Below are 48,231 nucleotides of genomic sequence, written 5' to 3' on the forward strand. Positions count from 1 at the left end.
ATCCTAAGTCTCGTGGGCTCGGAGATGTGTATAAGAGACAGTCTTCGGACAGTGCGTCCGAGACATCGAAGCGCAAATCGAACGGCGCGGACGGATCGAGGAAGCGCGTCACCGCGGCGAACGGCACGGTCAGCCGCTCGGGAATCCCGCCGAACGACAGGCCGACCTCGAAGCGATCCTCGGTCACCACCAGATCCCAGAACTGGTGCTGCAGGATGATGGTCATCTCCTCGGGGTATTGCGCGAGCAGCCGGGGCGACAGCTTCACGCCGTCGCCGTGCGACAGGAAGGTGATGTAGAAATGATGCTCACCCGGCAGGCCATGTTCGGCGGCGTCGGACAACACCCGGCGCAGCACCCCGCGCAGCGCATCGCGCGCCAGCACGTCATATCGGATGTGATCGGTCGCCATGGTGATCCTGTCGCTTCGAAAATGCCCGCCGGGGCGACGCCGGACCGTCCGACTCGCCCTTTTGCCATGCTACCCCGCCGGGAGCCGGAAATCAGCAGGGCTGGCCGCTGAAATGCGCGCGGACGCCCGATTGGGAAACAAGGAATGAAGTGGAGGCTTCTGTTGCCAGGTGCCTCCGAACCCCGCCTAGCGGAGCTTAACCCGCTAGGACTTTAAGATGGTCTTTCAAACTGCGTTACGCAGCCTGAGCAACCGGAGCAAAGTTGTCGTTGGCAACTATTGCATTGGCCCGATGTCGGCGGAACCATACCGAGAAAAAACACGCCCTTTACGCCCTCGTCGATCCTATTTCGCCCCCGCCGAAAGCCACCGCGACGGATGGGTTTTGGTGGAGGCGCCGGGTACCGCCCCCGGGTCCGAATGGTTTATTGCGACGGTCATTTATTTCCATAGCCGGCGAACCGGCACTCCCAATATAGCGGCAAAGTCGTAGAAAAACAGAGCCGATTCAGGCCCTTTCAGCTGTGAAAACACACCAAATTGGGTTGGCCCGGCTCCCGGCACCGTTCTAGATTTTGTCCATGTCCCCGGAATCCCCGCCGGTTGCCGCCCCGGCGCCGGATGCCTCCACACCATCGCCGCCCCACCAGCCCGGCCTGCTCGAGCTGTTCCTGGCCTTTGCCAAGATGTCGCTGGCCGGCTTTGGCGGGGTTCTGGTCTGGGCCCGGCGCGCGATCGTCGAGCAACACCGCTGGATGACCGCGGAGGAGTTCAACGAGACCTTCGCGCTGTGCCATTTCCTGCCAGGTCCGAACATCGTCAACCTGTCGTTCGTGTTCGGCTCGCGCTTTCGCGGCATAGCCGGCGGGCTCGCGGCCTTCGCCGGGCTGGTCGGGCCGCCGATGGTGATCGCGACCATCCTTGCCGCGCTCTATGCCCGTTACGGCGACATCGATGTGCTGCGCCGGACGCTCGCCGGCGTCGCCTGCGCCGCGGTCGGGCTGCTGTTCGCCGTCGTCTTCAAGATGATGATGCCGCTCCTGAAGCGGCGCGATGTCACGGGCCTCGTCATTTTGGCTGCGGTTTTCGTCGCGATCGGACTGATCCGGTGGCCGCTCCAGATCGTGCTGCTGGTGGCGATCCCGCTCAGTATTGCGACGACGGTCCTGGCCCGCCGCATGGTGCGGGCATGAGCTCGGGGTCCAACCCGATCGCAGCGCTGGTCTGGACCTTCGGGCTGATGTCGCTGTTTGCGGTCGGCGGCGCCAATTCGGCGATTCCCGAAATGCACCGTGCCGCCGTCGACGTGCATCACTGGCTGACCGACAAGCAGTTCGCCGACGTATTCGCGATCTCGCAGCTCTCGCCGGGGCCGAATGTGCTGATCGTGACCTTGATAGGCTATTCTGTCGCAGGCGTCGCCGGGGCGTTGGCCGCGACGGTGGCGATGTGCGGACCGACCGCGCTGCTTGCCTATTATGTGAGCCGTTTCCTCGATCGCTCGCGCGACGCGCGCTGGCCGGCGATCATCCAGGCGGCACTGGTTCCGTTGTCGATCGGTCTGATGGCGGCGTCCGGCCTGATCGTGGCGCAGACCTCAGACCAAAGTTGGATCGCGGTCCTGATCACCATTGTCGCGGCCGCGCTTGCTTTTGCGACGCGGATCAACCCTTTGTGGATGTTGCTGGCCGGAGGCCTCTTGGGTTTCGCTGGCGTTATCTGACGAAAATCGCTAGCAAGGCTTTCGGTCAACGGACCGCAAGCCAGCCATTCAATCAAAACGGGCGGGACAGCCCTGACGGGGGAAGCGAAGTCATGAGCGATACGCCGAGCGAGGCGCCGGTCAAATCGATCTTGCCGAAATGGGTGCGCGGTCCGCAGGACTTTGTCGGCGGGCTCGCCATGGTGGCGGTTGCGCTGTTTGCTTTGTGGGCCTCGAGCGATTTGCAGGGCATGCACGGATTTTCGTTCGGCGCCGGAACCGCGCCGCGCATGTTCGCCGTGCTGCTGCTGTTGCTCGGCGGTGGTGTCGCGCTGATGGGAGTTCTGCAGGCCGGCCCGCATATCGCGGCCTATTCCTGGCGCGGCCCGTTGTTCGTATCCGCGGCGATCGTGTTCTTCGCATTGGCGATCCGGCCGCTCGGGCTTGTGGTCTCCGCCTTTGCCGCCTTCATGATCGCGGCAATGGGCTCGCAGGAGACGAAATTGGTCGAGGCCGTCATTGTCGGCGCCTGTCTGACCCTCGGCTGCGCGCTGCTGTTCCCCTATGTGCTGGGACTTCCGATGCCGATGTTCCCGCGTTTCCTGATCCAGTGAGGGCGTGATGGAACTGTTCGCCAATCTCGCCCACGGTTTCGCGGTCGCATTCTCGCCGATCAACCTTCTGATGTGCCTGATCGGCGCGCTGGTCGGCACGCTGGTCGGTGTGCTGCCGGGCATCGGCACCATCGCCACCGTGGCCATGCTGCTGCCGATCACCTTCGGCCTGCCGCCGGTCGGTGCGCTGATCATGCTCGCCGGCATCTATTACGGTGCGCAATATGGCGGCTCGACCACCTCGATCCTGGTCAATATTCCAGGCGAGGCGACCTCCGTGGTCACCGCGCTTGACGGCCACCAGATGGCCAAGCAGGGCCGCGCCGGTCCGGCTCTGGCGATCGCCGCGATCGGCTCGTTCTTCGCCGGCTGCGTCGCGACCGTGCTGATCGCCGTGCTCGGCGCGCCGCTGACCAAGCTCGCGCTGGCATTCGGCCCGGCTGAATATTTCTCGCTGATGGTGCTCGGCCTGATCTTCGCGGTGGTGCTCGCCAAGGGCTCGGTGCTGAAGGCAATCGCGATGATCGTGTTCGGCCTGTTGCTGTCGATGGTCGGCTCCGACATCGAGACCGGCGCCTCGCGCATGGCCTTCAACATCCCCGAGCTCGCCGACGGTCTCGGCTTTGCCACCGTGGCAATGGGCGTGTTCGGCTTCGCGGAGATCATTCGCAACCTCGACCACGGCGCCGAGATGAACCGCAACCTGGTCCAGCAGAAGATCACCGGCCTGATGCCGACCAGGAAGGACCTCGCGGATTCCACGCCGGCGATCCTGCGCGGCACGGTGCTCGGCTCGATCCTCGGCATCCTGCCGGGCGGCGGCGCCGTGATCGCCTCGTTCGCGGCTTATACGCTGGAGAAGAAGCTGGCGAAGGATCCGAAGCGGTTCGGCCGCGGCGCGATCGAGGGCGTGGCGGCGCCGGAAAGCGCCAACAACGCCGCGGCGCAGACCTCGTTCATCCCGCTGCTTACGCTCGGCATCCCGCCGAACGCGGTGATGGCGCTGATGGTCGGCGCGATGACCATTCACGGCATCGTGCCGGGTCCGCAGGTGATGCAGAAGCAGCCCGATCTGGTCTGGGGCATGATCGCCTCGATGTGGATCGGCAATCTGATGCTGATCATCATCAACCTGCCGCTGGTGGGCATCTGGGTCCGTCTGCTGCGCGTGCCGTACCGGCTGATGTTCCCCTCGATCGTGGTGTTCTGCGCGATCGGCATCTACTCGGTGAACAACGCGCCGGTCGACGTCGTGCTCGCAGGCGTGTTCGGCCTCGTCGGTTATTGGCTGATCAAGCATGATTTCGAGCCGGCACCGCTGCTGCTCGGCATGGTGCTGGGCCCGCTGATGGAGGAGAACCTGCGTCGCGCGCTGTTGATCTCGCGCGGCGACTGGAGCGTGTTCGTCTCGCGGCCGCTGTCGGCGGTGCTGCTGGCGATCGCGGCCGGTCTCCTGGTGCTGGCCGTGCTGCCGACCTTGCGTGCCAAGCGCGACGAAGTGTTCGTCGAATCCGAGGGCTGAGCATGATCCGGAAAAGTGTGAAGCGGTTTTCCGGATAGATCATGCTCAAACAGCGAGCCGCCGGCCCTGCGTCGGCGCGCCGCAGGCGGAAGTCGAATCGACACTCGATGTCGTCCCGTGAAATGAAAATGCCGGCCGATTTGGCCGGCATTTTTATTGGTCAAACGTTCCGGGAGGAATTGAGATGATGTCCATTCGCTCGCTTGCGGGCGCATGCCTTTCGGCATTTGTAGCGCTCGGCGCATTCGCCATGCCGGCGTCCGCGCAAAATTATCCGACCCGCACCATCACCATGATCGTGCCGTTCGCAGCCGGCGGCCCGACCGACGTTATCTCGCGCATCGTCACCGCGAACATGGCGCAGACGCTGGGACAGAGCATCGTGATCGAGAACGTGGTTGGCGCCGGCGGCACCACCGCCACGACGCGCGCCGCACGCGCCGCCAATGACGGCTATACGTTGATCACAGGGCATATGGGCACGCACGCCGCCTCCGTGCCGCTCTATCCGAAGCTTGCCTATCACCCGGAAAAGGATTTCGAGCCCGTCGCGCTGCTCGCCGGCACGCCGATCCTGATCCTTGCCCGCAAGGACTTTCCGCCGAAGGATCTCAAGGAATTCGTCACCTACGTGAAGGCCAATGCCGAGAAGGTCAACGCCGCGCATGCCGGCATCGGCTCGGTCTCGCACGCCTCCTGCGAACTCCTGAACTCGATCCTCGGCATCAAGCCGGTCGGCGTGCCCTTCAACGGCACCGGCCCGGCCATGAATGCGCTGGTCGCCGGCCAGGTCGACTACATGTGCGACCAGATCGTCAACGCGGTGCCGCAGATCAACGCCGGCACCATCAAGGCCTATGCGGTCGCCACCCCCGAGCGCAACCCGTCGCTGCCCAATGTGCCGACCACGACGGAAGCCGGTTTGCCGGCATTCCAGGCCCAGGCCTGGAATGCGATTTTCGCGCCGAAGGGAACTTCGCCCGCCATCATCGCCACATTGAATGCCGCGGCCATCAAGGCGCTCGACGATGAGAACGTCCGCAAGCGCCTGCTTGAGCTCGGCAGCGTGATCCCGGCGCCGGCCAACCGCACGCCGGAGGCGCTCGCGACCCTCGTCAAGAACGAGATCGCGAAGTGGACGCCGGTGCTCAAGCCGGCAACTTAATCCAGCACGATCAAGTGGATAGGACAGGGGCGGGACGCGAGCTCCGCCCCTTGTCGTTTGGCGCGGAGTGCTCATTTTTCAGGGTATAATCGGCGCGTTCAGCCGAATCAGCGTGCCGACCGGCGGCCTTGGCCGCTACATTGGCCGTTCTCTGGAAAGCCCGAAACAGACGCCATGAACCAGTATCACGACCTGCTCGAACGCATCCTCGCCGACGGTGCCGAGAAGCACGACCGCACCGGCACCGGGACGCTGTCGATCTTCGGTCATCAGATGCGTTTCAACCTCGCGGCCGGCTTCCCGATGCTGACCACCAAGCGGCTGCCGCTGAAGGCGATCGTGCACGAGCTGCTATGGTTCCTCGCCGGCGACACCAACATCAAATATCTCAACGACAACGGCGTCACGATCTGGGACGAATGGGCCGACGCCAACGGCGACCTCGGTCCGGTGTACGGCTCGCAATGGCGGTCGTGGCCCGCGCCGGATGGCCGCAGCATCGACCAGATCGCTGGCGTGGTCGAGATGATCAAGCGCAATCCGGACTCGCGGCGGCTGATCGTCAGCGCCTGGAATCCGGCCGAGGTCGACAAGATGGCGCTGCCGCCGTGCCATTGCCTGTTCCAGTTCTATGTCGCCAACGGCAAATTGTCCTGTCAGCTCTATCAGCGCTCGGGCGACGTCTTCCTCGGCGTGCCCTTCAACATCGCCTCCTATGCGCTGCTCACCATGATGGTCGCGCAGGTGACCGGGCTCAAGCCCGGCGATTTCGTGCACTCGCTCGGCGACGCGCACCTCTACTCGAACCATCTCGAGCAGGCGCGCCTGCAACTGACGCGGCCGACGCGGCCGTTGCCGACGATGGCGATCAATCCGGACGTGAAGGATATCTTCGCGTTCCGCTACGAGGACTTCAAACTCGAAGGTTACGACCCGCATCCGCACATCAAGGCCGAGGTGGCGGTATGAGTTGCGGTCCGAGGGATTGAATGTCGCTGACGATCCGCCGCGCGCGGCCCGATGAGGCCGGACTGGTGTTCTCGCTGGTCCGCGAACTTGCCGAATACGAAAAGCTTCTGCATGAGGTTCACGCCAGCGAGGCCGATATCGCCGACGCGCTGTTCGGCGCCAATCCGCGGCTTTATTGCGACATCGCGGAATGGAACGGCGAGCCTGCCGGCTTCGCGGTCTGGTTCGTCAACTTCTCGACCTTCGCCGGCCGTCACGGCATCTATCTCGAAGACCTCTTCGTGCGTCCGGCGCTGCGCGGCATGGGCATCGGCAAGGCGCTGCTCGTGCATCTGGCGAAGCAATGCCTCGCCAATGGCTGGTCGCGCCTGCAGTGGGCGGTGCTCGACTGGAACGCGCCGTCGATTGCATTCTACAAGTCGCTCGGCGCCGAGATGATGGACGAATGGACGATTTGCCGCGTCTCCGGCGAGGCGCTGTTGACGCTCGCGGAAGGGATGCGCTGATGGAGATCGTGCTCGTCGTAGCGGTCGCCGAGAACGGCGTGATCGGGAGCGACAACGCTATTCCGTGGCGGCTGAAATCCGACCAGCAGCGCTTCAAGGCGATCACGCTGAACAAGCCCGTCGTGATGGGGCGCAAGACCTTTGAGTCCCTGCGCAGGCCGCTGCCGGGCCGCACCAACATCGTGGTGACGCGCGATGCCAACTACCGCGCGGGCGGCGCCATCGTCACGACGTCGTTTGAAAACGCCCGCGCTATTGCGCTTGGTGACGCGCTGCGGCGTTTCGCCACTGAGATTGCAATCATCGGTGGCGCGGAAATCTACGCGCAGTGGATCGGCACCGCCGATCGCCTTGAGATCACCGAGGTCCACGCCCGGCCGGACGGCGACACGCGGTTCGACAAAATCGATGCGCAGCAATGGGACGAGGTGGCGCGCGTGCGAAATCCCGCAGGTCCGGACGACAGTGCCGACTTCTCCTATGTGACATATCGTCGGCGCGGCCGGGGTTAACCAATGTTTGCATTGACAATTATGCCCCGGCGCATAGCTCGTCCGGCCAGGAAGCTTGCGTTGTAAGGGCCCTAGCGGTCCCCTATAACCGGGCCGGACATTCGAGGCCGGGCGTCCCGTCCGGACTTGCCGAGGAGATGTTTGATGCCGTGGAAAAATCAAGGCGGGGGGCCCTGGGGCTCGGGCCCGAAAGGGCCATGGGGCACCGGTCCGCAGTCAGCCGGGCCAAGGCCGCCGGATCTTGAGGATCTGCTGCGGCGCGGCCAGGACCGCCTGCAGCAGTGGCTGCCCGGCGGGCATTTCAGCGGCATGGGCGTCGCGCTGGTGCTGGTCGCCGCGCTGGCGATCTGGTTCGCGACCGGCATCTTCCGCGTGCAGTCCGAAGAGCTCGGCGTCGTGCTGCGCTTCGGCAAATATGTCCGCGATGCGCAGCCGGGCCTGCGCTATCACCTGCCATATCCGATTGAGACAGTGCTGCTGCCGAAAGCGCTGCGCGTCAACACGATCTCGATCGGCATGACCCTGATCGACGATCCCGCTCGCCGCGGCCGCACCATGCGCGACGTGCCGGAAGAGAGCCTGATGCTGACCGGCGACGAGAACATCGTCGACGTCGACTTCACGGTGCTGTGGCGCATCAAGCCGGGTGGGGCCGGCGCCTATCTGTTCAACATCCAGAATCCCGAAGGCACCGTGAAGGCGGTTGCCGAAAGCGCGATGCGTGAGGTGATCGGCCGCTCGCAGATCCAGCCGATCCTGACCGGGGCGCGCAATGTCACCGAGCAGAGCGTCCAGGAGCTGATGCAGAGGACGCTCGATACCTACAACGCGGGCATCCAGATCACGCAGGTGCAGATGCAGAAGGTCGATCCGCCGGCGCAGGTGATCGACGCATTCCGCGACGTGCAGGCGGCGCGCGCCGACCTCGAGCGCAAGCAGAACGAGGCACAGACCTACGCCAACCGGATCGTGCCGGAAGCGCGCGGTCGTTCCGCGCAGATCCTGCAGGCCGCCGAAGGCTACAAGGAGCAGGCGGTCGCCGACGCCAAGGGCCAGAGCGCACGCTTCCTGAAAGTCTATGAAGAGTACAAGAAGGCACCCGACGTGACGCGCGAGCGCATCTATCTGGAGACCATGGAAAAAGTGCTCGGCGGCTCCGAGAAGCTGGTTTATGACGGCGGCCCGGGCCAGAACATCGTGCCCTACCTTCCGCTCGGCGAACTGACGCCGCGGCGTCCGGCGGCACCGGCCACGACCGGCCAGCAGCAGGGAGCCACCCGATGAGGTCCCCCGTCACCGGCATTGTGTCCCTGATCATCCTCTTCATTGTGCTCGCCGTCGGCTACAGCTCGGTGTTCACCGTGCAGCAGACCGAGCAGACCATTGTCTTGCGGTTCGGCGAGCCGGTCGACATCGTCACCGAGCCCGGTCTGCACTTCAAGGCGCCATGGAATTCGGTGATCAACGTCGACAAGCGCATCCTCGATCTGGAAAACCCGTCGCAGGAGGTGATCGCCTCCGACCAGAAGCGGCTCGTGGTCGATGCCTTCGCGCGCTATCGCATCAAGAATGCGTTGCGCTACTACACCAGCGTCGGCTCGATCCAGGCAGCCAATCTGCAGCTGACCACGCTGCTGAACGCGGCGCTGCGCCGCGTGCTCGGCGAGGTCAACTTCATCACCGTGGTGCGTGACGATCGCGAGAAGCTGATGCAGCGGATTCGCGAGCAGCTCGACAGGGAAGCGGACGGATACGGCATCGAGGTCGTCGACGTCCGAATCCGCCGCGCCGACCTGCCGGAGCAGAACAGCCAGGCCGTCTACAACCGGATGAAGACCGAACGTGAGCGCGAGGCGGCCGAGTTCCGTGCCCAGGGTGACCAGAAGGCTCAGGAGATCCGCTCCAGGGCCGACCGCGAAGCGACCGTGATCGTCGCCGAGGCGAACTCGGCCGCGGACCAGACCCGCGGTGCGGGCGATGCCGAGCGCAACCGCCTGTTCGCCGAAGCCTATGGCAAGGACAAGGACTTCTTCGCGTTCTATCGCTCGATGACGGCTTATGAGAACGGCCTGCGATCCAGCGACACGCGTTTCCTGTTGCGGCCGGACTCGGAATTCTTCAGATACTTCGGCGGTGCAAATGGCAGGTTGCCTGAGGCGGCCGCCACGCCGAAACAGTAACGTCACGACTTGAACATCGGGACTTGGCGGCGATGCGGATGACGCTTCGCCGCCGACCAAAAACAACAAGTATCGAGCGGGAGGCTGCCATCCGATGAAGTCCATAGCGTTCGGCGACTTCCTCATCGGGTTGGGAATCCTGTTCGTGCTTGAAGGCATCCTGTTCGCGGCAAGCCCCGCCTGGATGCGCCGGGCGATGAAGAGCGCGCTGGCGACGCCCGACAACATCCTGCGCATCGTCGGTATCGGCTCGGCGGTCGCCGGGCTTGTGCTGATCTGGGTGGTGCGGAGATAGTCGCCGTTCCGGAGCATGCGAAGCATGACCGCCAATGCGCGATTGCGCATCGGGGAACCTTGAGATTCCCCAAGGCGCAATTGCGCCTCTGGGGTTCGGCCCTGTCGGGCCGCCCCGGAATGACGAGCAAGACTGAACATAATCGTGAGCCTCTCGCAGCCGGTTTTTCGCCGAAATGCCGGGGTGAGATGCTTGCGCCGTATGCCCGTTCGGGCGCACTCTGTAACCAGCTCATTTGAACCCGTTTGCCTGGAGAAACTCCGACATGACCGCTGCCAGACCAGCCCTGAGCCGCCGCTTCCGCATGATGGGAGCCGCGATCTCGATCGGTGCTGCGAGCATGCTGAGCTCCGTGCCGGCGTTCGCACGCGGTCCTGAAGGCATCGCCGACATCGCCGAGAAGGTGATCGACGCCGTCGTCAACATCTCGACGTCGCAGACCGTCGAGGCCAAGGACAGGACGATGCCGCAGCTGCCGCCGGGCTCGCCGTTCGAGGAATTCTTCGACGACTTCTTCAAGAACCGCCGCGGGCCGCCTGGCAAGGGCGGCGACAAGAGCGGTGAGTTCCAGCCACGCAAGACCAACTCGCTCGGCTCGGGCTTCATCGTCGACACCGCGGGCATCGTCGTCACCAACAACCACGTCATCGCCGACGCCGACGAGATCAACGTCATCCTCAACGACGGCACCAAGATCAAGGCCGAGCTGGTCGGCGTCGACAAGAAGACCGACCTCGCGGTCCTGAAATTCAAGCCGTCGAAGCCGCTCACCGCGGTCAAGTTCGGCGACAGCGACAAGATCCGGCTCGGCGACTGGGTGGTCGCGATCGGCAACCCGTTCAGCCTCGGCGGCACGGTGACCGCGGGCATCGTCTCGGCCAAGAACCGCGACATCAGCCAGGGCCCGTATGACAGCTACATCCAGACCGACGCCGCCATCAACCGCGGCAATTCCGGCGGTCCGCTGTTCAACCTCGATGGTGAGGTGATTGGCGTTAACACGCTGATCATCTCGCCGACCGGCGGTTCGATCGGCCTCGGCTTCGCGGTGCCGTCGAAGACCGTGGCCGGCGTCGTCGACCAGCTGCAGAAATTCGGCGAGCTGCGCCGGGGCTGGCTCGGCGTGCGCATCCAGCAGGTCACCGACGAGATCGCCGACAGCCTCAACATCAAGCCGGCGCGCGGCGCGCTGGTTGCCGGTGTCGACGACAAGGGGCCGGCCAAGCCGGCGGGCATCGAACCCGGCGACGTCGTCGTCAAGTTCGACGGCAAGGACGTCAAGGATCCCAAGGATCTGTCGCGCATCGTTGCCGACACGGCGGTCGGCAAGGAAGTCGACGTCGTCGTCATCCGCAAGGGCAATGAGGAGACCCGCAAGGTCACGCTCGGCCGGCTCGAGGACAACGAGAAGGTTCAGCAGGTGAACGCCAAGTCGAAGGACGACACCGCCGAGAAGCCGGTGACCCAGAAGGCGCTCGGTCTCGACCTCGCGGCGCTGAGCAAGGACCTGCGCACCAAGTACAAGATCAAGGACAGCGTAAAGGGCGTCGTCGTCACCAGCGTCGACGGCAACTCCGATGCCGCCGAGAAGCGGCTGTCGGCGGGCGATGTCATCGTCGAGGTGGCGCAGGAGGCGGTGTCGAGTGCCGCCGACATCAAGAAGCGCGTCGATCAGCTCAAGAAGGACGGCAAGAAGTCCGTGCTGCTGCTGGTCTCGAACGGCGACGGCGAACTGCGCTTCGTCGCGCTCGGCGTGCAGTAGGCGTGTCGTCCCGGCGAAAGCCGGGACCCATACCCCGCGGCCTCTCTTGTTGAGGAAGTGGGCAACGGCTTTTCCAGGTAACCGGCATCGGTGGTTATGGGTCCCGGCTCCGTGCGCAAGCGCGCACTCGGCCGGGACGACGCCGAGGATCAATTCTCGACGAACTCATCCCGCCGATAGCCCTGCGCGTACAGCAGCGCGGTGAGATCGCCGTGGTCGATCCGGACCGCGGCCGCGGCCGCGACCGCCGGCTTGGCGTGATAGGCAACGCCGAGGCCCGCAGCCTGGATCATGCCGAGATCGTTGGCGCCGTCGCCCACTACCAGCGTGTCGAGGTCGTCGAGATCGAAGGATTCGGTGAGCTCGATCAGGGTGGCGAGTTTGGTGGCGCGGCCGAGGATCGGTTCGACCACCTCGCCGGTCAACTTGCCGCCTGCGACCTGCAGCTGGTTGGCGCGGTTCTCCTGAAAGCCGACCTTCGCCGCGACCACCTTGGTGAACAAGGTGAAGCCGCCCGAGATCAGGCAAGTATAGGCGCCGTGCGCGCGCATGGTCATGACCAGTTCGCGGCCGCCCGGCGTCAGCGTGATGCGCTTGTCGAGCACCTCGTCGACCACGCTGACCGGCAGGCCCTTGAGCAGCGCCACCCGCTCGCGCAGCGCGGACTCGAACTCGATCTCGCCGCGCATCGCGCGCTCGGTGATAGCAGCGACATGTGCCTTGAGCCCGGCGAAGTCGGCGAGCTCGTCGATGCACTCCTGGCCGATCATGGTGGAATCCATGTCGGCCAGAAAAAGCTTCTTGCGCCGGGCGATGCGAGGCTGCACGACAATGTCGATCGGCAGGTCGCCGCGGGCCTGGCGAAGGCGTTCCTCGATCGCCTTGATACCGTCCCTGCTGCTGTCCTCGCTTTCGAACGGAATGTCGGCGGCGACTTCGTTGGACAGCCACTGCGCCGGGCCGGGTGAGGGCAGCACGGCCCGCGCACCGTCGACGATGGTGGAGTCGAGCGCGGGGCTTGCAGGATTGCAGATCAGCGTGGCAACGAGGGACATGCAGGCGCATTCGGGATTGTTGAACAAGGCAGTGCTTATCGCAGGGCCGACCGCCAGCGGCAAGTCGGCGCTGGCACTCGAACTCGCGCAGCGGACCGGCGGGGTCGTGATCAACACCGACTCCATGCAGGTCTATCGTGACCTCCGGATCATCACGGCGCGGCCGACCGCAGGCGAAGAGGCGCTGGTTCCGCACCGGCTCTACGGCCATGTCGACGCCGGCGTGAATTTCTCCGCCGGCGCCTGGGTGACTGACGCGGCGAAGGTGCTCGGCGAGGCGCGTGCGCAAGGACGGCTGCCGATCTTCATCGGCGGCTCGGGCCTTTATTTCAAGGCGCTGACGCGCGGCTTATCGGCGGTGCCGCCGATCCCGGCTGATGTGCGCGACGACGTGCGCGCACGGCTCGAGCAGCGCGGCGTCGAGGCGCTGCATGCCGAGCTTGCAGTGCGCGACCCGGTGTCGGCCGAGCGGCTGAAGCCCCGCGACCGCACCCGCATCGCGCGCGCGCTCGAGGTCGTCGAGGCCACCGGCCGCCCACTGCCGGATTGGCATCGCGAGGGCCTGCCGCCACTGCTGCCGCCGGGCGATTTTCATGCGCTGTTTCTCGCGCCGGAGCGCGAGACGCTCTATGCACGGATCGACGCCCGGTTCGGTGTCATGCTCGATACCGGCGCGCTCGACGAGGTCGCGGCGCTGGCGGCCCGTGGGCTCGATCCGCTGCTGCCGGCGATGAAGGCCCATGGGGTGCCGGCGCTGATCCGGCACCTCAAGGGCGAGATCAGCCGCGAGGAGGCGGCTGAGATCGGCCGGGCCGACACCCGCCATTATGCGAAGCGCCAGTTCACCTGGTTTCGCCATCAGCTCCCGGAGTTCGACTGGGTGGTGCCGGAAGCTGGCGGGGAATGGCTGGAGAGCCGGGTCCCGTAGCCCGGATGAAGCGCAGCGCAATCCGGGGACCCCGCCGCGGGAGACGCTGGTCCCGGATTTCGCTTCGCTTCATCCGGGCTACGGACCCCGCCGAGCTGCTGGCAGCGCACGCCCGTCAGCCATGCGCGTTCGCCTGCGCAAAAACGCTCGCCGAACGAGCGGAACCCCGGTAGAGTACGGAAATCGCGAAAGTGCTTGCCTTGCCTTGACATTCAGGCTTTGGCCGCTATGTTCGCGCAACCTTTGGGAAGACTGGGTCGTCTCATGCGCAACATTATTACCAAACTGCTTATCGCCGTCGTACCCAGGCACACCGCCGGGGATGGCTAGCGGCCATCCAAATTCGGGCGGTGTGCATGGGGCCTCTAGGGCCCCTTTTTATTGCCCGAAGCCGAACTGACGAGAACTGACAAAAGCCGCGCAAAAACCAGCGCATCCGGAGCGAACCATGACCGACAAGAGCCACGATCCCAATCAGATGACCGGCGCCGCGATGATCGTGCGCGCGCTCATCGATCACGGCGTGCAGCATGTCTTCGGCTATCCCGGCGGTGCGGTGCTTCCGATCTACGACGAGATCTTCCAGCAGAGCGAGGTCGAGCACATCCTGGTCCGCCACGAGCAGGGCGCCGGCCATGCCGCCGAAGGCTATGCGCGCTCGACCGGCAAGCCCGGCGTGGTGCTGGTGACGTCGGGCCCGGGCGCCACCAACATGGTGACGCCGCTGACCGACGCGCTGATGGATTCGATCCCGCTGGTCTGCATCACCGGCCAGGTGCCGACCCACCTGATCGGCAACGACGCCTTCCAGGAGTGCGACACGGTCGGCATCACGCGGCCCGCCACCAAGCACAACTGGCTGGTTCGCGACGTCAACGACCTCGCCAGGGTGCTGCACGAGGCTTTCTATGTCGCCACCACCGGCCGGCCCGGCCCGGTCGTGGTCGACGTGCCGAAGGACGTGCAGTTTGCGACCGGCACCTATCATCCGCCGCGCAAGTCGGACGTGCACATCTCCTACACGCCGCGCGTCAAGGGCGACGCGACCCAGATCCGCAAGGCGGTGGCGCTGCTCGCCAACGCAAAGCGTCCGGTGATCTATTCCGGCGGCGGCGTGATCAATTCGGGTCCCGAGGCCTCGAAACTGCTGCGCCAGCTGGTGGAGGCGACCGGCTTCCCGATCACCTCGACCCTGATGGGGCTGGGCGCCTATCCCGCCTCGGGCCCGAACTGGCTCGGCATGCTGGGCATGCACGGCACCTACGAAGCCAACATGACGATGCATGATTGCGACGTCATGCTGTGCGTCGGCGCGCGCTTCGACGACCGCATCACCGGCCGTACCGACGCGTTCTCGCCGGGCTCGAAGAAGATCCACATCGACATCGACCCGTCCTCGATCAACAAGAACATCCGCGTCGACGTGCCGATCATCGGCGACGCCGGCAACGTGCTCGGCGATTTGCTGCAGGTGTTCAAGGCGGAAGCCAAGAAGCCGGACATCAAGTCGTGGTGGCAGCAGATCGCGCAATGGCGCGCGCGCAACTCGCTGTCCTACCGCAAGAACAACGATATCATCCTGCCGCAATACGCGATCCAGCGCCTGTTCGAGCTGACCCGCGGCAAGGACACCTACATCACGACCGAGGTCGGTCAGCACCAGATGTGGGCCGCGCAGTTCTTCGGCTTCGAGGAGCCGCACCGCTGGATGACCTCGGGCGGTCTCGGCACCATGGGCTACGGCCTGCCGGCCGCGGTCGGCGTGCAGGTGGCGCATCCGGACAGCCTGGTGATCGACATCGCCGGCGACGCCTCGGTGCAGATGACGATCCAGGAGATGTCGACGGCGGTCCAGTTCGAGCTGCCGATCAAGATCTTCATCCTGAACAACCAGTACATGGGCATGGTTCGGCAATGGCAGCAGCTGCTGCACGGCAACCGCCTGTCGCACTCGTACTCCGAGGCGCTGCCGGACTTCGTCAAGCTCGCCGACGCCTATGGCTGCGTCGGCCTGCAGGCGACCAAGCCGTCCGATCTCGACGGCGCGATCAAGGAGATGATCTCGATCAAGCGCCCGGTGCTGTTCGACTGCCGCGTTGCCGCGCTGGAGAACTGCTTCCCGATGATCCCGTCGGGCAAGGCGCACAACGAGATGCTGCTGCCGGAAGAGGCGACCGACGAGGCCACCGCGAAGGCCTTCTCCGGTGGCAAGGCGCTGGTGTGAGGACGGATCATGTTTGACCTCAACGAGCTCGAGCGCGCGCACCGGATCGTCGGCACTGCAGTGCCGGCGACGCCGGCGCACGCCTGGCCGCTGCTCGCCGAGCGGCTCGGCACCGAGGTCGTGGTCAAGCATGAGAACCACACGCCGACCGGCGCCTTCAAGGTGCGCGGCGGCCTTGTCTATCTCGAGCGGCTGAAGCGCGAGCGGCCCGACGTGCCCGGCATCATCTCGGCGACGCGCGGCAATCACGGCCAGAGCCTGGCGTTCGCGGCAGGGCGTCATGGCGTGCCGGCGACAATCTACGTGCCGTGCGGCAACTCGGTCGAGAAGAACCGCGCCATGCACGCGTTCGGGGCCGAGCTCGTCGAGCACGGCGACGACTTCCAGGCCGCGCGGGAGGAGGCCGAGCGCCGCGCCCAATTCGCCGGCCTGCACATGGTGCCGTCGTTCCACCCGGACCTCGTGCTGGGTGTCGCGACCTACGCGCTCGAACTGTTCCGTACCGCGCCCGATCTCGACATTCTCTATGTGCCGATCGGGCAGGGCTCCGGCATCTGCGGCTGCATCATGGCGCGCGACCTGCTCGGACTGAAGACCGAGATCGTCGGCGTGCAGTCGACCGAGGCGCCGTCCTACGCTTTGTCGTTTGCGGCTGGAAAGATCGTCACCACCGAGACCAGCAACACCCTTGCCGACGGCATGGCGACGCGGATTCCGGACGCGGATGCGTTCGCGCTGATCCGCAAGGGCGCCTCCCGCATCGTGCAGGTCAGCGACGACGAGGTCGGGCAGGCGATCCGCGCCTACTGGACCGACACCCATAATCTCGCCGAGGGCGCGGGCGCTGCGGCGCTCGCGGCCGCGCTGCAGGAGAAGAGCAGGCTCGCCGGCAAGCGGGTCGGCTTGATCCTGAGCGGCGGCAATATCGATTTCGATCTGTTCCGGACCTGGATCAGGACGGATGCTGCGCCGGCCGCCCAGCGGGCGGTGGCGTGAACAGAATGTGAGGGGACGACCATGAACCAGCCCGCATCCGCCTACTTCCTCGAAGAGCGTCACGATCCCAACGAGACGCATACTTTGTCCGTGCTCGTGCAGAACGAGCCTGGCGTGCTCGCGCGCGTGATCGGCCTGTTCTCCGGCCGCGGCTACAACATCGAGAGTCTCACCGTCTCGGAGACCGAGAGCCAGAAACATCTCTCGCGGATCACGATCGTCACCACCGGCACGCCGATGGTGATCCAGCAGATCAAGCATCAGCTCGACCGCATGATCCCGGTCTACCGCGTCGTCGACATGACGCTGACCGGCAGCTCGATCGAGCGCGAGCTCGCGATGGTCAAGGTGCGGGGCGGTGGCGATCACCGCGTCGAGGCGCTGCGGCTGGCGGACGCATTCCGCGCCCGGGTGATCGACGCCACGACCGAGAGCTTTGTGTTCGAGATCACGGGCAATTCGTCCAAGATCAGTCAGTTCATCGACCTGATGCGTCCGTTGGGCCTGGTCGAGGTGTCACGAACCGGGGTGGCCGCGATCACGCGTGGGCCGGAAGGGATGTGAGTCATGTTGGCGCGCGACTGGTACTACACGCAACGGCGGCAGGTCGGTCTCGATACCGCGGTGGCCTCGATCTATGACGTCAGCGAGGACAGTGATGTCCGTGCCCGCCAGGCGCTGACCATGCTCGGCGTCAAGCCGGGCTGGCGGATCGCCGATATCGGCTGCGGCAACGGCGTGCTGGCCACCGAGGCGGCGCTGATGGGCGCCGAGGTCGATGCCATCGACATCTCGCCGGCGATGATCGGGCTTGCCGAAATCTATGCGCGCGACCGCAAGGCGAAGATCCGGACCCAGCCGGCCGGCCTGTTGTCGTTCGCCTACCAACCGAATTCCTACGACCTCATCGTCAGCGAGTTCACGCTGCACCATCTTCCGGACTTCTGGAAGGCAGTGGCGCTGTCGCGAATCTTCAACGCGTTGAAGCCGGGCGCGAATTTCTACCTGCGCGACATGGTGTTCGTCGGCATGCCCGACGGTGTCGATCGCGATGTCGAAGGATGGGCCGACTTCTCGATCAAGAATCACGGTTTCGAGCGCGAAAGCGTGATCACCCACATGCGCGACGAATACTCGACCTTCGGCTGGGTGATGGAGCGCATGCTGACCGAGACCGGTTTCACGCTGGTCTCCGTTGATTACCACGCGCCGCTGCACGGCACCTATCTGCTGCGCAAACCGAAGCCCGACGAACAGATCTAGATCCCGACCGAAACGGAAGCAAAAGAAGAACAACAATGAAGCCGGCCGATGTTGGCATCGCCGTCATGGTCGCGGTGATCTGGGGGCTTGCGTTCGTCGCAAGCCGGATCGCGCTCGATGAGTTCTCGCCGGAGTTGATGACGACGCTGCGCTTCGCCATCGCCGCGCTGCCGTGCCTGTTCCTGCGCAAGCCCGGCGTTTCCTGGCCGCTTCTGATCGCGATTAGCGCCACGCTGTTCCTCGGCCAGTTCCTCGCACAGGCCTTTGCGATCGCGCATGGCGTTCCGGTCGGGCTTTCCAGCGTGATCGTGCAGAGCCAGGCGCTGTTCACCATCGCGTTTGCTGCCTTGGCTTTCGGTGAAATCCCGACGCGGACCCAGGCGATCGGCATCGCGATCGCCGCGCTCGGCCTGCTGATGATCTGCGGGACGGTCGGCTACGACTTCAGCGTCGCCGCGTTTGCGATCATCATGATCTGTCCGATCAGCTTCGCGATCGGCAATCTTCTTCTGCGGCAGGCGAACGGCGCGCCGATGTTCGATCTGTTCGCCTGGCTGTGCCTGTCCGCCGCGGTGCCGCTTGCGGTGCTGACCTTGATCACCAACGGCCCGCAGCCGACCTGGCATGCGCTGACCCATATGTCGCTGACCGGGCTCGTCTGCATGCTCTGCCTCGGCGGCATCTCGACCAGCATCGCCTACTGGCTGTGGGGCCGGCTGCTGCGGGATTATCCGGCGGCGCAGGTGGTGCCGTTTGCGCTGCTGGTGCCGTTCGTCGGCTCCGCCGCCTCGAGCATCGTGTTCGGCGAGACATTCGGACCGCTGCGGCTGGCCGGCATGGTCACCGTGATCGCCGGCATCGCCGTGATGCTGCTGTCGAAACGGCCAAAAGCTCTGCCGAAAGTCGCGTGAGGGCACCATGTCGAATTCGCTGCTGTTCGCCTTTGTCGTGTTCGCCGTCGTGATGTTCTTCACGCCGGGCCCCAACAACATCATGCTGCTGTCGTCGGGGCTGACCTACGGCTTCCGCCGCACGGTGCCCCACATCGCCGGCATCACGGTCGGCTTCGCCTTCATGGTCGGCGCGGTCGGCGTCGGGTTAGGGGCCGTCTTCATCGCCTATCCGGTGCTGCAGACAATCCTGAAATATGGTGGCGTCGCCTACCTGATCTATCTCGCCGCCGTCATCGCCATGGCCGAGCCGCCCTCGGCGGACAAGGACGACAGGGGCGGCCGCGGCCCGATGACGTTCTGGGGCGCCGCCATGTTCCAGTGGATCAATGCCAAGGGCTGGGTGATGGTGATCGGTACCATCACGGCCTATGCGGCGATTGCCGCCTTTCCCTGGAACATCGCGATCCAGGTCGGCCTGAGCCTGATCCTGGGCACGGTGTCTTGCATCGTCTGGGCCCTGTTCGGGACCGCCTTGCGGCCGATCCTGACCTCGCCCCGGGCGATCCGCGCCTTCAATGTGGTGATGGCCATCCTGCTGCTGGCCTCGCTCTACCCGGTCTTCATGGACGCATGATGCCGCACCGCGCCATGCGAGATGAGGGTTTCCCCTGAGGGGGAAAATGCTCTAGACAACGCCGGAAATTCGCGGGCGCCCGGCGGTTCTGACCTTCCGAAAGCCTGATTCATCGGCCGATTTTGGCCCCTTCAAACGAGGAAACCACGATGCGAGTTTACTACGATCGCGATGCCGACCTGAACCTGATCAAGGGCAAGAAGGTCGCCATCGTCGGCTACGGCAGCCAGGGCCACGCCCATGCGCTGAACCTGAAGGATTCAGGCGTCAAGGAAGTGGCGATTGCGCTGCGCAAGGGTTCGGCCTCGGCCAAGAAGGCCGAGAACGCCGGCTTCAAGGTGATGGAAGTCGCCGATGCCGCCAAGTGGGCCGACCTCGTCATGATGCTGACCCCGGACGAGCTGCAGGGCGACATCTATCGCGAGCACCTGCACGACAACATGAAGAAGGGCGCGGCGCTCGTGTTCGCCCACGGCCTCAACGTGCACTTCAACCTGCTCGATCCGCGCGCCGACCTCGACGTGCTGATGATCGCGCCGAAGGGCCCCGGCCACACCGTGCGCTCGGAATACCAGCGCGGCGGCGGCGTGCCCTGCCTGATCGCGATCGCCAAGGACTCGTCGGGCAACGCCCATGACCTCGGCCTCAGCTATGCCTCGGCGATCGGCGGCGGCCGCGCCGGCATCATCGAGACCACCTTCAAGGAAGAGTGCGAGACCGACCTGTTCGGCGAGCAGGTGGTGCTCTGCGGCGGCCTGGTCGAGCTGATCAAGGGCGGCTACGAGACGCTGGTCGAGGCCGGCTACGCGCCCGAGATGGCCTATTTCGAGTGCCTGCACGAAGTGAAGCTGATCGTCGACCTGATCTATGAAGGCGGCATCGCCAACATGAACTACTCGATCTCCAACACCGCCGAATACGGCGAGTACGTCACCGGTCCGCGTATCGTCACGGCCGAGACCAAGGCCGAGATGAAGCGCGTGCTCGCCGACATCCAGGGCGGCAAGTTCGCCCGCGACTGGATGCTGGAGAACAAGGTCAACCAGACCTCGTTCAAGGCGACCCGCGCCAAGCTCGCCGCGCATCCGATCGAGGAAGTCGGTGCCAAGCTGCGCGACATGATGCCCTGGATCAAGAAGGGCGCGCTGGTCGACAAGAGCAAGAACTGACAGGCGAAGCCTGTCATTCCGGGGCGGTCCGCAGGACCGAACCCGGAATCTCGAGATTCCGGGTTCGCCTCTTCGAGGCGCCCCGGAATGACGCGGTGATGAAAAAGGGTGGGCGCGTTGCCCACCCTTTTTCTTTGTCGCAGAGGCGCGGAGGCCTAGCCGGCCGCCATCGGCTGCTTCTCGATCCTGTTGTGCAGCTGCCAGAACCGCACCGTGCGCTGCGCGGTTTCCAGCGAGAGCCGGCGGTAGTCGCGCTGCGCGATCTCGAGCGTCGCATTGTCGAGCGGCAGCGGTAGCGGCCGCTTGCGCAGGATGGTTTCGACCGTCGGCCAGTTGAGCCGCGCCGAGCGGCACGGGATCAGGATCAGGTCGGAGCGCAGGCCGAGCATCAGGCGTTCGATCATCGCGATCGGCATGTCGTTGAGCACGGCAAGCGCGACCGTGACCTCGTCGAGCTTGCCCTCTTCGGCGAACTTGTAGACGGCCGCATCGTCGAGCTCGTTCAGCTGCTTCATCAGCTTGACCAGCTCTTCGGCGATGCCGTAGTTGCGGCGCGGCGCCGCGGCCTCTTCCTGGGCGATGTCGTTCAGCACCTGGCTGATCTCTTCGCGCGCCCTGGGCGACGCGATCGAGAGCAGGCGGGCGCGCACGGTGTCCTTGGCGCGCTGCAGCAGGTCGCGCAGCAGCTTGGCCGGAATGTCGATGCGCAGACCGAGGATCTCGACCAGCTCGTCGTCGCCTTCGGCGCGGGCGACGATGCTGGAATAGCCGTTGTCGGAGAACTGCGCTCCGGCGTTCTTGGCGAGGCGCCGGATCACCTTGTCCTCGCCGCGGTCGATGATCACGTCGGTGACGGAAGGCGGCAGATTTTCCCGCGCGGAGATCGCGAAAAGGTGATCCTGGCCCTTGCTGCTCGCGATCTCGCGCAGGGCGTCGTTCGAGAGGCGGCTGGAGTGGGTCAGCACGTCGCCGGCGACGCTGATGTCGTCGTCCCAGGCGAGGTGCTGAATCACCTCGAACGGCGCATAGTCGAGCGGTGCGAGCCGCTTGCTGAGCTCGGCCCGGGCACGAGTCTCGACGCGCGCGACCAAGAGGCAGAGCACGTCGTCGAACACCTTGACCTGTTCATCGTTGAGGCGGTCGCCGTCGTTCAGGAACAGATCGGTGACCTGCCGCAGCGTCTGCACGCGCTTGGCCGATGTCCCGTCCCGGACCGCATCCTCGAGTTCGGCAATAATCGATTGTGACGCCTGTTGCGCCATCGATGGGCAACCTTGTTTTTGTTGAATGACACCTGTCTGCGCACCATGCGGGGCGCGGTCTTACACCTGCGTTAAGGTGGAACCCGGTGCAAATACGGTGTGCGTCGCATCCTTAACAGGCTGCGACCGGACTCGATTCAATGCGCGCATTCGGCTCAGCGGAAGCTGATGCCGGTGCATTTTAACAGATCGTTTAGGACGATAGGCGCCGCGCGACGGAAAAGATGTCGATCGACGCTGCACGTCCGCGCAATTGCGTCGAGCCGAGCGGCTCGACGACTAAATCCCGGTCCGGCGGCAGCAGGCGGAGCAGGTCGCCCGATACCAGCAGCGGCCGGCCGGCCTCCTTGCAATGCGCCTGCAGCCGCGCCGTGACGTTCACGGTGTCGCCGAAATAGGCGATCTGTCGCCGCGAGTCCCCGCATTCCGCGATGACGACCGGACCGGCATGCATCCCGGCCCTAAACGCGGGCACCACGCCGAACTCCTTGCGATATTGATCGGCCCGCTTGGCGAGGCGATCCTCGATCGCGAACACGCAATCGAGATACCGCCGCGATTGCCCGTCGGCATTGGCCGCCCAGGTCACGATCACTTCGTCGCCGACATAGGCGTGGACTTCGCCGCCGTGCGACACGATCGGCTCGTCGATGTCGAAGAAGAAGCGCGTCAGCAATTCCTGCACGCGCAGCTCGCCCATCGACTCCGCTAGCGTCGTCGAGCCGACCAGGTCGAGAAACAGCAGCACGCGCTCCTCGCGCACCGGCTGCCGATAGCGTCCGAGCACGATGCCGAGCAGCGTATGCCCGCCGATCATCCGGACCAGCTCGTAGATCGTCGTGATCGGGATCGACAGCAGCAGGCCGACGCCAATGATCTTCAGGAAGGTTTCGCGCATCCACTTGGCTTCGAGCCCATGCCCGTAGAGCACGATTTCCAGCACGATCGCGGCGGCCGCAACGGTGACGGCGAGGATCACAGAGCGGCCGATCAGCTCGACGATGAGTGATTGCCGTCGCAGCCAGCCACCACGTGCGGCCAGATAGAGATGCGTCGCCCAGACGATCACCGTGAGGGCTGCGCCGTCGAGGGCGCTGCGCACATAATTCGAGACGGAGGCCTCGTCGGACTCATCGAAGGCATAGCGAAACAGCCCACCGACGAGCAGGCCGAACGCCGCCAAGACGATCACAGGCGTCACGGCGCGCCGCATGGTCCCCTCCACATCCATAAAACATCGTGCGCAGATCGGTAAGGCCGGCGGCTACCGCACAGTCGAAGAGCCTGAACAGATGTTGTGGCGTAGAAGTCTATATTGGCTCAACTTTCTTTCGTTGACGGTGGATCGACCGTTGGCCTTATGGCTTTCTTGGGATTGACGCGAGCGGCCTGGTCGCGGGCCTGCTGCGCAACGCGCTTGAGTTCATCCGAGATGTCTTGAGAGAAATGCTCAGAATGAAAGATCGATTCCGTGAGGCCCAGCGCAACCAACGGATCGACAGAGAAATAGCCTTTTAGATCCCTTACAGTCCGATAAAGCCTGGGTTGGTGGACGAGACAGTACGCCGCAAAGGCTTCCGACCTGGAAATTTCCTCGGCACGGTCTTCGTTGAATGAATGAAGCAGGACCTCGTTTTCATACTTCGCTTGATCGTAGGAATAGCAGTACAGTAGGAAGTCGGATGCCCACCAGCGCTTTGTCTCGTGTCGATAGCCATGTTCGGATAGCTCGAATAGTTTTGCCAGTCTTACGCTATTAATCGCCGCGGCTTCTGCTAGGTGCGATAAATCGTGCTTATCGTTAATCCGTTCGAGACGCATTCGAAACGCCAAGTCTCTCTCCGCTTGGCTCAAGTCGATGCGTTCAATTGCACTGGCGGCCTCACGCCACGCGCTGTGAGAGCTAGAGAATGAGAGGCAGTTTACAAGAAAGCGCTTGAAAGGCTCGTCGTGCATAAGCTCCTGACTGGCTTTCTTGATTGCGCGAGGATTGTTGACGCAGGCTTGGCACAATGTCTCTACGGCGATGTTGCTGTGGCCCATGGTCTTTACGTACAGACTAATATCTTGATCTAGATCCTGTCCGCCCTCAAATAGCGAACGTTCGAGTATGGCTTGGAGTGTGGAATCTTCAGTCGAGGAGCTGGTGAGCTTGCTTCGCAACCAGGATCGAAGCGACCTTGCTTTGTCGCCGAGAGATAAGCCTTGAAGAAAAGAAGCGACTTCTTCATCCTTGATGGATTCGAGTAGCTTCTGGGCAGCTTCTTTGCGTTCCTCCTTTCGAGGAGCGTCCGAGGCAATGCGCATCAGCTCAATTGTTTCGGCCGACTGTCGAGCGCCAAGGAATATATCAAGATTCTTGCTCCATCTGTCTCGGACTTCGGGAGGAAAGCTAAAGGCGGCGCCCTTCAATTCGCACTCGACAAACACAGTCCCCTTCAGTGAGCAGTCACGAAAATCGGCATCGCTGAAGTCGAACCCAGTAAGTTCGAGGCCATCGAGATTCATTTTGTCAAATGACATGCCGACAAAATCAGTTCGCTTGTCTAGGTTTGCGGCCACCAATTCCAAAAAATTGTCGCTTTGAGCCTCAACAATTGCCGTAATGCCGGCCAAGGCGGGTTCAGGTATGTCGACGTTTATGGTTTTCATCATTTGAAGCTGTGCCCGTGAAGTCTGATTGGTCGTCGGCAAAGTGCAAGAGTGGCGATGATTTTGACGAGGCCCCGCTTGTTGGGGTACGAAACGAATTCGTCTCCATCTTCTATGAGTAGACCCGATTTCGGGATTTCTAGTTCAAGGACTACGTCGTAATAGTTGGATTGTTTTGGCGCGACTGAGCCAACGAGCTCGCCGCTAAGAAGTGTTCCGCTCAAATATTTTTGGCTCGGGCGCGAATCGAAAACCAAGCTTGGGCCGTCAGCGTCTCCTCGCCAAAACACATGCTGCCAGGTTGTTGTGTTCTCTAACTTGGTTTCCTCGGCTGAGGATGTCCCTTTTCTTGAACTGCTGTTCAGTTTCGCAGAAGGTAGGGAGGATGCTGTCAATCCAATCTGATCGGTTTCAGACTCCGTGCGCGATAGGCGCTTTTTCAATGTGGCTTTAGCTTTGCCACTTAGCGACCAAGTCTGCTCTAGATTGCAAGCCAACGGAAATGCGCAGTTTTCAAGTCGGAAATTTAGGTAAGCACGTGCAAGCGCAACCCGGATTTGGATTGGACCTAGCGACAGGACATCGTCTGAAAATCGGGTTGTCAGATGGAGATTAGGTCCAGGCGCATTCCGTTCTCTAAAGTCGGCTTCGACGGTGCAGAGATAAGGTGCCCTTCTCTTGGTGATCAAAGGCGATTTGGTCATCATGTCTTCCCCCTTGTCGAATTGTAGGTGTACTTCCGCCGTTTTCAACTGAGGAGGGAAGCAATTGAGTGGTGCAGCGATGTTGGCTCTTTTTCCTAGTTCGATCTGGAATGTCCCGAATTTGCAGCTTGGGCCGAAGAGATCACATCCTGAAGCAGTCCAAAGGAGCGATAAAGAAACCTGCTGCTTTTTCCGGAGCGTCCACCGACGTCGGCCAGCCACAGCGGGCCTGCCGTGTGGTCGCGGATTGTTTGTATTATTCGTCCTCATCTCGTCGGCCTGGGCCGGGGATCAGGGCGATCCCGAGCAGCCCTACGACGGCGGCACCTACCAGATGGTCGGATGCCTCAAGGCCAAGACCGCGCAATGGGACAAGCGGATGAACGTCGCCTATCAGAAGGCGTTAAAGGATGCCGCCGACGACAAGCAGCGCGAACAGCTGCGCACCGCGCAACGGCTGTGGATCCAGTACCGTGACGCCAACTGCCTGTATTACAACCTCGGCGAGGGCACCATCGCCCGGCTTGATGCATGCGCAGCATGACCGAAGCCCGCGCTAGGGAACTGGAGAATCTCGGTCATCAGTGAGCCATCTTCCGGAGTCAGGACCGAGGTCATGACTGATGGAAAGAGCCAGGACGAATTGACCCAGCTTGCCGAGGAGGCGCTGCGCGCCCAGCCCGGCTGCGAAACCGCGCGTGTGCCGGCGGTCGCCGCGCTGCCCGATGCGCAGATCGGGCGCAACTGGGAAATTCCGAACGTCGTGCTCGGTGACAGCCTGATCAGTGACGTCGACCGCGCGGTGCTGTCGGTTCATCGCCAGCTCGGCCGCAAGTTCCACCCGGTGTGAGGTGGCCCGATCTCAGCTCGCCTGCGCCTGACGCGGCGCAGGCCGCGCGGCCATGCTGATCATCCTGAGCGCGAACACGGCGGCGAGCGGCAACAGGAACAGCGCGTAGAGCGGCATCTCGGGAATTCGCTTGCTGAACGAGACCATGAACTGCAGCAGCAGATAGTAGCCGCCGATGAGATGCAGCCGGCGCCAGGCGCGCGGGCCCAGCATCGCAGCCGTGCGATCGAATGAGGTCGCGGTCAACGCGATGATGAAGGCATATCCGATGCTGCCGAAGATGTACGAGACCGCCGAGGTTGCGGCGGCGAAGCCGGGCGGATCGAGGATCGCGAAGGCTGCGATCGCGACCGCATGGATGGCGTGCGAGGCCGCGAAGGTGACGCCCAGGTAACGGCGGTTGCGGCGCTGCCAGTGCGTCCAGGCGTTCGGCCACAGCCGCGCCAGCGCCGCCCCCGAGAAGGCGAGGCAGAAGAACAAGAGCGAGGTCCGCGCAGTGAAGCGGATCACCATCCGCACACCCTCGACCTCGAACTGCCGCATCGCGGCGATCCAGATTGAAAGCCCGATCAGGGTGAGCGTGAGCAGGCCAAACAGCCGCCAGCCCTCGAACCAGTTGCGATGCGTCGCCATATCCCGCCTCCCGTTCATGTAATCACCAGTTACATTTCGCGCCCACGCGCGGTCAATCCGTGTAATCATCGCTTACATTCACAAGCGGGTGATGCTAGTGGTGCGCCATGCGCCGCCCCGCCAAAAGCCCGTCCACCGGCCGCCGGTCCACCAAGCCGCGTCCGGTCGCGACGCGGGCGCCGGCGGCGAGGCCGTATCACCACGGCGACCTCCGCCGCGTCCTGATCGATGCCGCCATGCAACTGGTCGGCGAGGGCGGGCCGGAGGCGGTCAGCGTGCGCGAGGCCGCGCGCCGCGCCGGGGTCTCGCCGGGCGCGCCGTTCCGGCATTTCCCGAGCCGGGACGCACTGATGAATGCGGTGGCGGAGGAGGCGCAACGCCGCTTTCGCGCCGAGATCGAGGCGGCGCTGGCCGAGGCGCCGTCAGGCGATCCGCTCGGCCGCTTCCGCCATCTCGGGATCGCCTATCTGCGCTGGGCGATGAAGAACCCGACCCATTTCGAGATCATCTCCAGCCGCCGCTTCTTCGACCACGACCGCTCGGCCGCCGTCTCCAGCGACAATGCCGAATTGATCGGCCTGACCGAGCGCACGCTGGCGGAGGCATTTTCAGCTGGCCAACTTGGGACGCGCGACCTCAGGCAGGTCCAGATCGCCGGCCGCGCGCTGGTCTATGGCTTCGCGCGGATGCACATCGACGGCCATTTGCCGCGCTGGGGTGTCGGCGATGCGGAGGTCGAGCAGATGGCTGCCGACATCGTCGATCTCTTCATCGCGGGCATCGCGAGCCACGCCGCGCCGGCCGCCAAAGTTTAAGGCACGCGCGCTGCCTGCCGCGGCCAGGCCTGGGTAGGCAAATTCATTGCGCGTTCATGACGATTCAATTACGGTTTTGTGACGCGGCCCAGACACCGGCTGTGCCGCATGCCTCCTGGCCGTTGCCAGTCAAGGCGGTGGCATTGCGCCGGGTTGTATTGCGTCCCGCCCATGGCGCCCGCGCCTCAGCAGAACTCCTCCGTTGCCGCACTGGCCGGCGGTCTTGCCGCGCTCGGCATCTGGCGGTTGATGGCGGTCGCGGCACCGCATTTCGGCGCGCTGATCCTGATGCTGCGCACCGAGACCGATTTCGGATCGCGGCTTTGCTTCCTGCTCACCTGGGGAATCCTGAACTTCCTGTTCATCGCGCTGCTGCGCCGGCCGGCGCTGTCGGGCGCGCTGTCGCTGACGCTGGTCGTCGTGTTGGTGCTGTTGTCGCGCTTCAAGCACGACGTGGTGCAGATGACCGCGAATTTCGTCGACCTGATGGTGATCGACCGCGACACCGCGGCGTTCCTGCTGACGATCTTCCCGAGCCTGCGCTGGTCGATCATCGGCGCCGGCCTCGTCACGCTGCCCTTGATGTACGCGCTGTGGTGGCTCGATCCGTTCCGCATCCGCCGCCTGCCGGCTGCGGCCGCCTGCCTCGCCTGCACCGCGGCGCTCTCGGGTTATGCCTTCGCCTGGCCGGATGAAGCCTGGCGCGGCTATTACGACGACGGCTATCTCTCGAAGTTCGCGCGCTCCGGCGTCACGGCCGTGTCCGATTTCGTCGCCTACGGTTTCATGGAGTCGGATCCGACCGCGAGCGACCAGCTTAGGATGCCCCTGGTCGATGCCTGCCATCCTGCCGGGCGGCGGCCGAACATCATCATGATCCATGATGAATCGAGTTTTGACATCCGCGCCGCCTCCGGCGTCAAGGTGCCGCCGGGCTATGGCAGCCAGTTCAAGTCCTATGACGGCGTCGAGCGCAAATTCCTCGCCGAGAGCAATGGCGGGCCGAGCTGGTTCACGGAGTACAACGTGCTTGCGGGATTGTCCTCACGCTCGTTCGGCCGGTTCTCCTATTTCGTCACCCGCATCGCATCGGGACGCGTGGAGCGCGGCCTGCCGTTGGCGCTGCGCCGCTGCGGCTACGACACGCTCTCGCTCTATCCCGCATTCGGCGCCTTCATGAGCGCGCGCAACTTCCAGACCACGACCGGCATCCAGCGCTTCTACGACGCGCATGACCTGCATGCGAAGGACGTCGAGCCCGACAGCTTCTTCTACGACAAGGCGCTGAAGCTGATGGCCGAGCAGAAGACGTCAGGCACGCCGCTGTTCGCCTTCGTCTATCTCGCCGCCAATCATTTCCCCTGGGAAACCAAATTCCACCCCGAGTTGCTGCCGTCGTGGAAGCGGCCGGGCAATAGGCCCGCGGTCGACGAATATCTGCGCCGGCAGGCGATGAGCGCTGGCGACTATGCCGGCTTCGTCGCGGCGCTGAAAAAGAAGTTTCCGGCGCAGCCTTTCCTGATCGTGCGTTACGGCGATCATCAGCCGGAATTCTCGCCGCAGCTGCTAGATCCCGATCTCGACGAGGCCGGCATCGGCAAGAAGCTGATGGATTACGATCCGCGTTACTACGCGACCTACTATGCGATCGACGCCATCAACTTCGAGCCGGTGAAGAGCCCGGCGGTGATGGACACGATCGACGCCGCCTATCTGCCGCTGGTGATTCAGGAAGCTGCCGGCATTCCGCTCGATCCGTCGTTCGAGGAGCAGAAGGCGATCATGCTTCGTTGCAACGGCGCATTCTATTCCTGCAAGGACGGCGCAGAAGCACGCCGCTTCAATCGCCTGTTGATCGACGCGGGGATCATCAAGGGATTGTGAGACGTCGTCATTGCGAGGAGCGTAGCGACGAAGCAATCCATCTTTCGTCGCATGCGGAGAGGTGGATTGCTTCGCTTCGCTCGCAATGACGGCGAGAGGCTATTTTCCGCCGACCTTCTCCCACAGCCAGCGCGCCACGGCGTCGGGCGACGATGATGCGTCATTGCCCGACGCGCGCAAGTTCGCCTCGCGCATCTCGGCGATATCGATCCTGCCGAGCAGCGGCCGCAGCGCCGCCTTGAGCGTCTCGTCGTCGCGTCGCTTTGGCGACAGCAGCACGATGGCGTCATAGGGCGGGATGGCGTGCCTGTTGTCCTCGAGCGTGACAAGATCGTATTTCGCGATCAGCCCGTCGCTGGTGTAGCCCGCGATCACGTCGACCTCGCCGGAGGCGACCGCCGCATACATGAAATCCGGCTGCATCTGACGCTGGGCGCGGAACGTCAGCCCATAAGCCTTCTGGATGCCGGCCCATTCCGGCCGCGAGAAGAATTCATAGTCGCCGGCGATCGACATCGTCGCGGCGCGTGACGCGAGGTCGGCGATCGAATGGATGCCGAGCTCTTCGGCGCGCTTCCTCGGCATCACCAGCGCATAGGCATTCTCGAAGCCGAGCTCGCCGAGCAGCGTGATGTTCTGCTTCGCCAGCGTCGTCTGCAATTCGCCCAACAGCTCGGCGCGGGGTTTGATGTCGGTGTGGTGGAACTGGTTGGCCCACAGCGTGCCGGAATAGTCGACATAGACATCGATATCGCCGGCCGTGAGCGCGTCGAAGATCACGTTGGAGCCGAGGCCGGCGCGGGTCGTGGCCGGAAAGCCGGCCGCTTGCAGCCGCTGCGCGATCAACGCCGACAGCACATATTGCTCGGTGAACGTCTTGGCGCCGACGACGATGCCCGCATGCGGGCGCGCGATCGTGGGCACCAGCGTCGCCGCGATCAGGGCGGCAATACCAAGCCCGCCGAGCGCCGTCCGGACGCGGCTGCGATTACGCAGGCCGTTCTCGATCAGCGCCAGCAATTGGTCGACCACAAGCGCGAGCACGGCCGCAGCGAAGCAGCCGAACAGCACGAACACCCAGTTCTGGGTCTGCAATCCCGCGAAGATATAGTTGCCGAGGCTGGTCTGGCCGATCGGCGTCGACAAGGTGGCGGTGCCGATCACCCATACCGCCGCGGTGCGGATTCCAGCCATCATCACCGGCAGCGCCAGCGGAAGCTCGACCATGGTGAGCGATTGCCGCGGCGTCATGCCGACGCCCTGGGCGGCTTCCAGCACCGCCGGATCGACGCCCGACAGGCCGGTGATGGTGTTGCGCAACACCGGCAGCATCGAATAGAGCGCGAGCGCAAGCACCGCCGGCAGGAAACCGAACGCGGAGAAGCTGAAGCCGAGCCACGCCGCGGTCAACGCGGCGAGCGCCAGCAGCAGCGGATAGAACAACGCGAGCAGCGCGAGACCGGGCACGGTCTGCACGATGCTGGCAAGCCCGAGCAACGTCGTGCGCAGCACCGGCCGGTTACGAGCGATGATCGCAAGCGGCAGGCTGATCAGAAGCCCGAGCGCCAGCGCGGCGACGCTGACCCGCACATGATTGCCGAGATAATCGGGCAGATGCGCGAGCGCCTCGCACCAGCGCGGATCGGCTGATAGGTTCATGCGGTGTCGCCCCGCGGCAGCAAAGCGCCCAGGCGTTCCGCCTGCCGGCGCGGCGTGCGCATCAGTTCGCCGACATAGCCATCGGTGCTGGCCGAGAGCTCCGCCGGCGTGCCCTGGGCCAGCAGCCTGCCGCCACGCATCACCGCGACACGGTCGGCCAGCAGCAACGCCTCGGTCATGTCGTGGGTGATCATGACCGTGGTCAGGCCGAGCTCGCGGTGCAGCGTTCGATAATCGTCGCCGAGCGCGTCGCGGGTGAGGGGATCGAGCGCGCCGAACGGCTCGTCCATCAGCACGATGCGCGGCTTCGCAGCCAGCGCACGCGCGACGCCGACGCGTTGACGCTGGCCGCCGGAGAGTTCGTGCGGCATACGCTCGCGATATTGTGAGGGGTCGAGCCGCACAAGGTCGAGCAGTTCGTCGACCCGCGCCGAGATCTCCGCCTGCGTCCAGCCGAGAAGCTTCGACGTGATGCCGATGTTGCCGGCGACGGACAGATGCGGAAACAGCCCACCGCTCTGGAAGACATAGCCGATGCGGCGCCGCAGCAGGATGGGATCGACGCGGCTGACATCTTCACCTTCGACGGCGATCCGGCCGTGGTCGGCTTCGATCAGGCGATTGGCGAGCCTCAGCAGCGTCGTCTTGCCGGAGCCCGAGCCGCCGACGATCGCCAGGAATTCACCCTCGGCCACGTCAAGCGAGACGTCGTCGACCGCCACCACGCGACCACTGTCAAAACTCTTGCCGACATGCGCATAGGCAATCAGCGGCGTTACGGGCATTCCAGGGCGACCTCATGTCTCACCGTCGTGAACGACAGTGATAGCCCATAAAATGGACTTTGACTTGAGGCGCGCGCCTGCGCCGTGTGGTTTCGCAGGCTGTTCCGGTCGAAGCGGATCAGCCCCGTCCGGGGCTGTGAGCACACATCACACTTCGTTCTTGGGTACGTACTTGCCCATGATGCATTTATAGCTCTGCAGGTGCCATTCGTGATACGGCCCCTTGGCGAGCCAATCGGCGATGCCGATCTGCGCATTCACTGCGCAGGCGCCCATGGTGATGCCGGATTGGTCACTCGTGGTGACGACCTTTTCCATGCAGAGTTGAGCATTGCAGAGGATGGCGACGAGCGTAACGAGCATGACGGCCTTTATCAGTGGGGTTAACCCGGTCTGACCCGAATCATGCAGGGTTCATGCCACTATCAGCAGCTTTGGCGCCGCAGCGGGCAAGACCGGGAAAGTACGGCCGGAGCGAATCGTCACGCCCGTCAGCGCGTAGCCGCACGCCCGTAGATACGCTATAGTCGCTGCCCAACTACGACGTGAGATCGGGGCGAGCGAGGAACGTTGCGCGGTCGGGGGCTGCATCGATGATGACGTTACCTGAGTTGGCGGCAGGTGCTTTGGAGAAGTTTCTCGCCACGCATGTCAGCCGCACTTTCGGCGCTTCGCAGGCGCGCTTCGGCGAACTGCTGCCTGCCGCCGCGCGCATCGCGCTGGAATGCATCGGCAACAGCGACGCGCTCTACCACAATGTCGAGCACACGATGCTGGTCACGCTCGCCGGGCATGACATCATCCGCGGCCGCGCGCTGCACACCCATGTCACCGCCGAGGATTACACCCACACGATCATTGCCTGCCTGACCCACGACATCGGCTATGTGCGCGGTCTTTTGAAAGGCGATGGACCCGATGGCTACGTCATCGATGCCTCCGGCAAGAAGGTGGTGCTGCCGCGTGGCTCGTCGGATGCCGGCTTGATGCCGTATCATGTCGACCGCTCGAAGCTGTATGTGCTCGACAGGCTCGAAGCCGTCCTTCCGCTCGATCGCGAGCGCGTCGCGCGCAACATCGAGGGCACGCGGTTTCCGGCGCCCGAGGGCCAGCAATATGACGGTGAGGCGTCGATCGTCCGGGCGGCCGATTTCATCGGTCAGCTCGGCGATCCCAACTACATCAGGAAGGCCAACGCGCTCTATCACGAGTTCGAGGAGGTCGGCATCAACCGCCAGCTCGGCTATGAGTCGCCGGCCGATATCGTCGACCGCTATCCGCAATTCTACTGGAACATGGTTGCGCCGCACATTCAGGGCGCCATCAACTGCCTGAACATGACGGCAAGCGGCCGCCAGTGGATCGCGAACCTCTATAGCAACGTGTTCCGCGCCGAGCGCGAGGTGACGTTGTCCGGCCCGCAAATCTGACGCCGCGGCCTTTCAGCACGGATTGCGCTGCGTTCCCGAGCCGTTCGCGGAGTGTCCACATTTAGGCCTGCTTCGTCGTTGCACAGTCCGTGGAAATCAGCGACCTTGCGCCATGGATCCCTCCAGCGACCGTGTTTTCGACCGTTTCAGCATGATCTCCCGTTTCGCTCAATTGATTGCGGCTGCCGTCCTCTGCTGGCCGGCGCTCGCCGTTGCCGCCGGTCCGGTCTACGACGTCGACCTGTACGCGTTGATGTCCGGCACTTGCCGCAATGTTACCGTTGCGGGCCGCAGTTACACCTGCAAGGCAGTCGCCTATTTCCACACTCTGCGCGGCCGTTCCGAATTCACCGTGGTGCTCGACGATCCCGCCGACAAGAGCCACATCGTCTCGTTCTCGGGCGAGAGCACCGAGCGCACCCAGGACAATCTGTTCGAGCTCGCGGTCGACCGCATGCTGCTGAAGTCGAGCGACCGCCCGCGCGTCGACGGTCTGCCGGTGCCGCTGGTCGAGATGTCGACGGGTTCCTGCCGTCAGGTCGGAAGCTTTATCACGCGGCAGGTGTCCACAATCTCCTGCGCCGCGACCGATCAGAACGGCAAGAAGTACGAGCTGAGCTTCGAATCTGACGGCTCGCCGATGACGTTGCGCCGGTTGCGGCAATCGACGCTGCCGTCCGAACGGCAGCGGGCGCGCCAGATCGCGCAGCTCGAATGTCGTCTCAAGGCGCGCGCCGCGCAGGTGCTGCCGCGGGACACGACGGCTTTCATGATCCGCTGCCTCGGCGAGGGCGACGGCAAGCCGGCCGACGAACAGCGATAGCCACGCGCCCGGCGACCCGGACCAGGCTTGAGGAGAATTCGATGCGCTTGAAATTCATCATCATCATCGCCGCCCTCGGCGCTGGTCTCGCCGGGCCCGCCGCCGCGCAAATGTACGATCCGAATTTCCCGGTCTGCATGGAAGTCTATGAAGGCAGGCTGACGCCCGAGTACGTCGATTGCAGCTTCACGTCGCTTCCGCAATGTCAGGCGACGGCCTCGGGGCGGTCGGCATCGTGCTCGGTCAATCCATTCTACAAGGGTGCAAAAAAGCCGACCAAGGAGCGGGGTCAACGATACCGCCAACCCGGTAACTAGCGCTTGGGCTGACCGTCATCATGCCCGAATGGCCGTCGCGCCGCTGGTGTGGTTGACTAACTCCGGCAGTTGTGAGGAAACCGTCCGAGCAACAAGGAGGGACCGATGCGCCTGAAACTGTTCGCGATCGCCGCATTCGCGGTCGCCTTGGCCGGACCTGCAGCCGGGCAGGCTTACGATCCGAACTATCCGGTGTGCATGCATGTCTATGGCGGCCGGGTCGGCGGCGGAAACTATATCGATTGCAGCTTCACCTCGATCCCGCAGTGCCAGGCGAGCGCGTCAGGCCGTGGCGCGATGTGCTCGGTGAATCCGTTTTTTGCTCCGCCACCGCCTCCGAAGCGCCGGACGCATCGCCGCCATCACGCTTACTGATGAAGGGGTACCTGGTCCGTCGAACGCCGGCCGTCAGACCGGCACGTTTAACGCATCGTAAGTGAATAGCCAGTCATAGCGCTCGCGCACCCGGTCCGGCTGCCATTCGCGCGAAACATAGGCGTCGGCACCTTCGGCGTCGGCAAGCGCGGGATTATGGAAGCGCCTGGCGTTCTCGGCCGACTTCACCACGATCGCATTGGTCCGCATCAGCCGCGCGGCCTGGTAGCGCCGCAGCGCTTCCTCGGGCGGGAAGCTTTCAAGACAGCGCGCCAGGACCATGCCGTCCTCGATCGCCATGTTGGCGCCCTGAGCCAGGAACGGCAGTGTCGGATGCGCGGCGTCGCCGAGCACGCAGGCGCGCCCGACGATAAAGCGATCGAGCGGGTCGCGGCCGAGCAGCGCCCATTTGTAGGGAATATCGAGGCTCGCGATGATGGTGTGAATCTCTGGATTCCATCCGGCAAAGGCATCGCTGCAGGCCTCGCGCGTGCCGCGTTCGGTCCACGACTCGACCGACCAGCTCTCACCCTCGAAGATGCCGACGAAGTTCAACAGCGCGCCGCGGCGCACCGGATAGGTGATGACGTGGCCGCCCGGGCCGATCCAGTTGGTGCCGACGTCGCGTTGCAGGCTCGCCGGCAGCCGTTCCGTCGGTACCAGGCCGCGCCAGGCGGCCACGCCCGAAAAGAATGGTTTGGTGTCGCCGCCGATCTGCCGGCGAATTTCGGAGTGCACGCCGTCGGCGCCGACCACGACGTCGCCGCGCCGACGCTCGCCATTGGCAAGGTGCAGCCAGATGCCGTCGCCGTCCTGGTCAAATCCGCTGCAGCGACTGCCGAGATGCAGGCGTCCCGGCGCCCGAGCCTTGAATGCGTCGACCAGCACGCGGTGAAAGTCGCCGCGATGCACCATCCAGTAGGGCGCGCCGTAGATCGCGCGCGAGGAGGCGCCGAGGTCGAACAATTTCCAGGTCCGCCCGGTGCTGAACAGCCTGATCTCCTTGCCCGAGGGCTCGCAGGCGATCGCCTGCATCCCTTGCTCGAGCCCGAGCGCGATCAGGACGCGTGTGCCGTTGGCGCTGAGCTGGACACCGGCGCCGAGCTCGCGCAGCTCGGACGCCTGCTCGAAGATCTCGACCTCGATGCCACGCTGCAGCAGCGACAGCCCCGCGACGAGGCCGCCGATCCCGGCGCCGGCAATCAGGACTTTCGGCTTGCGGTGTGTATTCACGCGAACACCGCTATCTGCGCGTGATCAGGAAGTCGTCGGTGAATTCGCCGCGCGACAGCTTGACCGGGATCTCGCCGTCGCTGCCGATCTCGACGATCTCTGAGCCGGACTTGTTATCCTCAGGGGTTAACAGCTCGATGCGCTCTGCGATCCGCTCCGCCTGCCAATCGGTCAGCTTCCAGGCAAACCGGCCGCCGAGATCGCGCATGCCGAATTCGTCGTCGGCGGGCGCAAGCACCAGCGCGTCGCGCGAGACGGCGCCGGGAATTCGCTCCGCCACGGCAATGGTCTGCGGGTTCTCGGCAAAGCGCCGCAGCAGCTTTGCCAGCGCGGCGAGATCGGCGGCTTCGCCCAGGAACAGGAACAGCGGATGAAAATCGCTCGGCATGTATTCAAATCGCAGCATGATCGTCGGTCCGTTGACTGGGACTACTCGCTAAGCACCTTGATGACGTCCTGGGCATGGCACAGCTCCACCGTGCCGACGTCGGCGGGCCGGGCAGGGCACTCCAGATAGCGCACCTGCAGCCACTGGCCGTCGTCCATGTTCTCCACCACTTCGGCGAGGACGCCGGCCTCCAGTTTCAGCCGCGTCCCCACCTTGATCGCCATCACGTCAATCATCGCTACCTTGACCTCGCCCGGAGTTGGCCTCGCTCAGAAGAACGTGGTGAGATTCTTGGCCAGCAGGATGTTCTGTTCAAGCAATATCTCGCGCCGCGCGATCTTCCAGCCATTGTCGGTCAGGCGCAGCGTGTCGTTGCGACGGCCGACGAAGATGTAGGTCTCGTACTCGACGCGGTTCTGGTAGACGAGGAAGCGGCTGGTGACGTCGAGCTCGCGCGCCGCGTCGACATCCGGCCGCGCGCCCTTGATCTGTACATTGCTGACCATATGCGTGATGCGCGACAGCGGCTCCTCGGCATAGTGCACGCCGGTCAGGATCTGCTCGACCCGCTTGGTCAATGTCCATTTGTCCTCGTCGAACCAGCTGATGCCTTCGCCCCGTTTGGTGTTCTCGCGCGCGGCCTGCTGGCCGAACTTCACGTTGCGGCGGATCGGCATGAAATAGCTGATGTCGTCGGTGAGTAGCTCGAGCCAGTCGCGGAAGCGCCGGTCGTCGAGCAAATCGGCCTCGTGGTAGTAGAAATCCTCGACATCGGCCTTCAGCCGGTAGTAGGTCGCCGATCGCTCGATCGCGGCGTTGCCGGCGTGTTGTTGTTGGTCCTGATCCTGAACGGTCGTCATCGCTATCTCCTCATCAGGCATCGCAGGGTTGTCAGAGCGCCGGCTTGGGCGGAATCGGCCCGCCCTGCTGGGCGAAGCAGCCGACATCGATCACGGTGCCGGACAGCGTTTCGGCTTCCGGCGACAGCAGGAAGGCGACCACATTGGCGATGTCGTCACCGGCGGCGACGCGGCCCGCGGCGGTGCCCGGTGCGCCCTTGCCGAAACGCGCCGCATCGCCGCCGACACGGCCGAGGCTCATGCCGCTGACGATGCCGCCGCCACCGGGGATCACGGTGTTGACGCGGATCCGCTGGTGGAAGAAGTCGTAGGCCATCGCTGCGCTGAGCGCGACAACGCCGCCCTTGCTCGCGCTGTAGATCGCCATGTTCGGCTTGCCCCAGCCGGCGCCGGAGCCGATGTTGACGATCGAGCCGCCGCCTTGCGCGATCATGTGCGGGATCGCGGCACGGCTGGTCAGATACGGTCCCTTGAGATTGACGGCGATGATCCGGTCGAACAGCGCCTCGTCGGTGTCGAGCACGGTGCCGAGCGGGCCGATCGCGGCGTTGTTGACGACGCCGTCGATGCGCCCGAACCGCGCCATCGCGTGCGCGACCACGTTGGCGACATCGCCGGCCTGTGACACATCGGCTTCCATCAGTTCGGCGGAGAGCCCTTCGCGATCAAGCTCCTGGCGCAAGGCCGGAATGGCGTTCTGCGCGGTACTCGAGACCTGTGCCGCCTCGAGACCGAAGGCGACCACCGCGTGGCCGCGCCTGGCGAGGCCGAGCGTGATCGCGCGGCCGATGCCGAAGGTGCCCCCGCTGACGAGGACGGTTTTTGCGGGCGCGGTCATTCTGCGGCCTGCCGGTTGCCCGCGGGCGATCCGAGCAACTCGTGCCAGTCGCCGCCCTGCATGTAGGTGGTCCAGCGGCGGTAGAAGCCGCGCGCGATCTGCTCGGTGACTTGGGTCGAGACATCGCCGCCGAGCGGATGATCGGTCACGTAGGCGCCCATCGACTGCTGATAGTTGAAGGGATAGCGCCGCGCCACCGTGCCGGTGCTCGCCGCGGTCGCATAGAGCCAGTTCTCCATGTCGTCCTGCTCGGTCATGCCGGCCGGGCCGGAGTAGCGCATGTAGTAGCGGCGCAGATATTCCTTGGCTTCCTTCGGCGCGTCCTTGTCGACGAGGAAGAAGCGCCAGCCTTCGGTCGAGGTCGGGCTGTGCGGATGCCAGGCGCAAAGTCCGCGCGGCTGGCGGCCGTGATAGGAGGTGTTGGGGAAGATCGTGCCGACGAACGGCAGCAGCCGCGCCCCTTCGCCGAGCCGCCGCTTGCGCTCCTCGAAACAGTGCCGGAAGTATTTTTCGAGGATCGGGTTGTCGAGGAAGGACTCGATGTATTCATTGGCCTCCGGCTGGATCGCGCTGTGTACGCCATGGCCTTCCGGAAAGCTGATCCAGACGTGCTGCGCCTTCTCCAGCTCGTCGTCGCGGCGACCCTTCTTGCCGGCGGCAGCGCTCGGCCCGATGCCGATCAGGTCGACCGAGCGATGGCTTGGGTTGTGATAGGTGTCGCCGAGGAAATTCTCGGCCGCGAATTTCCAGTTGGCGGGGAACACCCATTTGTGGACGCCGATCACCTCGGAGCCGCCCTCGCGGCCGTCGCGGCAGTCGAGCGCCTGGTCGAGATGGACCTTGGCATCGCCGAGATAGGTGATGAAGTCGGGCGCGTCCTTGTCCCAGGTCGCCCAGATCGAGCCTTTGTAGTTGCAGAGCTTCGCCACCGAGACCAGCGAGTTGGCCTCGCGGTCGAGCACCCCGTCGTACAGCGTCCGGTGCAGCGGAACGCCCTGCAGCTTGCCGTCGGTGGTGTAGGTCCAGCTGTGATAGGGGCAGGTGAACAACGACGTGTTGCCCTGCTCGTAGCGGCACACCTTCATGCCGCGGTGCCGGCACGAATTGAGGAAGACGTGAATCTCGCCCTTCTTGTCGCGGCACAGGATGACGGATTCCTCGCCCATCCGCGACGTGTAGAAATCGCCGGGATTGGGCACCAGGCTTTCGTGGCCGACCAGCAGCCAGGCGCGGGTGAAGACCTTGTCGAGCTCCTGCCGGTAAATATCGGCGTCCACGAAGATCTCGCGGCTGATGAAGCCACCCTTGACGTTAACAAGCTGATCGAAATCGTTGCGAAGCGGCATCGGCTCCTCCTTGATCTAGCATGCGCGACCGTGCGTCGCGGCGATAATGGTGCGTCCTACTTGTCGAGCTTGCAGCCGCCGGTTCCCTCGGGGCGGAACGCCTTGTCGCCGGGGATGGCCGCGATCTTCTGGTAGTAGTCCCAGGGATATTTGCTCTCATCCGGCTTCTTCACGCGGTAGAGCGAGAGGTCGTAGACGACGCGGCCGTCTTTGCGGATGTGCGCGGGGCGGCCGAAGAAATCGACCGGCAGCTTGCGCATCTCGGCATTGACCGCCTTGGCCTCGTCGCTGCCGCCGGCCTCGATCGCCTTCAGGTAATGGCGCACGGCGGCGTAGGTCGCGGCCTGCAATTTGGTCGGCTCGCGCTTCTCGATCTCGATGAAGCGCTTGGCGAAGGCGCGGGTGCCGTCGTCGTCATCCCAGTAATATTGGGACGCGATGTACATGCCCTGCGCGTCGCGCAGGCCGATCGAATGGACATCGGAGATGAAGGTCAGCATGCCGACGATGGTCTGCCCGCCTTGTTGCAGGCCGAATTCGTGGGTCTGCTTGACCGCGTTGACGGTGTCGGCGCCGGTGCCGGCCAGCGCCACCACCTTGGCGCCGGAGCTCTGCGCGGCCAGCAAAAAGGATGAGAAGTCGGTGGTGTTGAAGGGATAGCGCACCGCGCCGATCACCTTGCCGCCGGCATCGGTGACGGCGCGTGAGGCATCCTTCACCATCGCGCTGCCGAACGAATAGTCGACCGCGACGAAGAACCATTCCTTGCCGACGCGGCGGCTCAGCTCGCCGACCAGGCCGGCCGACAGCGCGTAGGTGTCGTCGGCCCAATGCGTGACGACGGGCGAGCATTTGTCGCCGGTGAGGTCCGATGTCGCTGCGCCCGAGACCAGCGCGGTGCGGTTGCTCTGCGTCGCAAGGCCGGCGACGGCGAGGCCGACCGAGCTCACCGCGAGATCGGTCACCGCGTCGACATGCTCGACGTCGAACCATTGCCGGGCGATCCCGACCGCGACGTCGGGCTTGTTCTGGTGATCCGCCGAGATGATCTCGATCGGCTTGCCCAGCACCTTGTTGTGAAAATCCTCAGCGGCAAGCTTGGCGGCGGTCACCGAGCCCGGCCCGCCGAGATCGCGGCCGCTGCCGTAGTCGCCCAGCACTGCAATCCGCACCACGCCGTCCGAAATGCCCGAGCCGTCGGATGCGGCGTGCGCCAGCGGCGTCGAGAGCATCAGCGTGGCGATCGCGGCGGCGGCCCATCTGCGCGAGGCGTCTGTCTGCAGCAATTCCAATCCTCCCGTCGATTTTCATATGTCCATCTAGTGGACATTATTCTCATAATTTGCGATAGTATCCGCGCGGGCCGATTGGTCAAGCGCGCTGGATGCAGCGCGCCCCTGCCGAATTTGCGGATGTGGACGGATGGCAAAGAAACCGAAGGCGGAAGTTCAGGACGCGGAGCAGGGGGCGTCAGGCGTGCGGGCGGTCGACCGCGCCATCGCGATCCTGCAATGCTTCACGCCGGATCAGCCGGCGATGAGCGTGATCGAGATCCAGAAGCGGGTCGGGCTGAGCCGGCCGACGCTTTATCGCCTGCTGCAGACGCTGGCGCAGCGCGACCTGATCCAGGCCGAAGGCGACCCGCAGCGCTTCCGGCTGTCGCACGGCGTGATGAAGCTGGCCCATGTCTGGCTGAACGGTCTCGAGGTGGTCGCGATCGCGCGCCCGGTCGTCGAGGGCCTGCGCGAGGCGACCGGCGAGACCGCCGCGCTGTTCCGTGAACAGGATGATCGCGGCATCTGCATCCTCGAATGCGAGAGCCGTCACGTGCTCTCGATCAGCCGCGGCGTCGGCCACAGTCTGAGCCTGATCCAGGGATCGACCGGCAAGGCGATGCTGGCCTTCATGGACCCGAAGCGGCAGGCCGCGCTTCTTGCCAGCATTGCAAAGAGCGCGGATCGCGCGCGGCTCGAGGACGCGCTGACCTTTGCGCGGCGCAACGGCTATGCGACCAGCCATGGCGAGATCTTCGCCGGAGCGGTCGCCGTCTCCGCGCCGTGTTTCGATCATCGCGGCGAGGTCGTCGGTTCGGTCGGCCTCTACGGACCGAGCGCGCGCATCGACGAGCGGAACCTATTGGAATATTCAAAGCTGGTGCGCGAGGCGGGCCGGCAGATTTCGGTTCTGCTGGGCTATCAGGACGGCGCGCCCATCGCGTAGGGCTTCAACACCGCATAGAGCATGTCGTGCGTCGGCGTCGCGACGCCGAGCTTGCGGCCGAGTTCGACCACCTTGCCGTTCAGCCACGGCAGTTCGAGCCGGTTGCCACGCTCGAGATCGAGCGCCATCGAGGCCTTCATCGCCGGTGGCGCGTGTCCGATGAAGTCGAGCACTTTCGTCAGTGCATCCGGCGGCAGCTTGATGCCGTTGGCGTGCGCGATGGCGATGATCTCCTCGCAGGCCGACACGAAGAGCGGGCGCAAGTCGGGATCGTCGCGCAGCTTGCCGATCGGCAGCCTGGTGACCGCGGTCATGCCGGCATTGGTGGCGAGGCCGACGAACTTCATCCAGAGCTCGGTATTGATCTGCTCGCTCAAGGTCGCGTCGAAGCCGGCCTTCAGGCAGAGATTGAGCAGCGCCTTGCCGCGCGGCGTGATGCGGCCGTCGAGCTCACCGAAGATCATGCGCATGAAGGTGCCGACCTGGTTGATGACGCCAGGCTTGATGATCGAGGCCGAGATCTGCGCCACGCCGCCCATCACGGCGTCGCGTCCGAGGATCGGGACCAGCCTGTGAGGCGCGTCGATGCCGTTCTGCAGCGGGATCACCGCCGTGTCGGGGCCGACCATCGGCCTGATGTGCTGGCCGGCGCTTTCGACGTCCCACAGCTTGACACAGAACAGCACGATATCGACCGGGCCGACGCTTGCCGGATCGTCGGTCGCCTGGGTCGGGACCAGATGGGTTTCGCCGCGGCCGCCCTGAACCTTCAGCCCCTCGCTGCGCATGGCGGCCAAATGAGCGCCGCGCGCGATAAAGGTGACGTCGGCGCCGGCATGCGCGAGCGCCGCACCAAAGCCGCCCCCGACGCCTCCGGCGCCCACCACTGCGATCCGCATGATTGTCTCCCTGTCCGTCGCTTTGGGTCGCAGCCTCGACGATGTCGGCGCAATGCGCAACCCGGTTGCGCTATTGCGTAACCCGGCCTGTGTGAAAATCACGTGACCGCAGCCTTGTTTGCTACGCCATCTTCCTGCGTTGACTTGCCCGCCCGAACCGCTAAGCCATTTCGGAAAGTTCGGGAGGAATGCGTGGCGATGACGGAGCCGACGGCGGTCGCGCTTGACAGTGCGACGGTGGCGTTTCGGTTGGCGGATGGACGCGTCTATACCGCGGTCGAGCAGGCCAATCTTTCGGTTGATCATGGCGAGTTCGTCGCCATTGTCGGTCCGACCGGATGCGGGAAGTCGACGCTGCTTAACGTCACGGCCGGGCTGCTCAAGCCCGCGGCCGGAACGGCAAGGATCTTCGACAAGCCGCTGAGCGGCCTCAACCGTGATGCCGGCTACCTGTTCCAGGCCGATGCGCTGTTCCCCTGGAAGACCGCGATCGACAATGTCGCGATCGGGCTCGAGATATCAGGCACGGCGCGCGCCGAGGCGCTCGCGCGCGCGCAGAAATGGCTGACATCGATCGGGCTCGGCGCCTTCGCCAATCGCTATCCGCACATGCTGTCGGGCGGCCAGCGCAAGCGCGTCGCGCTGGCGCAGGTCCTGATCCGCGATCCGAAGATCCTCCTGATGGATGAGCCGTTCGGTCCGCTCGACGCCCAGACCCGGCAGATCATGGGCAATCTGCTGCTGGAATTGTGGAGCGCCGACCGCAAGGCGGTGCTGTTCGTCACCCACGATCTCGAGGAAGCGATCGCGCTGGCCGATCGTGTCGTGATCATGTCGGCCGGCCCCAGCGCGCGCATCATCGGCGACTGGCGCATCACGCTGCCGCGACCGCGCGACATCGCCGAGATCCGGATGGAGAAGGATTTCCATGCCCTGCACCGCGAGATCTGGGGCGTGCTGAAGGACGAGGTGATGAAGGGCTATGTCCAGTCGACGCAGGCGGGAGCCGCCTGATGTCGCGCGTCGCGTTGCTGTCCCTGCAGGTTCTGGTCGCCGTCGTCACACTGGTACTGTGGCAGCTCTTCTCGACCGTGCCGGTGTTCGGCAAGGTGCTGCTGCCGCCGTTCTTCTTCTCCAATCCGGTCGACGTCTTCAGCCAAATTGTAAAGTGGTTCTCGACCGGGGTGATCTGGAAGCATCTCGCGATCACGCTGTGGGAATCCATCCTCGCCTTCGTGATCGGCTCGGCCAGCGGCATCCTGGTCGGCTTCTGGTTCGCGCGGCAACCGCGCGTCGCCGCGGTGTTCGATCCCTATGTGAAGATGGTCAACGCGCTGCCGCGCGTGGTGCTGGCGCCGATCTTCGCGCTGTGGTTCGGGCTTGGCGTCTGGTCCAAGGTCGCGCTCGGCGTGACCCTGGTGTTCTTCATCGTGTTCTTCAACGTCTATCAGGGCGTCAAGGAAGTGCCGACCACGGTGCTCGACAATGGCCGCATGCTCGGCATGAACGAGCGGCAGCTGATGCGCCACGTCTACTGGCCCTCGGCGCTGTCATGGATGTTCTCCTCGCTGCACACCTCGGTCGGCTTTGCGGTGGTCGGCGCGGTGGTCGGCGAATATCTCGGCTCCGCCGCCGGCCTCGGCTACCTGATCCAGCAGGCCGAGGGCGTGTTCGACGTCGCCGGCGTGTTCGCGGGCATGTTCGTGCTGTCGGCCTTCGTCATCCTGATCGACATGGGCGTGACTGCGGTTGAGAAGCGGCTGCTGGTGTGGCGGCCAACGGCGGGGACGCGGGACTAACCGTCATTGCAATCAAGGAGGCCGCCTCCGTTGGCGGCCTCGACGCGTTCTGAGTGCGAAACCGTCAGGTCTTGTATCCCTGGCTGTGGCACCACCACGAAATGCCATTGGTATCGTGGCCAAACTTGAGCAGGGATTCCCTGCATTCGTTGAAGTTGTGGAAACGTTTGACGCCCTCCGGCCAGCAAACCACCGGCGTAGGATTGGGCCAGCTGCTGGAGACGGAGCAGGGTGCTCCCGAGGCTGCCTGCTTAGCGAGTGCGGGTTTATTCTCAGCATTTGCGGGGGCGATCGACAAGATCGCGACAGCTAGGCCCGCGAGGAGTGACGTGGCTTTCATGGCTATCTTCTCCCAAATCCCACCGTTGGGTCGGTGGTGGGCGACTATATCTGAGGTCGTGTCAGGGAAGCGACTCAATTTGCGTTTCGGTTTGTGGCGCGCGACGATCACGCGCGTTCGTGCGCCGGCGCCGCCTCCATCAGCCCGCGGATCTTCTCCGTCATCTCCGGATCAACAGGATTGTAGACGATCATGCTGAGGTCGGGCCGGCCGTCGACCGCGAACGCCGAATATTCGAACTTGACCGGGCCCAGGATCGGATGCCGGAGCTGCTTGACGCCTTCGCCGTGCGTTCGCACGTCGTTGTCGCGCCACAGCGCGGCGAATTCCGGACTGAGCCGGCAGAGCTCGTCGACGAACGGCTGCACCTCGGCTGCGGCACCGGCGCGTGCCGCGTCCACCCTGAAGGCGCCGACCACGAAGCGCGCCACGCTGGCCCAGTCATGTTGTGCGGCGCGGACGCGCGGATCGAGGAACATGAAGCGCAGCACGTTGCGCTCGCGCGGCGGCAGCGATCCGTAGTCCGTCAGCATCACGGTCGCGGCCCGGTTCCAGGCGACGATATCCCAGGTCGCGGTGCGTATCACGGCGGGGCGCGGCTCCAGCGCGTCGAGCACGCGCTGTAGCCGGGGCGTGACGCCTTCGCTCCTCTGGTAGCGCACCTCGGGCGTGCGTCCGAGACCGAGCAGGAACAGATGCTCGCGCTCGACATCGGTCAGCATCAGCGCACGCGCGATGCGGTCGAGCACATCGGCCGAGGGTGCGCCGCCGCGGCCCTGTTCGAGCCATGTGTACCAGGTCGCGCTGATGTTGGCGCGCTGCGCCACCTCTTCGCGGCGCAGGCCGGGCGTGCGCCGCCGCTCCGGCGGAAAGCCGAACACGGCCGGATCGAGCTTGCTGCGGCGGTCCTTCAGGTAGGCGCCGAGCAGGTTCTCTTGCGCGAGCGGTTCGCTCATCCTGTTAGCTATTATACCATGATAAGGTCACTACTTTAACAGGATAGCGCGCAGAGCCAGATTTGTCTCCAACGAAACCTGGAGACTTCCTCATGCGTGTGTTCGTCACTGGTGCCACCGGATTCATCGGCACTCCCGTCGTCAAGGACCTGATCGCCGCCGGACATCAGGTTCTTGGCATGGCCCGTTCGGAAGAGGGGGCCAACGCGATCTCTGCCGTTGGTGCGGAGGCTCTTCGCGGCTCGCTCGAGGACCTTGATAGCCTGCGCAAGGGGGCAAGCGCTTCGGATGCTGTCATTCACCTCGGCTTCGTTCACGACTGGTCCAACTTCGCGAAGAGTTGCGAGATCGACCGCCGCGCCATCGAAGCCTTGGGCTCTGTTCTGGCTGGATCGGACAGGCCATTGATCGTAACCGGGGGCTTGGCGGGATTGGCCAAGCCCGGCGAGATCGCGACTGAGAACCAAACGATATCGCCGGATTTCCCGTTTCCCCGCGTGTCGGAACAGACGGCCCTGTCGCTGAAGGGCGTCCGCGCGTCGGCCATGCGTCTTCCCCAGGTCCACGATCCTGTCAGGCAGGGTCTCATCACCCCATTGATCGCGGTGTACCGCGAAAAGGGCATGTGCGCCTATCTCGGCGACGGGCAAAATCGTTGGCCGGCGGCGCATGTTCTCGACGTGGCGCGCCTCTACCGGCTGGCCATCGAAAAGGCTGAGCCGAACGCAAGGTATCACGCCGTCGCCGAAGAGGGGGTCTCGATGCGCGACATTGCCGAAACGATCGGACGGCGGCTGAAGCTGCCGGTCAAATCCATCGCCCCGCAAGAGGCGCAAGCCTTCTTTGGCTGGCTCGGCACGTTCGCTGCATACGACATGGCGGCCTCCAGTGAGCAGACGCGCAGGAAGCTTGGATGGCAACCGACCGGGCCGGGGTTGATTGTCGATCTCGAGCAGCTGGTCTATTCCGTCCAGTAAGAAGCAGCGCAGTAGGATGCGTAGAATGGGTTAGCCGAAGGCGTAACCCACCATTTCTCCGCGGGTGAGCAGAGTTGGCGGGTTACGCTTCGCTAACCCGCCCTACGCAGCCGATTACAGCGGGAAGCATCGCATGTAGGCCGCAAACAGCTTCTCATCGCTGTAGCTCACCAGCCTTGCGTCGATCGCGTCCGCAAGTTCGAGGTCACGATTCTGAATGCGCAGCCATGCCTGCGAGTCGGCGGTGATGGTCAGAGCCGCCTCTCCGACATGCCGTCCCGGCACGACCTGGAGATCCTTGCCCTTGATCACGACTGTCATATCCAGCGCGCTCGTGCCGGTGAAGCGCAGATGCGTCACGAAATCCAGGCCTCGGGCCCGGCCGCGCTGAAATCCGAGCGAGAGCGAGAAGATGTAGGCCTGCAGGCTGCCGGTGTGGCGGCCGGACGTGACATGCTGAAGCTTCTTGTGCGGAAAGCGCCGCGTCACCGTGTCCTCGGCGTCGGTATCCGGGATCACGTAGACGAACTCGTCCTTGTCGATCAGCGGCTGCACCACATCGGCGAAATGGGCGTCGCGATCGTGCAGGAAGGGGCCGATCACGTCTTCGCCGGCCGGGCAGGCGGAGATGCAATAGGCCGCCTTGTAGCCCGGCTTGAACGACAGCGATTGCCAGATGTTCAACGTCTCGGTGCGGGGAACGCGGGCGCGATAGTCCCTGGCGTCCTTTGCATCCGCGACCTTCTCCACCCACTGCGAGAAGTTGCCGAGAAAGTCGTGATAGTTGTGGGTGTGGCAGGACAGGAAGTCGAAGCCGCCGTCCGGCTTGATGGCGCCGACCGGGCAGGCGGCGACGCACAATTTGCACTCCAGGCACGGATTGTAGTCGATCGGGTGGTCATGGGCGTCGACCTCGCATCCGAGCAGGATGGTGCCGAGCAGGACGAAGCTGCCGAATTTCGGATGGATCACGCTGCGATGGATTCCCATGCGGCCGAGACCGGCTTCCACCGCGATCGGCTTGTGCTGGACCATCATGATCCTGGGAAGGTCCATCTCCATCGGGAACGCGGCAACCGAGTTGCAGGCCGGGATGCCGTGCTCGTCGAGCGCGCGAACGATGGCGCGCGCGGTTTCGTTGACGTGATCATAGGTGCTGTGGAATTCCTCATTGGCGACCGAGCGCGATGGCGAGCGCACCGGCTCGCGGTTCATGTGGCAGACGATCGCGAGCAGGGAGCGCGTCCGGCCATAGACCTTGCGAATGAAGTCCCGCTGCGGCGCGATGGCGGCCCGTTCGAACTCGATGGTGCCGACATCATCGGCTCCGCATCTGCGCGCGATGTCCTTGATCAGCTCCGATGAAACCGGGACGTCGCGGACCG

General features: G+C 64.3%; 52 protein-coding genes and 1 other RNA gene. 32 read left to right on the forward strand and 21 right to left on the reverse strand.

What is annotated here, in order from left to right; genetic code table 11:
- Nucleotides 1–412, reverse strand: a 412-nt coding sequence (locus PMN64_RS18140; protein WP_411781621.1) for an SspB family protein, incomplete at its 3' end; no start/stop codon positions are given.
- Between the two features lie 148 nt (nucleotides 413–560).
- Nucleotides 561–917, reverse strand: a transfer-messenger RNA (tmRNA) gene (gene ssrA / locus PMN64_RS18145).
- Nucleotides 918–993: 76 nt separating this feature from the next.
- On the opposite strand from ssrA, the gene PMN64_RS18150 reads away from it, so the two are divergent.
- The 12 genes from PMN64_RS18150 (at nucleotide 994) to PMN64_RS18205 (ending at nucleotide 11,639) form a co-directional block, all read left to right on the forward strand.
- The gene (locus PMN64_RS18150; protein ID WP_411781622.1) at nucleotides 994–1,605 is read left to right on the forward strand and encodes a chromate transporter; all 612 of its coding nucleotides are present in this window, start codon (nucleotides 994–996) and stop codon (nucleotides 1,603–1,605) included.
- On the forward strand, nucleotides 1,602–2,135 hold the full coding sequence (locus tag PMN64_RS18155) for a chromate transporter (RefSeq protein ID WP_411781623.1): 534 nt from the start codon (nucleotides 1,602–1,604) through the stop codon (nucleotides 2,133–2,135). The genes PMN64_RS18150 and PMN64_RS18155 overlap by 4 nt, the downstream gene beginning before the upstream one ends.
- Nucleotides 2,136–2,227: 92 nt before the next feature.
- Nucleotides 2,228–2,728 (forward strand): tripartite tricarboxylate transporter TctB family protein, encoded by a 501-nt coding sequence (locus PMN64_RS18160; RefSeq protein WP_411781624.1) that lies wholly within the window; start codon nucleotides 2,228–2,230, stop codon nucleotides 2,726–2,728.
- A 7-nt stretch (nucleotides 2,729–2,735) separates the two neighbouring features.
- Complete coding sequence (locus PMN64_RS18165; RefSeq protein ID WP_028342337.1) at nucleotides 2,736–4,250, forward strand: tripartite tricarboxylate transporter permease; 1,515 nt, start codon at nucleotides 2,736–2,738, stop codon at nucleotides 4,248–4,250.
- A 184-nt stretch (nucleotides 4,251–4,434) separates the two neighbouring features.
- Nucleotides 4,435–5,415 carry a tripartite tricarboxylate transporter substrate binding protein BugD gene (locus PMN64_RS18170; RefSeq protein WP_304496392.1) on the forward strand — a complete coding sequence of 327 codons (981 nt, stop codon included), beginning with the start codon at nucleotides 4,435–4,437 and terminating at the stop codon, nucleotides 5,413–5,415.
- Between the two features lie 174 nt (nucleotides 5,416–5,589).
- The gene (locus tag PMN64_RS18175) at nucleotides 5,590–6,384 is read left to right on the forward strand and encodes a thymidylate synthase (RefSeq protein ID WP_028332488.1); all 795 of its coding nucleotides are present in this window, start codon (nucleotides 5,590–5,592) and stop codon (nucleotides 6,382–6,384) included.
- A gap of 20 nt (nucleotides 6,385–6,404) precedes the next feature.
- Complete coding sequence (locus tag PMN64_RS18180) at nucleotides 6,405–6,890, forward strand: N-acetyltransferase family protein (protein WP_411781625.1); 486 nt, start codon at nucleotides 6,405–6,407, stop codon at nucleotides 6,888–6,890.
- The gene (locus tag PMN64_RS18185) at nucleotides 6,890–7,402 is read left to right on the forward strand and encodes a dihydrofolate reductase (RefSeq protein ID WP_304496390.1); all 513 of its coding nucleotides are present in this window, start codon (nucleotides 6,890–6,892) and stop codon (nucleotides 7,400–7,402) included. Before PMN64_RS18180 ends, PMN64_RS18185 begins: the two co-directional genes overlap by 1 nt.
- 144 nt (nucleotides 7,403–7,546) lie before the next feature.
- A complete protein-coding gene (gene hflK / locus PMN64_RS18190; protein ID WP_028342342.1) occupies nucleotides 7,547–8,686 on the forward strand; it encodes an FtsH protease activity modulator HflK in 1,140 nt (379 codons plus the stop codon).
- A complete protein-coding gene (gene hflC, locus PMN64_RS18195; protein WP_411781626.1) occupies nucleotides 8,683–9,582 on the forward strand; it encodes a protease modulator HflC in 900 nt (299 codons plus the stop codon). The genes hflK and hflC overlap by 4 nt, the downstream gene beginning before the upstream one ends.
- A gap of 94 nt (nucleotides 9,583–9,676) precedes the next feature.
- Nucleotides 9,677–9,877, forward strand: coding sequence for a DUF2065 domain-containing protein (locus PMN64_RS18200; protein ID WP_028332483.1), 201 nt, complete (start codon nucleotides 9,677–9,679; stop codon nucleotides 9,875–9,877).
- Between the two features lie 265 nt (nucleotides 9,878–10,142).
- On the forward strand, nucleotides 10,143–11,639 hold the full coding sequence (locus PMN64_RS18205) for a Do family serine endopeptidase (protein ID WP_028342344.1): 1,497 nt from the start codon (nucleotides 10,143–10,145) through the stop codon (nucleotides 11,637–11,639).
- Between the two features lie 149 nt (nucleotides 11,640–11,788).
- Here PMN64_RS18205 and serB read toward each other — a convergent pair whose 3' ends face one another.
- The gene (gene serB / locus PMN64_RS18210) at nucleotides 11,789–12,694 is read right to left on the reverse strand and encodes a phosphoserine phosphatase SerB (protein ID WP_411781627.1); all 906 of its coding nucleotides are present in this window, start codon (nucleotides 12,692–12,694) and stop codon (nucleotides 11,789–11,791) included.
- Between serB and miaA the strand changes: the two genes are divergently transcribed.
- The 8 genes from miaA to ilvC all read left to right on the forward strand — a co-directional run bounded on the left by miaA (nucleotide 12,693) and on the right by ilvC (nucleotide 20,801).
- Nucleotides 12,693–13,622, forward strand: coding sequence for a tRNA (adenosine(37)-N6)-dimethylallyltransferase MiaA (miaA, locus tag PMN64_RS18215; RefSeq protein WP_411781653.1), 930 nt, complete (start codon nucleotides 12,693–12,695; stop codon nucleotides 13,620–13,622). The genes serB and miaA overlap by 2 nt on opposite strands.
- 448 nt (nucleotides 13,623–14,070) lie before the next feature.
- Nucleotides 14,071–15,846, forward strand: coding sequence for an acetolactate synthase 3 large subunit (locus PMN64_RS18220; RefSeq protein ID WP_016841059.1), 1,776 nt, complete (start codon nucleotides 14,071–14,073; stop codon nucleotides 15,844–15,846).
- A 9-nt stretch (nucleotides 15,847–15,855) separates the two neighbouring features.
- Complete coding sequence (locus tag PMN64_RS18225; protein ID WP_411781628.1) at nucleotides 15,856–16,842, forward strand: threonine dehydratase; 987 nt, start codon at nucleotides 15,856–15,858, stop codon at nucleotides 16,840–16,842.
- 21 nt (nucleotides 16,843–16,863) lie between these two features.
- A complete protein-coding gene (gene ilvN / locus PMN64_RS18230; RefSeq protein WP_016841057.1) occupies nucleotides 16,864–17,406 on the forward strand; it encodes an acetolactate synthase small subunit in 543 nt (180 codons plus the stop codon).
- Between the two features lie 3 nt (nucleotides 17,407–17,409).
- A complete protein-coding gene (locus tag PMN64_RS18235; protein ID WP_028332477.1) occupies nucleotides 17,410–18,105 on the forward strand; it encodes a class I SAM-dependent methyltransferase in 696 nt (231 codons plus the stop codon).
- A gap of 35 nt (nucleotides 18,106–18,140) precedes the next feature.
- A complete protein-coding gene (locus PMN64_RS18240) occupies nucleotides 18,141–19,016 on the forward strand; it encodes an EamA family transporter (protein WP_304496385.1) in 876 nt (291 codons plus the stop codon).
- A gap of 7 nt (nucleotides 19,017–19,023) precedes the next feature.
- Nucleotides 19,024–19,632, forward strand: a complete 609-nt coding sequence (locus tag PMN64_RS18245) for a LysE family translocator (protein ID WP_411781629.1) — start codon at nucleotides 19,024–19,026, stop codon at nucleotides 19,630–19,632.
- A gap of 149 nt (nucleotides 19,633–19,781) precedes the next feature.
- Entirely contained in the window at nucleotides 19,782–20,801 is a 1,020-nt protein-coding gene (ilvC, locus tag PMN64_RS18250) for a ketol-acid reductoisomerase (RefSeq protein ID WP_225162567.1), read from the forward strand.
- A 155-nt stretch (nucleotides 20,802–20,956) separates the two neighbouring features.
- Here ilvC and PMN64_RS18255 read toward each other — a convergent pair whose 3' ends face one another.
- The 4 genes from PMN64_RS18255 to PMN64_RS18270 form a co-directional block, all read right to left on the reverse strand.
- Nucleotides 20,957–22,063 (reverse strand): DUF2336 domain-containing protein, encoded by a 1,107-nt coding sequence (locus tag PMN64_RS18255; protein WP_069277951.1) that lies wholly within the window; start codon nucleotides 22,061–22,063, stop codon nucleotides 20,957–20,959.
- 193 nt (nucleotides 22,064–22,256) lie between these two features.
- On the reverse strand, nucleotides 22,257–23,276 hold the full coding sequence (locus tag PMN64_RS18260) for an adenylate/guanylate cyclase domain-containing protein (RefSeq protein ID WP_411781630.1): 1,020 nt from the start codon (nucleotides 23,274–23,276) through the stop codon (nucleotides 22,257–22,259).
- A 107-nt stretch (nucleotides 23,277–23,383) separates the two neighbouring features.
- On the reverse strand, nucleotides 23,384–24,718 hold the full coding sequence (locus PMN64_RS18265; protein WP_411781631.1) for a pentapeptide repeat-containing protein: 1,335 nt from the start codon (nucleotides 24,716–24,718) through the stop codon (nucleotides 23,384–23,386).
- Entirely contained in the window at nucleotides 24,715–25,422 is a 708-nt protein-coding gene (locus tag PMN64_RS18270; protein WP_411781632.1) for a hypothetical protein, read from the reverse strand. Before PMN64_RS18270 ends, PMN64_RS18265 begins: the two co-directional genes overlap by 4 nt.
- Nucleotides 25,423–25,666: 244 nt before the next feature.
- On the opposite strand from PMN64_RS18270, the gene PMN64_RS18275 reads away from it, so the two are divergent.
- Both PMN64_RS18275 and PMN64_RS18280 read left to right on the forward strand, forming a co-directional pair.
- Entirely contained in the window at nucleotides 25,667–25,963 is a 297-nt protein-coding gene (locus PMN64_RS18275) for a lysozyme inhibitor LprI family protein (protein WP_411781633.1), read from the forward strand.
- A gap of 72 nt (nucleotides 25,964–26,035) precedes the next feature.
- Nucleotides 26,036–26,269: a hypothetical protein gene (locus tag PMN64_RS18280; protein WP_411781634.1), complete on the forward strand. Its 234-nt coding sequence runs from the start codon at nucleotides 26,036–26,038 to the stop codon at nucleotides 26,267–26,269.
- A 12-nt stretch (nucleotides 26,270–26,281) separates the two neighbouring features.
- Here PMN64_RS18280 and PMN64_RS18285 read toward each other — a convergent pair whose 3' ends face one another.
- Nucleotides 26,282–26,902 (reverse strand): hypothetical protein, encoded by a 621-nt coding sequence (locus PMN64_RS18285; protein WP_411781635.1) that lies wholly within the window; start codon nucleotides 26,900–26,902, stop codon nucleotides 26,282–26,284.
- A 107-nt stretch (nucleotides 26,903–27,009) separates the two neighbouring features.
- Here PMN64_RS18285 and PMN64_RS18290 point away from each other — a divergent pair, with 107 nt between their 5' ends.
- Both PMN64_RS18290 and PMN64_RS18295 read left to right on the forward strand, forming a co-directional pair.
- A complete protein-coding gene (locus tag PMN64_RS18290; RefSeq protein ID WP_411781636.1) occupies nucleotides 27,010–27,717 on the forward strand; it encodes a TetR/AcrR family transcriptional regulator in 708 nt (235 codons plus the stop codon).
- A gap of 171 nt (nucleotides 27,718–27,888) precedes the next feature.
- Entirely contained in the window at nucleotides 27,889–29,601 is a 1,713-nt protein-coding gene (locus PMN64_RS18295; RefSeq protein WP_411781637.1) for a sulfatase-like hydrolase/transferase, read from the forward strand.
- A gap of 99 nt (nucleotides 29,602–29,700) precedes the next feature.
- Here PMN64_RS18295 and PMN64_RS18300 read toward each other — a convergent pair whose 3' ends face one another.
- The 3 genes from PMN64_RS18300 to PMN64_RS18310 form a co-directional block, all read right to left on the reverse strand.
- Complete coding sequence (locus tag PMN64_RS18300) at nucleotides 29,701–31,260, reverse strand: glycine betaine ABC transporter substrate-binding protein (protein WP_411781638.1); 1,560 nt, start codon at nucleotides 31,258–31,260, stop codon at nucleotides 29,701–29,703.
- Entirely contained in the window at nucleotides 31,257–32,045 is a 789-nt protein-coding gene (locus PMN64_RS18305; RefSeq protein WP_411781639.1) for an ATP-binding cassette domain-containing protein, read from the reverse strand. Before PMN64_RS18305 ends, PMN64_RS18300 begins: the two co-directional genes overlap by 4 nt.
- A 147-nt stretch (nucleotides 32,046–32,192) precedes the next feature.
- Nucleotides 32,193–32,408: a hypothetical protein gene (locus PMN64_RS18310; protein ID WP_016844293.1), complete on the reverse strand. Its 216-nt coding sequence runs from the start codon at nucleotides 32,406–32,408 to the stop codon at nucleotides 32,193–32,195.
- Nucleotides 32,409–32,638: 230 nt separating this feature from the next.
- Between PMN64_RS18310 and PMN64_RS18315 the strand changes: the two genes are divergently transcribed.
- From PMN64_RS18315 to PMN64_RS18330, 4 genes are all read left to right on the forward strand, one after another.
- Nucleotides 32,639–33,475 carry a metal-dependent phosphohydrolase gene (locus PMN64_RS18315; RefSeq protein ID WP_411781640.1) on the forward strand — a complete coding sequence of 279 codons (837 nt, stop codon included), beginning with the start codon at nucleotides 32,639–32,641 and terminating at the stop codon, nucleotides 33,473–33,475.
- A gap of 151 nt (nucleotides 33,476–33,626) precedes the next feature.
- Entirely contained in the window at nucleotides 33,627–34,298 is a 672-nt protein-coding gene (locus tag PMN64_RS18320) for a hypothetical protein (RefSeq protein ID WP_411781641.1), read from the forward strand.
- A 41-nt stretch (nucleotides 34,299–34,339) separates the two neighbouring features.
- Complete coding sequence (locus PMN64_RS18325; protein WP_411781642.1) at nucleotides 34,340–34,615, forward strand: DUF3551 domain-containing protein; 276 nt, start codon at nucleotides 34,340–34,342, stop codon at nucleotides 34,613–34,615.
- A gap of 105 nt (nucleotides 34,616–34,720) precedes the next feature.
- Entirely contained in the window at nucleotides 34,721–34,990 is a 270-nt protein-coding gene (locus PMN64_RS18330; protein ID WP_304496372.1) for a DUF3551 domain-containing protein, read from the forward strand.
- A 33-nt stretch (nucleotides 34,991–35,023) separates the two neighbouring features.
- Here the strand turns inward: PMN64_RS18330 and PMN64_RS18335 are convergent, their stop codons facing one another.
- The 7 genes from PMN64_RS18335 to PMN64_RS18365 are packed head-to-tail and all read right to left on the reverse strand — an operon-like array spanning nucleotide 35,024 to nucleotide 40,947.
- Nucleotides 35,024–36,223, reverse strand: coding sequence for an FAD-dependent monooxygenase (locus PMN64_RS18335; RefSeq protein ID WP_411781643.1), 1,200 nt, complete (start codon nucleotides 36,221–36,223; stop codon nucleotides 35,024–35,026).
- A 10-nt stretch (nucleotides 36,224–36,233) separates the two neighbouring features.
- Nucleotides 36,234–36,629, reverse strand: coding sequence for a hypothetical protein (locus PMN64_RS18340; protein ID WP_411781644.1), 396 nt, complete (start codon nucleotides 36,627–36,629; stop codon nucleotides 36,234–36,236).
- Between the two features lie 23 nt (nucleotides 36,630–36,652).
- The gene (locus tag PMN64_RS18345; protein WP_411781645.1) at nucleotides 36,653–36,847 is read right to left on the reverse strand and encodes a hypothetical protein; all 195 of its coding nucleotides are present in this window, start codon (nucleotides 36,845–36,847) and stop codon (nucleotides 36,653–36,655) included.
- 33 nt (nucleotides 36,848–36,880) lie between these two features.
- Entirely contained in the window at nucleotides 36,881–37,471 is a 591-nt protein-coding gene (locus PMN64_RS18350) for a 3-phenylpropionate/cinnamic acid dioxygenase subunit beta (RefSeq protein WP_411781646.1), read from the reverse strand.
- 31 nt (nucleotides 37,472–37,502) lie between these two features.
- Nucleotides 37,503–38,309 carry an SDR family NAD(P)-dependent oxidoreductase gene (locus PMN64_RS18355; RefSeq protein ID WP_411781647.1) on the reverse strand — a complete coding sequence of 269 codons (807 nt, stop codon included), beginning with the start codon at nucleotides 38,307–38,309 and terminating at the stop codon, nucleotides 37,503–37,505.
- Nucleotides 38,306–39,655 (reverse strand): aromatic ring-hydroxylating oxygenase subunit alpha, encoded by a 1,350-nt coding sequence (locus tag PMN64_RS18360; protein ID WP_028342369.1) that lies wholly within the window; start codon nucleotides 39,653–39,655, stop codon nucleotides 38,306–38,308. Before PMN64_RS18360 ends, PMN64_RS18355 begins: the two co-directional genes overlap by 4 nt.
- A gap of 56 nt (nucleotides 39,656–39,711) precedes the next feature.
- Nucleotides 39,712–40,947, reverse strand: coding sequence for an ABC transporter substrate-binding protein (locus tag PMN64_RS18365; RefSeq protein ID WP_411781648.1), 1,236 nt, complete (start codon nucleotides 40,945–40,947; stop codon nucleotides 39,712–39,714).
- A 130-nt stretch (nucleotides 40,948–41,077) separates the two neighbouring features.
- Between PMN64_RS18365 and PMN64_RS18370 the strand changes: the two genes are divergently transcribed.
- Nucleotides 41,078–41,875 carry an IclR family transcriptional regulator gene (locus PMN64_RS18370; protein WP_411781649.1) on the forward strand — a complete coding sequence of 266 codons (798 nt, stop codon included), beginning with the start codon at nucleotides 41,078–41,080 and terminating at the stop codon, nucleotides 41,873–41,875.
- On the opposite strand, the gene PMN64_RS18375 is transcribed toward PMN64_RS18370, so the two are convergent.
- Complete coding sequence (locus tag PMN64_RS18375; protein WP_411781650.1) at nucleotides 41,851–42,774, reverse strand: ketopantoate reductase family protein; 924 nt, start codon at nucleotides 42,772–42,774, stop codon at nucleotides 41,851–41,853. The genes PMN64_RS18370 and PMN64_RS18375 overlap by 25 nt on opposite strands.
- A gap of 198 nt (nucleotides 42,775–42,972) precedes the next feature.
- Here PMN64_RS18375 and PMN64_RS18380 point away from each other — a divergent pair, with 198 nt between their 5' ends.
- Both PMN64_RS18380 and PMN64_RS18385 read left to right on the forward strand, forming a co-directional pair.
- On the forward strand, nucleotides 42,973–43,788 hold the full coding sequence (locus PMN64_RS18380) for an ABC transporter ATP-binding protein (RefSeq protein WP_304500353.1): 816 nt from the start codon (nucleotides 42,973–42,975) through the stop codon (nucleotides 43,786–43,788).
- Nucleotides 43,788–44,573: an ABC transporter permease gene (locus tag PMN64_RS18385; RefSeq protein WP_411781651.1), complete on the forward strand. Its 786-nt coding sequence runs from the start codon at nucleotides 43,788–43,790 to the stop codon at nucleotides 44,571–44,573. Before PMN64_RS18380 ends, PMN64_RS18385 begins: the two co-directional genes overlap by 1 nt.
- A 447-nt stretch (nucleotides 44,574–45,020) precedes the next feature.
- Here PMN64_RS18385 and PMN64_RS18390 read toward each other — a convergent pair whose 3' ends face one another.
- Nucleotides 45,021–45,869 (reverse strand): helix-turn-helix transcriptional regulator, encoded by an 849-nt coding sequence (locus PMN64_RS18390; protein ID WP_304496363.1) that lies wholly within the window; start codon nucleotides 45,867–45,869, stop codon nucleotides 45,021–45,023.
- 92 nt (nucleotides 45,870–45,961) lie between these two features.
- On the opposite strand from PMN64_RS18390, the gene PMN64_RS18395 reads away from it, so the two are divergent.
- Nucleotides 45,962–46,846: an SDR family oxidoreductase gene (locus PMN64_RS18395; protein WP_304496362.1), complete on the forward strand. Its 885-nt coding sequence runs from the start codon at nucleotides 45,962–45,964 to the stop codon at nucleotides 46,844–46,846.
- 114 nt (nucleotides 46,847–46,960) lie between these two features.
- On the opposite strand, the gene PMN64_RS18400 is transcribed toward PMN64_RS18395, so the two are convergent.
- Nucleotides 46,961–48,231: 4Fe-4S binding protein (locus PMN64_RS18400; protein ID WP_411781652.1), on the reverse strand; the 1,271-nt coding region annotated here is incomplete at its 5' end.

It is taken from the genome of Bradyrhizobium sp. UFLA01-814 (assembly GCF_046718885.1).
Classification (GTDB): Bacteria; Pseudomonadota; Alphaproteobacteria; order Rhizobiales; family Xanthobacteraceae; genus Bradyrhizobium; species Bradyrhizobium elkanii.

Bases quoted from the DNA above. Each gene is read 5' to 3' on its own strand.
- hflK (WP_028342342.1), top strand. From the start codon at position 7,547: ATGCCGTGGAAAAATCAAGGCGGGGGGCCCTGGGGCTCGGGCCCGAAA.
- PMN64_RS18160 (WP_411781624.1), top strand. From the start codon at position 2,228: ATGAGCGATACGCCGAGCGAGGCGCCGGTCAAATCGATCTTGCCGAAA.
- PMN64_RS18355 (WP_411781647.1), bottom strand. From the start codon at position 38,309: ATGACCGCGCCCGCAAAAACCGTCCTCGTCAGCGGGGGCACCTTCGGC.
- PMN64_RS18375 (WP_411781650.1), bottom strand. From the start codon at position 42,774: ATGCGGATCGCAGTGGTGGGCGCCGGAGGCGTCGGGGGCGGCTTTGGT.
- ilvC (WP_225162567.1), top strand. From the start codon at position 19,782: ATGCGAGTTTACTACGATCGCGATGCCGACCTGAACCTGATCAAGGGC.
- hflC (WP_411781626.1), top strand. From the start codon at position 8,683: ATGAGGTCCCCCGTCACCGGCATTGTGTCCCTGATCATCCTCTTCATT.
- PMN64_RS18260 (WP_411781630.1), bottom strand. From the start codon at position 23,276: ATGCGGCGCGCCGTGACGCCTGTGATCGTCTTGGCGGCGTTCGGCCTG.
- PMN64_RS18270 (WP_411781632.1), bottom strand. From the start codon at position 25,422: ATGATGACCAAATCGCCTTTGATCACCAAGAGAAGGGCACCTTATCTC.
- PMN64_RS18340 (WP_411781644.1), bottom strand. From the start codon at position 36,629: ATGCTGCGATTTGAATACATGCCGAGCGATTTTCATCCGCTGTTCCTG.
- PMN64_RS18380 (WP_304500353.1), top strand. From the start codon at position 42,973: ATGACGGAGCCGACGGCGGTCGCGCTTGACAGTGCGACGGTGGCGTTT.
- PMN64_RS18325 (WP_411781642.1), top strand. From the start codon at position 34,340: ATGCGCTTGAAATTCATCATCATCATCGCCGCCCTCGGCGCTGGTCTC.
- PMN64_RS18150 (WP_411781622.1), top strand. From the start codon at position 994: ATGTCCCCGGAATCCCCGCCGGTTGCCGCCCCGGCGCCGGATGCCTCC.
- PMN64_RS18240 (WP_304496385.1), top strand. From the start codon at position 18,141: ATGAAGCCGGCCGATGTTGGCATCGCCGTCATGGTCGCGGTGATCTGG.
- PMN64_RS18200 (WP_028332483.1), top strand. From the start codon at position 9,677: ATGAAGTCCATAGCGTTCGGCGACTTCCTCATCGGGTTGGGAATCCTG.
- PMN64_RS18295 (WP_411781637.1), top strand. From the start codon at position 27,889: ATGGCGCCCGCGCCTCAGCAGAACTCCTCCGTTGCCGCACTGGCCGGC.
- PMN64_RS18390 (WP_304496363.1), bottom strand. From the start codon at position 45,869: ATGAGCGAACCGCTCGCGCAAGAGAACCTGCTCGGCGCCTACCTGAAG.
- PMN64_RS18280 (WP_411781634.1), top strand. From the start codon at position 26,036: ATGACTGATGGAAAGAGCCAGGACGAATTGACCCAGCTTGCCGAGGAG.
- PMN64_RS18170 (WP_304496392.1), top strand. From the start codon at position 4,435: ATGATGTCCATTCGCTCGCTTGCGGGCGCATGCCTTTCGGCATTTGTA.
- PMN64_RS18395 (WP_304496362.1), top strand. From the start codon at position 45,962: ATGCGTGTGTTCGTCACTGGTGCCACCGGATTCATCGGCACTCCCGTC.
- PMN64_RS18265 (WP_411781631.1), bottom strand. From the start codon at position 24,718: ATGATGAAAACCATAAACGTCGACATACCTGAACCCGCCTTGGCCGGC.
- PMN64_RS18155 (WP_411781623.1), top strand. From the start codon at position 1,602: ATGAGCTCGGGGTCCAACCCGATCGCAGCGCTGGTCTGGACCTTCGGG.
- PMN64_RS18285 (WP_411781635.1), bottom strand. From the start codon at position 26,902: ATGGCGACGCATCGCAACTGGTTCGAGGGCTGGCGGCTGTTTGGCCTG.
- PMN64_RS18360 (WP_028342369.1), bottom strand. From the start codon at position 39,655: ATGCCGCTTCGCAACGATTTCGATCAGCTTGTTAACGTCAAGGGTGGC.
- PMN64_RS18220 (WP_016841059.1), top strand. From the start codon at position 14,071: ATGACCGACAAGAGCCACGATCCCAATCAGATGACCGGCGCCGCGATG.
- PMN64_RS18255 (WP_069277951.1), bottom strand. From the start codon at position 22,063: ATGGCGCAACAGGCGTCACAATCGATTATTGCCGAACTCGAGGATGCG.
- PMN64_RS18370 (WP_411781649.1), top strand. From the start codon at position 41,078: ATGGCAAAGAAACCGAAGGCGGAAGTTCAGGACGCGGAGCAGGGGGCG.
- PMN64_RS18305 (WP_411781639.1), bottom strand. From the start codon at position 32,045: ATGCCCGTAACGCCGCTGATTGCCTATGCGCATGTCGGCAAGAGTTTT.
- PMN64_RS18385 (WP_411781651.1), top strand. From the start codon at position 43,788: ATGTCGCGCGTCGCGTTGCTGTCCCTGCAGGTTCTGGTCGCCGTCGTC.
- PMN64_RS18290 (WP_411781636.1), top strand. From the start codon at position 27,010: ATGCGCCGCCCCGCCAAAAGCCCGTCCACCGGCCGCCGGTCCACCAAG.
- PMN64_RS18165 (WP_028342337.1), top strand. From the start codon at position 2,736: ATGGAACTGTTCGCCAATCTCGCCCACGGTTTCGCGGTCGCATTCTCG.
- PMN64_RS18185 (WP_304496390.1), top strand. From the start codon at position 6,890: ATGGAGATCGTGCTCGTCGTAGCGGTCGCCGAGAACGGCGTGATCGGG.
- ilvN (WP_016841057.1), top strand. From the start codon at position 16,864: ATGAACCAGCCCGCATCCGCCTACTTCCTCGAAGAGCGTCACGATCCC.
- PMN64_RS18320 (WP_411781641.1), top strand. From the start codon at position 33,627: ATGATCTCCCGTTTCGCTCAATTGATTGCGGCTGCCGTCCTCTGCTGG.
- PMN64_RS18245 (WP_411781629.1), top strand. From the start codon at position 19,024: ATGTCGAATTCGCTGCTGTTCGCCTTTGTCGTGTTCGCCGTCGTGATG.
- PMN64_RS18300 (WP_411781638.1), bottom strand. From the start codon at position 31,260: ATGAACCTATCAGCCGATCCGCGCTGGTGCGAGGCGCTCGCGCATCTG.
- PMN64_RS18310 (WP_016844293.1), bottom strand. From the start codon at position 32,408: ATGCTCGTTACGCTCGTCGCCATCCTCTGCAATGCTCAACTCTGCATG.
- PMN64_RS18235 (WP_028332477.1), top strand. From the start codon at position 17,410: ATGTTGGCGCGCGACTGGTACTACACGCAACGGCGGCAGGTCGGTCTC.
- miaA (WP_411781653.1), top strand. From the start codon at position 12,693: ATGCAGGCGCATTCGGGATTGTTGAACAAGGCAGTGCTTATCGCAGGG.
- PMN64_RS18350 (WP_411781646.1), bottom strand. From the start codon at position 37,471: ATGACGACCGTTCAGGATCAGGACCAACAACAACACGCCGGCAACGCC.
- PMN64_RS18205 (WP_028342344.1), top strand. From the start codon at position 10,143: ATGACCGCTGCCAGACCAGCCCTGAGCCGCCGCTTCCGCATGATGGGA.
- PMN64_RS18180 (WP_411781625.1), top strand. From the start codon at position 6,405: ATGTCGCTGACGATCCGCCGCGCGCGGCCCGATGAGGCCGGACTGGTG.
- serB (WP_411781627.1), bottom strand. From the start codon at position 12,694: ATGTCCCTCGTTGCCACGCTGATCTGCAATCCTGCAAGCCCCGCGCTC.
- PMN64_RS18225 (WP_411781628.1), top strand. From the start codon at position 15,856: ATGTTTGACCTCAACGAGCTCGAGCGCGCGCACCGGATCGTCGGCACT.
- PMN64_RS18175 (WP_028332488.1), top strand. From the start codon at position 5,590: ATGAACCAGTATCACGACCTGCTCGAACGCATCCTCGCCGACGGTGCC.
- PMN64_RS18315 (WP_411781640.1), top strand. From the start codon at position 32,639: ATGATGACGTTACCTGAGTTGGCGGCAGGTGCTTTGGAGAAGTTTCTC.
- PMN64_RS18345 (WP_411781645.1), bottom strand. From the start codon at position 36,847: ATGATTGACGTGATGGCGATCAAGGTGGGGACGCGGCTGAAACTGGAG.
- PMN64_RS18330 (WP_304496372.1), top strand. From the start codon at position 34,721: ATGCGCCTGAAACTGTTCGCGATCGCCGCATTCGCGGTCGCCTTGGCC.